Origin of the sequence: Pseudomonas sp. Xaverov 83 (assembly GCF_019352905.1) — a bacterium.
Lineage (GTDB): Bacteria > Pseudomonadota > Gammaproteobacteria > Pseudomonadales > Pseudomonadaceae > Aquipseudomonas > Aquipseudomonas yamanorum.
Window position 1 is genome coordinate 1 of sequence record NZ_JAAAFU010000001.1, and the last position, 42,001, is coordinate 42,001.

Sequence of the window (42,001 nt, forward strand, 5' to 3'; positions counted from 1 at the left end):
GAGCCGAGTGGTGGGGCAAGAGCCTTTTGGTTACTTTTGGGCTCTTTTCAAAAGTGACCCGCTGTAAGAGCGGAACCAATAGCCGCCATCACCCAAATAACGGATATGCCCCCAAAAAAAGCCTCACCCATTAGCCAGCTCTTCCAGATGATCCATCAACTCCTGCGGCTTAAGCACCAACACATCACTGTCCACCGCATCCAGCACCACCTCCGCCGTATTCCCAATCAACGCCCCCGAAATCCCCGTACGCGCCACGGTACCGATAATGGTCACCGCCGCCTGCCACTTATGCACGGCATGAGGAATCAACACATCTGCCGGCCCTTCCTCGATATGCAGATGCGTGTCGTCAATATCAAACTCCGCCTGAAACGCCTTGCACTGCTCACGATACCGGGCCTCGATCGTCTCCTTGAGCTGAAACACCGGATCAGCCGCCGACAACATCGGCGACGGATGCGCACTGATCACATGCAACTGCGCCTTGGCCAGGCTCGCGATATCAAACCCATGATCAATGATCGAGTTATGCAGCGCCTGATGCTCCGCATCAGAATTCCCCACGTCGATGGCCGCCAAAATCACCCCGCCAGCCCAGGGCGTGGATGTCTTCACCAGCAGCACCGGAGTAGGGCAGTAACGCATCAGCTTCCAGTCGGCAGGCGTCAGCAACGCCTTTTTCAGCGGACTGTCCGCGAAATGCTGCTTGACCACCAACCCACACCCCTCAGCCTGCTGCACGTCGATGATGGTTTCATGCAGGCTGTCATTCCACGCCTGTTCAGTCGTGACGCTATAACCATCCTCCTGCAAACCGGCCTTCAGCAGGCTCAACATCGCCGAATGCTCGTGCTTCTTGTCACACACCAACAGATGCAAATGGGCCCCGGTGACGCCGGCAATCAGCTTGGCGCGCTTGAGGGCCAGGCTTTCCGAATGCTCGGGCTCGATGACCACCAGGATGCTGCGGATGGCTTGCATGGTCGGGTTCTCCAAAAAGGGTGGGCGTGGAACAACTATAGTTGCTGCTCGGCACACGTCATGTTGATGCACATCAAGCCCGGTGGCTGGCGGTCTGCGGCGCGGTCGGTATAATCGCCGGCCTTTTGTGAATCTTTGCCCGTGAGCCCGATGAACCTGCCAGAAATCCACGAATTCCTCGGTTGCCGCACCCCCGACGGCTGGGTCCAGGCCGCGTTGGCCGACCAGGAAACCTTGCTGATCGACCACAAGAACTGCGAATTCAAGGCCGCCAGCACCGCCTTGAGCCTGATCGCCAAGTACCATTCCCACGTCGACCTGATCAACCTGATGTCACGCCTGGCCCGGGAAGAACTGGTGCACCACGAGCAAGTCATGCGCCTGATGAAGAAGCGCAAGATCGAGCTGCGCCAGCTGTCCGCCGGCCGCTACGCTTCGGGTTTGCGCAAAGTGGTGCGCAGCCATGAACCGGTCAAACTGGTGGATACCTTGGTGGTCGGCGCATTTATCGAAGCCCGCAGTTGCGAGCGTTTCGAAGCACTGGTGCCGCATTTGGACGAAGAACTCGGCAAGTTCTACTTCGGCCTGCTGAAAAGCGAGGCCCGGCATTTCCAGGGTTACTTGAAACTGGCTTACCAGTACGGCGACGCCAAGGACATCGCCCAGGTCATTGACCGCGTACGCGCCGCCGAGCAGGACCTGATCGAATCACGGGACGTCGAGTTCCGCTTTCACAGTGGCGTGCCAGCCTGACGCAACCGCTGCACCAATCAGCGCGGTGACCCCGGCGAGTATCAGGATCACCGCCTGTGTCCCCAACGGCGCCGCCAGCAAAGCAATCAATAACCCTGCCAGTGGCTGCGAAAGGTTGTTAAGCAAGGTCAACACACCCACCGTCTTGCCAAAGTCCTGAACCGGGATTATCCGCTGGCGTGTGCTGCGGATGTACACGTTGAACATCTTGTCGAAGCCGGTCAGCAGCAGGAAACCCACGGCATAAGCCCACACATTCGGGCTGAGAGCGGTGATCAGCGCACCCACGGCAATCATCGAATACGACAGACCGCCCAGCACCTTGAGCGGCAGGGAAGCGCGCGCCAGATAGAACAGAATGGCGATGGTCACCACGGCACCCGCCGCCTGCAGCCCGGCGTAGGTGTCCTTTCCGGCGGCGTACTGACCAATGACCATCGCGGCTGATGTCGCCAGGGTTACACCGATAATCAGGTTCACACCCACCGCCAGCGCGATGATCTTCTTCAGCTCCGGCAGGTCGCGGATATGCCCGAAGGCAACGCGCAACGGCTGCAGCCAGATGTCGTTGTGCTGCTCGAAGGTTTCAAGACTGACCGTGGTGTGGCGTTGCCAGATGCGCATCGCCAGGTCCGCCAGCAGGAACAGCCCGGCAACCCCCAGCACGACCCAGTGCCAGGCCCAGGCGCCCAACATCAGCGCGGCCACCAGTGGGCCCAGCACCAACCCGGTCTGGTCGGCAATCTGCGAGTAGGACAAGGTCTTGGCGTAGGTGTAATGCTTGAAGATATGCGGCATCAACACTTCCCGGGCCATGATGCCCTGGGTGGTCAACACGCCACACAGCGCTGAAAGGATCACGATCCAGTAAATGCCGTCGAACATGCCGTACAACAGCACGGCGACCACGCAGGCCAGTGCCCGATAAACCTGGCTGATATGCAGGATGCGCACGGCGGGATACTTGTCGCACAATGCCCCGCACACCGGGAACGACAGGTAGCGCGGCAAGGACTCGACAAAAAACGCCAGCCCGGCCCACGACACACTGTTAGTGGTCTGGAATACGATCAACGGCACGATGAACAACAGAATCTGGTCGGCCAGGCGTGACAGAAACAACGAAATGAAGAAAGCCAGGTAATCCTTGCGCATGGTGTGCTCGTGTCCGTGAGTCAAATCGTCGTCAGTAGCCGGAGCCGGATTTATCCGTGAGGTTGTGGCGCTCATCGCCTTTGAGCGGCGGGTTGAATACGCTGACCAGCACCAGATCCTGCTCCTTCCCGCCTCGCAGGTAATGGCGGTCGTGCTGGTCCAGCACATAGATGTCACCGGGGCGGATAGGGTAGACGTTGCCGTCCATGTCTTCCACCTCACCTTCGCCGGCGATGCAGTAGCAAGCTTCCAGGTGATTACGGTAGTGCAGCAGCGACTCAGTGCCGGCGCGCACGACGGTGTGGCACACGGTATAACCCATCCCGTCCTTTTCCGTCAGCAGCCGATGGCTGGTGCCAGCGCCCCATTCGACAAAGTGCGCGGTGTTTTCTATGTCTGATTTATGACGAACGAACATGATCCTCTCCCGCTATGTGGGTGAAGGGCCATGATTCTCTTGTGTTTGTGGTGTTGTCATCAGCGACACTTCCGAAAAGCGTGTGGGGCGCGCCTGTCGGACCGTGCCGAGTTAAAGACTGCGGTGAAACTGTTAAAAACTCTTAAAAGCATGAAGCTTCGTCGGCCAGTAATGGCCAGCTGCTTTAGTCTGCCGGCTTGCCCCCTATAATGCGCACACTTCAATCCGCGCGTGCACTGGAAATTTATGGATAACTTGGGTCTCGGCAAGGTCTTGCTCGTGGAGGACGATCAGAAGCTGGCAGGGCTGATCGCCCATTTCCTGTCCCAGCACGGCTTCGAAGTGCTGGCCGTGCATCGGGGTGACCTGGCGCTGGCGGCCTTCCTGGAGTTCAAGCCCAAGATCGTCGTGCTCGACCTGATGCTGCCCGGCCAGAGCGGCCTGCATGTGTGTCGCGAAATTCGCAACGTGTCCGACACGCCCATCGTGATCCTCACCGCCAAGGAAGACGACCTGGACCATATCCTCGGCCTGGAATCCGGCGCTGACGACTACGTGATCAAACCGATTAAACCACCCGTGCTGCTGGCCCGCCTGCGTGCCCTGCAACGCCGCCAGACACCGGAGCCCACGGTGCGGGGCTCCCTTGAGTTCGGCCGGCTGGCCATCGATCGCAGTTGCCGAGTGGTGAGCCTGGGCGGCGAGAAGATCGACCTGACCACCATGGAGTTCGAACTGCTGTGGTTGCTGGCCAGCGCTGCCGGGAAAATCCTCTCCCGCGACGACATCCTCAACCGCATGCGCGGGATTGCCTTTGACGGGCTCAATCGCAGCGTCGACGTGTACATCAGCAAGCTGCGCGGCAAGCTCAATGACAACCCTCGGGAACCGGTGTGCATCAAGACCATCTGGGGCAAGGGCTACCTGTTCAATCCGTTCGCCTGGGAGGTCTAGATGTTACGGCTGTTTCTGCGTCTGTATATCATCCTGGCCATTGGCTTGGCCGGGGCGATCTGGCTGGTGAACTACACCTTCGATGAGCTGCTGCCGGAGGCCAACGAAACCTATAACCGTGAGGCCCTGCGCGGCCCGGCTTATGGGGTGGTGGAACAATTGCGGCCGGTGACGGGTGAAGCCCGCGCTGCTCGCCTGGTTGACTTGCAGCCGCACTACGGACTGCGCCTGGCGCTGGTGCAGAAGGACGCGCTGAAACTGACCGAACGTGAGCAGCAACTGCTGGCCGGGGGCGAGTTGGTGGTGCGCGGCGATTTCATGGAGTTCATCTCCAACATCGACGGCGGCCAGCAACTGCTGCAAATCAAGCTGCCGGAAGAGCCCAAGTGGTTGTACATGTGGGCGTATGGCTTCCTCGGCCTGTGCCTGGCGATTGTCTTGTACTTCTGGGTACGGCCCCATTGGCGTGACCTGGAGCATATTCGCCTGGCCGCGCAACGTTTCGGCGACAACGACCTCGGCTCGCGCATCCTGCTGCCGCGCCGCTCCACCGTGCGCGAGCTGGCGGGGCACTTCAACCAGATGGCCGAGCGCATCGAAAGCCTGATCGCCAATCAACGCGAGTTGACCAACGCGGTCTCCCACGAACTGCGCACGCCGATTGCACGGCTTTCGTTTGAGCTAGACCAGCTCAAGCAACAGGCCGACCCACGCCAAAGCCGCGCGCTGATCGCCGACATGTACGCCGACCTCGGCGAGCTGGAAGAAATGGTCTCGGAACTGTTGACCTATGCCAGCCTGGAACGTGGCGCCACGCAGATCACCCGGGAAAGCATCGAGGCTCACAGCTGGCTCGACAGTGTGATCGGCAGCGTCGCCCTGGAGGCCGAGGCGGCAGGCGTGCAGTTGCTGCTGCGCACCTGTGAAGTCGATTACATCCGCATCGAGCCGCGCTTTATGGCCCGGGCGGTGATCAACCTGTTACGCAATGCGATTCGCTACGCCGACCGGCGTGTGGAAGTGTCGCTGGTAAAATTCGGTGCCGGCTACGAAGTGCGGGTGAATGACGATGGGCCTGGGGTGCCGATGGAAGGGCGGGCGAAGATTTTCGAACCGTTCCTGCGCCTCGATGCCAGCCGCGACCGCCGCACCGGTGGCTTCGGCCTCGGCCTGGCGCTGGTGCGGCGCGTGTGCCAGTGGCACGGCGGGCAGGTTGAAGTGCTGGATTCGGAGTGGGGCGGGGCGTCGTTTCGGATGACCTGGGCGTATGCCGAATAACCATCCAGGAGCCACCGATCGTTCCCACGCTCTGCGTGGGAATGCCTGCCGTGACGCTCCGCGTCACCCATGCGCAGGACTTTAGCCTTGCATCGACGGCGGGACGCGGAGCGTCCCAATAGGCATTCCCACGCAGAGCGTGGGAACGATCGCCTTAGAACGTGTACTCGAGCATCCCCATCACTGACGTCTGCAACCGGCGCTCTACAATCGGGCTCTGGCCAGCCTTGTCCGCCAGGTATTGCACATCCAGCAGCGTCGAAAACTGGGTGTGATCGCTGATCGGCAAGCTCCACACTAGGTTCATCCCGTTGCTGACATTGCCGCCGCTGGCCTTGTAAGCCTTGAAGCGGCTCTGCGCGGCCTGGCCGGTGGTGACGCCGTACCAGGTCTGCAGGTAGTTGCTGTCGCCAAAATGACTGCTGAGGTTGGCGTCCAGCGAACCGTAGTCGCCGTCATACAGGTTGGTGCCCAGGCTCAGTTCCAGGTGGGTGAAGGCCTTGCCGGAATCCTTGTGATCATCCTCTTCAAGTGCATGCTCGAGGGTGGCGCCGAGAATCACCCCGCCCAGGTTATAGCTGCCACTGATGCCTACTTGGGGGCGGGTCTTGATTTCGCCCATGCCCTTGAGTTTCTTCGAGCCCGGGCGACCGCTCCTGCTTTCATCCTTTCGATTGCCACTGGCGCCGACGTAGGCGCTGAAGCTCGCGCCGCCGCCGTCATAACCCCAGCCCAAGCCCTTGTCGGTGTCGAGGAAAATCCCCCACGGGCTGACGATGGCCGCACCCAGCACCGGCGCGGTCACCCGCTCGTCGCTGCCGCTGTAGCGGGGCAGGTTGGCCACGCCGGCCTTGAGGGTGTATTCCCAATCGTCCGCCAGCAGGGTGTCGGCGCTGGACAGCAGACACAGCGATGTCAGGGACAGGCAGAGGTTTTTTGAACGCAGGATGGTCTTCATGTGAGGTCAGAGACTCAGGGGGTTGTGGGGAGAATCAGTACGTTTGAACTGGTAGCCAGAGGCACTCAGGCCATTGATCTGGCGGCTCACGGTGTCCCCCAGGCCATAGCCGTTGCCGGCAAGCACCGCGTGGGCGTTGTCCACGGGCAGCAGGATGTAGTCGGTCAGTGGTTCGTCGTGCAGTTGGCCGCGAATCACCAGGAAGCCGTTTTCCAGGCGCACGCTGATGCCGCTCAAGGGCGCGTCGGGCTCATGGGTGTTGAGCACTTGATAGGTGCCGATGGTGTCGGCCCAGGCATTACTCAGCGGGGTCTGTTCGATGCGTTCGCCCACGGGCACGCGCTGGCCATGGCTGCGGGCGGTCAGCATCTGGCGCCCTTGCACCGTCACCACGTCCAGCTGGACGCGGCCCAGTTCACCCAGGTCCTTGAGCCAGAAGCCGAGGAATTTCTGCTGCGCCCGCAGCCAGCCATGGCCGTCCCGCAGCAGTTCGAAACGGGTGTCGGCCAACTCGCCATACAGCTGACCGTTTTCGTCCTTGATACGGAAAATGCCCCAGGCCGTGGCGTAGAAACCGGCCAGGCGCTTGCGGTCGATGGCAGCGGGCACCTGGCGGATTTTCAGACCGTGGGCCGGCTGTTGGCAGTCGTCAGAACACACCGGCTCGCCGGTCTGGGCCTGGAGCATCAGGCGCAGGGTGTCGGTGGTCAGGGACACCACCATCTCTTCGGCGTTGCTGTCGTTGGCCATGACAATCACCGCCAGTTGCTGGTCCGGCAGCATCGTCAGTTGCGCGGCGAAATCATCACCGCCACCGCTGTGCTGGTAGGTGCGTATGCCGGGGCCGACCGGTTCATCACCACAAGGGGCGAGAAACCACCCCAGGCCCATCTGGCAGTCGAAGTCCAGGGCGTTGCCGGTGTTTTGCTGGGTGAACATTTCATCAATCGACTGGCTGCTCAGCACCTGTTTGTCTTTGTAGAGGCCTCGGGCGAAGAGCATGCGCACGTAGTGGCTGAGGTCCTTGGGGCTTGCCCACAAGCCACCGGCCGCGAGGTCGCGCACCTGGGCGTCGGCGCTGACGGTGCCATCCTCATAACCCCGGGCGCGGAAGCTCAGTTGTGCGCCGGTACCGACGAAGCTCGACTGGTTCATCTCCAGCGGTTTGAGCAGGCTGCTTTGCAACCGGTTTTCAAAGTCTTGCCCGCTGCTGCGCTCGATGGCGGCACCGGCCAGGGCGTAGCCGAGGTTGGAATAGGCCACCTGAGTGCCCGGCGGCGTGCTCAGCCATACCCCGGAAATACGCATCGGCATCTGGCCCATGGCGAAGGTGCTGCGCACGTCCCGCAGGTGTTCGCTGGGCAGGCCGGACTGGTGGCTGAGCAGGCGGCGCAGAGTGATGTCGCGGTCGGCGGCGGTCTGGTCGGAATGAAAGCGCGAGCGTACGTAAAACTCTCGCAGGGTGTTCTGGATCGGGGCGTCGAGGGTCAGGCGCTGTTGCTCAACCAGTTGCAGGGCCGCGGTGGCGGTGAGCAGTTTGGAGAGGGCGCCGGCGCGGAACGCGGTGTTGGGGGTCACCGGTTTGCCCAGGGCTTTGTCGGCAACGCCGAAGCCGTGGGCCCAGATCAGTTCTTGGCCATTGACCAGGGCGATGGACAGGCCGGGTATGTTTTGCCTGGCCATTTCAACGGGGATGCGTTTTTGCAGGTAGCGAATGATTGCGCTGTAGTCGCCCTTGGGGATGGGCGGCGGAGCCGGCGGTTGGCCGTGGCAGCCAAGGCTGCCCAGCAGGCAACCCAGCAGCGGAATACTGCGCAATGTGCGAAACATGATGAGCACCCGAGGGGTGGTTTGGATGCTCGAATGCTAGGGGCGGGCCGTCCATGAGTCTTTGTGAGCTTTGTCGGGAAACTGTCAAAGACTGTTAAAGGGGGGCGCCCCGAGCGGGTTTACTTCAGTGCAGGGTCTCCAGGGTTAAGCTTTTTCCACGACTGCATCACCACCTGCGCCTTGGGCTCTTTTCCGTTTTCCAGGTAGTACTGGATCAACGACAGTCGCGCATTGCGGTTATACGGTTGTACGGCGAGCAGCTTTTCAAGCTGCTCACAGGCCTGATCCACATACCCGCTGTCATGCAGCGCCACCGCCAGCACATAGTTGTATTGCGGATTCGCCGGCTCCAGCCGCGCCGCTTCACGCAGGTGCGGCATGGCTTTCGCCGTATCCCCGGCCCGAATCAACATCAACCCCTGGGTGTGTTGCAGCAGCGCCGCATCCGGGTGTTGCTTGAGGTTGTCCGCCACCAGCGTCCGTGCCTCCTGGGCACGACCGTTAGCCTCCAGCCATTGCGCCAGAGTCACCAGCGCCGGGAAGAAATCCGGGTCCCGTAGCAACGCGGTGCGCAGCTGCGCTTCAACCTTGTCGCTCCGACCGCTGGCCTGGTACAGCATCGCCAGGTTGAGATTGGCTTCGGCTCGCTCCAGCAGGCTCGACTGCACAGTTTCGTATTCCGCGATCGCCTTGTCCCAGGCCGGCCCAAGGCCTTGTCCGGAGGCGCTCAACAGGTCTCGGGCGGCAATGATCCGTACCGCCAGTACCGGGTCCCGGAGCAACGGCCCATACAACGCTACCCGCTCAGGCGGCGGCAGAAATGCACTGATCGCCCGCACCGCGCTCTCACGCACTTGCGGCGCCGGGTTGCCGAGGTCCTGGGTCGCCAGTTTCAACGCCTGTTCACTCGGGTAGTTTGGCAGTTCAGCCAGCAGCGTCGCGCGCTGGATCGCCAGCAGGTTGTTGCGTGCCAACTGGTCATACAGCGCCTGCGCGGCGCCCGGTTGGCCGCCACGGATCAGTACCATGCTTTCGGCGTAACGCGGTGCATGCTCGGCCTCAGTGCTGTTCCAGAGTTTGAACTGCTCGCTGACCTTGTCGCCGGGCCGTGGGATGCTGAAGCTATGGTCATGCCGGAAGTCATTGCCCATGTAGAACTTGCCGGGCATGTGGCAATCGACGCAGAACGAACCCGGCTCACCGGCAGCGTGGCGGGTATGTTCGGGGGAGTCGTAGTCCTTGGCCTGCAACCCGCGACCATCCACCGTGGCCACGGCGGTTTTGCCTGCAGTGTTGTGGCATTGCAGGCACACGCCATTGCCCGGTGCTTTCAGTTCGGCGCTGTGAGGGTTATGGCAGTCGCTGCAGCGCACGCCCTTGTCGGCCATTTTGCTTTGGGCGAACGAGCCGTGCTCGAACACTTCATCCTTGATCTTGCCGTCCAGGGCATACAGCTCGCGGGTCAGGACACTGGGCAGGTAATCGTCCATCAGGCGTTTGCCGACGGTATAGCCGTCCCCCAGCGGTGCACGACGGGCGTGGCAGCGGGCGCAGGTTTCGATCTCGACGGTGGCGTCCTTGTCTTTCAGGTCCACGGCAAAGCCGGCGTGCAGCAGGTCACCTTTTTTCGCAGCCCACGCCACATGGTTCGACGCCGGGCCATGACACGCCTGGCAGCCGACGCCCAGGCTGTTCCACTGGCTGTCGAAGCTGTTTTTGGCCGGGTCGAAATTACGTTTGTAGCCGGTGGTATGGCACTCCACGCACATGAAATTGGCGTTCTGGCTGGGCTTGCTCCAGTGCAGCGGGTTCTTGAAGTTCACACCCTGACCTGGGTAGAGGTGAAACCAGCGGTTTTTTTGCGTATCCCAGGCTACGCCCAGGGCTTGCAGGCGCCCGTCACCGACCTCGATCAGGTATTGCTGCAACGGTGCGATGCCGAAGGTATAGGCAACCTTGAAGTCTGTGGCCTTGCCGTCGGCGCCGGGTGTGTTGACCCATAATTCATCGCCCCGGCGCGAGAAACGGGTGGTCTCACCCCCGCTGCTGAAGGATGCATTGTTGAAGTCGGCCGGAACCGTCTCGGGGGTGGCGGCCTGCATCGCCAGTTGGTGGTGCGAGCCTTGCCAGTCCTTGACCTGTGCCTGATGACAGCCCTGGCACTGCTGCTCATCGACCATTTTTGCGGGCGACTGAACGGCCACCGGCTTGACCACGGGCGCAGGCGCCGCCGCCGGCAGCCTGGGCGTGCTGGCCTGGAGGAAAAACCAGATTCCGGCCATGGTCAACAGCAACAGGACTATCACTACGGGGTACAGGTAACGACTGGAGGAGTCACCGCGAGGTACGGTTTTATTGTCAGGCTTGGGCATTACGACTTCCGATGTCCGATGCGTTGACGCTCTAATGGCGCGCTTAAGCTCCGTGCAGCTTTGACGCTGGGTGCTTGCCTGTCAAATAGAAAAGTCGCTGTGAAATGCCCCACAACCTGCAACGGCTACCGGGTTATTTTCCCAGAGTTGGCTATACCTACAGCTCAACGTTCCTTCGATGACAGCCAGGGAGTTTGACGATGAAGCTAGGACTAATGATCGGCACGGTGTGCATTGCCTCGATCGGGGTGATGGGGTGTTCCAGCAAGGTGACGCAGCCGGACGAGTATTCCGGGTTTCTCTCCGACTACAGCAACCTGAAGGAAGCCAAGTCGCCGTCAGGGGCAGAAGTGATGCGCTGGGTGGACCCCAACCTGAACCTGAGCCGTTATACCGCCGTGTATATCGAGCCCACCCAGTTCTACCCCAAGCCACAAGCCACCACCAGGATTCCTGAAAGCACCTTGCAGGGCATCAACACCTACTACAACCAGGCGCTCAAGCGCGAGCTGGAAAAGTCCCTGCCACTGGCCAACGGGCCTGGCCCGGGCGTGATTGTAGTACGGGCGGCCATCACGGCAGTCAGCAGCAAGACCGAAAGCCTCAAGCCGTATGAGTACATTCCTGTAGCGCTGGTGGCCGCTGCGGTCAGCACCGGTACCGGGATTCGTGACCAGGAAACCACCCTGGGCACCGAGGCCCAGTTCCTCGATGGCGACAGTGGCAAGGTAATCGCCCAGGTCGTGCGTAAAGGCACCGGCAAGCCGTTGTCGAACGACTCCCAGGTGATGAAGGCCGATGACGTGAAAAGCGTGATCGACGGTTGGGCGTCGGACCTGCACCAGTCGTATCTGAAGCTGAAACGCTGAGGTGCCGGGCCCGGGGTTCGCGCCCCGGGCCGCATGAGCCCCCGACTACTGGCCGATGAACCAGCGGTAATAAGGGTTGGCGCTGTCTTGTTGCAACACCGCCTGGATATCCCGGCCCCAGGCGGTGCGATCGCCGTCATAGGCATGCAGGCTGGCGCGGTAGAACTGCATTAGGCGCTGCTGTTCGCTGGCCAGGGTACGGGTGAGCGCCGGGTCTGCATTCAGCAATGGCGCGGGCACCCGCAGATCCAGGAGCGCCGGGAGCACCCGGGTGATCTCCTTGCTGCGCACCCACGGCGCATATTCGATACGCGGTTGGTCATCGGTGACTGGCAACGCATTGCCTGCAAAGCGCTCCAGGCCCTGGCGATCCGTGACCCAGGTGGCGAGCAGAGTTGCCGCCGAATCGATGCCCACTTCCCCCAGGGCGCTGCTCACGTTCGGTTGCTCAAAGCGCTGGCGAATCCGCGTGGCATCCAGCTCGATGGGTTCCATGGAACCCACCAGCAGCATTTCGTGGAACTCGCTGGTCCACAGCGTCGCGTAGGGGAACACGTCGAGGAAGCTGCGTACCAGTGACTGCGAGTCCTCGATGTTTTGCGTTGGCAGCGGCAGCCATTGGGCCAGCAGGCCGTTTTTCTCCAGGCGCCGGGCGGCCAGTTGGTAGAAGTCACGGGAATACAGGTTGACCACGCCGGCAGCGGAGGGCGGTGGCGGTTCGAGGGTGATCAGGTCGTACGCCTGCGGGTTGCGCAGCAGTTCCTGGCGACCGTCTCGCAGGCGCACGTCCACCCCTGGATCACTGGCCGCGTTGAAGTTGCCCTTGAACAGTGGCGCCGCCTGGATTACCGATGGCAGCAACTCGGCAACCACCCGGTGTTCCAGCCCGGGATAGCGCAGCAACGCCCCGGCGGTAATTCCGGTGCCAAAGCCGATCACCAACGCCGAGCGGGGCTCGCCGTTATGGATCAGCAGCGGCAACAGCGCCTGGATCCGCATATAGCGCAGGGACGGCATGGCGTCGCCAGTGTTGGACACGCCCTGGATATACAGGCGTTGAAAGCTGCGGGCGCCTTGGCCCTGGGTGACCACAGCGACGGTGGCGCCGCGTCCTTCCTGGTAAAACGCCAGGCTCGCATTACGTGCCCCGGGCAGCAGCTTGGCCAGTCGATCCACCGGGTTCAGCAACGCCACGGCCAGAGACAGTAAACCGAGGGCGACCACGGCCTGACGCCGGCCTTTCTTGACCCCGTGGCCTCGGCGCGCGGCCAGATACCCCACGACGCCGGCAATCACCGCGAGCAAGCCCAGGGTACGTACCAGCCCGAGCCAGGGAATCAGCACAAAACCACACAACATCACCCCGACAATGCCGCCCAGGGTGTTGAACGCCACTACGGCTCCGACATACCGGCCCACGTGCTCGCTGCCCACGCTCAAGCGCAAGGCCAGGGGAAACGCCGCGCCGAGCAACAGGGTTGGCACAAACACGATGCACAGGGCGGCCACCGCAAAGCGCGCGCTCATGCCCGGCAGTTCAGCGCCGCCCAGGCTCAGCACCAGGGATTCGGCCTGGGTTTGCAGCAGTACCAGCCAGCGGCCCAGCAGGGCGATCTCCAGCAACGCCACGAGCCCGGCGCCGGCAATCAACAGGCCGAACACGCCCCATGGATCACGGATCCGCTCGACCCGCCGCGCCATCAACTGGCTGCCGATAAACAACCCCGCCAGGTAAGTGGCGAGCACCACGGCAAACGCATAGGTGCGGGTGCTCATGAACTGCACGATGGATTGCGACCACACCACCTCGTAACCCAAGGCCACGCCGCCGGCAATGGCGTACAGCACCAGGGCCAGGCGCGCCGGTTTGGCGCCGTTGGCATGGTTGATTACCGTGGTGGTGTGATGCCGCACATACAACAGCGCGCCGACGGCAGCCAGCAGGTTGAGTATCGCGGCCACCAGGGCACTGCCACGCACGCCGAACGTAGCGATCAGCACAAAGGCGGTCAGCAAGGTCCCGGCAATTGCCCCGGCGGTGTTGGCCGCATACAAGCGGCCACCGGCCTGACCGAGGGCCTTGGGGTCGATGTGCAGCGAGCGCACCAGCACCGGCAAGGTGCCGCCCATCAACAGCGCCGGGATGCCCACCAGCACAAACGGCAGTACCCAGGCCAGCAGGCCGACCTGTTGTTCCAGCCAGGCAAACGGGCTGGCGGCCATGCTCAAGGCGACTGTGGCGCTCACGCCGAGCACGGCGACAAGGATTTCGAGGATTGCATACAGCAGCAGCGGTCGCGACAGGCGATCCGCCCAGCGTCCGAACAGCAGGCCACCCAACGCCAACCCGGCAAAAAACGCGCTGATTCCGGTGGTGATGGCGTACACCTCCACCCCCACGACCAGCGACAATTGCTTGATCCACAACACCTGGTACACCAGGGCAGCCATGCCGGAGATGAACAGCAGCAGGGCGGGGATCAGGGTGGTTGAGGTGTGAGCCAGTGCGGCAGGTTTGCTGGCGGTGCGTGACGACATTGCAGATAGCCTTATGGAAATACCGATCAAAGTGTGGCGAGGGAGCTTGCTCCCTCGCCACGGGTTTGGCGCCGCCCATAAGCGCGGCGTCGGCGGCTATTGCGCCGGGTTAGCCTTCATTTTTTCAGCAATCTTCTTGTCCACGGCTTCGCGGATCTGGTCAATGCTGAAGCTGGCCGGTTTCTGGCTCGGCGGGTACTCGATGAACGTCTCGAGGAACTTCGCCGATTTGGTCACCGCCACTGCACCCAGGTAGACGTTTTTGGTGCTCCAGTCGTAGTACTGGTCAGACACCACGTCCGCCCGTTCATACGGGTCCATCCTCAGGTTGAAGATCTTCGGTACCCGCAGTTGCACGAACGGCTCGCTCCACACCCGGAAACCGCCCGGCTGGCGCTGTTCGGCGAACACCACTTTCCAGTTGTCGAAACGCACGGCTACCAGCACGCCATCGTCGTTGAAGTAGAAGAACTCGTTACGCGCGCCTTTGGGTTGCTGGCCAGTCAGGTAGGGCAGTTGGTTGTAACCGTCCAGGTGCACCTTGAAGCTGCTGCCGCCGGCCGTCGGGGCCCAGCCCTTGAGCAGCTTGTCTTTCACGTCCGCATCACCCGCAGCGGCCAGCAGGGTAGGGAACCAGTCCATGCCCGAGACCATTTCGGTGGAAACTTCCCCAGGCTTGATCTTGCCTGGCCAGCGGATGATCGCCGGCACCCGGTACGCGCCTTCCCAGTTGGAGTTTTTCTCGTTGCGGAACGGCGTGGTGGCCGCATCCGGCCACGAGAACTGGTTCGGCCCGTTGTCGGTGGTGTAGACCACAATGGTGTTGTCGGCGATTTTCAGGTCGTCGAGGGTTTGCAGGAGTTTGCCCACATCGGCGTCGTGCTCCAGCATGCCGTCGGCGTACTCGTTGCCGGGCATGCCGCTCTGGCCCTTCATCGAGTCACGCACATGAGTGAACACGTGCATGCGCGTGGTGTTCATCCACACGAAGAACGGCTTGTTGGCTTCGGCCTGTTTCTTGATGAACGCCTGGGCGGCGGCGGTGGTTTCGTCGTCGATGGTTTCCATGCGTTTGGCGGTCAACGCACCGGTGTCTTCGATCTTGCCATCGGCGAAGCTGTGGATCACACCGCGCGGGGTGTTGGCCTTGACGAACTCGGCATCATCCTTGGGCCAGTACGGGCGCTCCGGCTCTTCTTCGGCATTGAGGTGGTACAGGTTGCCGAAGAACTCATCGAACCCGTGGTTGGTGGGCAGGTATTCATCCTTGTCCCCCAGGTGGTTCTTGCCGAATTGCCCGGTGGAATAGCCCAGCCCTTTAAGCGCCTGGGCAATGGTGATATCGCGTTTTTGCAGGCCCACCGGCGCACCCGGGATGCCCACCTTGGACAGGCCAGTGCGCAACGGCGTCTGGCCCGTGATAAAGGATGAGCGCCCGGCGGTGCAACTGTTCTCCGCGTAGTAGTCGGTGAACAGCATGCCTTCCTTGGCGATGCGGTCGATATTCGGGGTTTTGTAACCCACCACGCCCATCGAATAGGCGCTGATGTTGGTTTGCCCAATGTCATCGCCGAATATCACCAGGATATTCGGCTTGTCGGCGGCCCAGGCTGATGCCGAGACCCCCATCACCGATACCGCCACCAGGGCGAGTTTCGGCAGCCACTTGCGTAGGCGAGTCATATGACTTGCTCCTTTCTCGGCTTGAGTCGCATTGCCTGCGACCAACGTTTATTACAGTCCATCGCGACGTCTTTTCTTATTGCACCTGTTGTTGCACAGCCGGCTCGAACGGGTAGATGCGCTTCCACTCGGTTGCCATGTCCACCACGGTCCAGCCTTTTGTCCTGGCTTCATCCAGCGCCTTGTCCAGGCGCCCGATCTGAGAATTGCGGTCATAGGCCCACTCGCGCTTGGCGTCGGTGTGGTGCACCAGGCCCATGAAGCGTTTGCCCTGGCCGGCGGCTGTCCACTGGAGCATTTGCAGGTCGCCGTCGGAGTTGCCGAAGGCCAGGATCGGTCGGCGGCCAATGATCGAGTCGATACTTTCCGGCTTGCCCGGGCCGTCATCGTTGTGGGCGAGCTTGGCGGTGCGCAGGACCTGCGGGGCGCCATCCTTGATCTGGAACGCGGTGACGAAGTTGGAGCCGATCACCTGTTCCGGTGGCACGCCGTAGACCACTTCGGCGAAGGCACGCATGAAGGCAGTATCCCCGCCGGAAACGATGTAGGTCTTGAATTGCTGGCTGCGCAGGTAGTCGAGCATCTCCAGCATCGGCTGGTAGATCATTTCGGTGTAGGGCTTGCCGGTTTTCGGATGACGGGCCTGGGTGAGCCAGGTTTTGGCGTTGTCGATAAAGGCGTCGGTGGTGATGCCGGTATGGGTCGCGCCGATGATTTTCAGCAAGCCTTCCATGCCGCTTTGGGCCAGGGCCTGGTGATCGTTCTCGAGCACGGCCTTGAACGGCTGGGTGGTTTTCCACTCGGGATGCTGGGGGGCGAGGCGCTTGATTTCGTCGAAGGCAAACAGTACCTCGAAGTAAGCCGGCTGTTCGGTCCAGAGGGTGCCGTCGTTATCGAATACGGCGATGCGTTCGGCGGGTTTTACATAGTCCCTGGAGCCCTCGGCGGTCACGGCCTGGACGAATTCGATAATGTGTTTCTTGCTCGGTCCTTCGTTCCATGAGGGCAGCGGGTCCGCCGCCAGCGCAGGCAGGCTTATCAGCAGCAGAAGGGGCAAGACAGAACGGAGGGACGTCATGGGAAATCCTTTTCGCGACGGGGGTTCAGTGGTAGCAAGCGTAGCCGACGAAACCGCCAGCGCAACGCACCGCAGCCGCGTCGCCACAGAGGCGGAACTCGTGGCCATAGGCCATGCGCGAGGTACGCGGCCAGTACCCACAACGCCAAGGCAGCGCCCCAGGCCACGCCCTGCCGTGATAGTTGCCAGCGGCTGTGCTGGCCGAGTTGCTTGAGGTCCTCGGCGATGGAAAATGTCGGGCTGTAGGCGCTTGCTGCCTGCGCCTCGACGGTGACTTCTGGCACGCGCGTCACTTGCAGCCGATGGTTGCGGCTGTCCCACCATTTCACGCTGATGGCGGGCAGCGGGTAGCGACCGGCTTGCTCGACGCGGTACACCTGCCGGTCGATGCGTTGGCCGCCACTGATGTTGCCGCGGCCATCATCCAGGTTGCCGATGACCGGCGACTGCGGGTAGCGACGCAGGCCTTTTACCTGGGCCTGGTCAGGTGGCGGCAGTGACAGGCCGGGGGTGTTGTCGGCTTGCAGGATGACCGTGCGGGTGAGGGTGTCGCCGACCTTGAGCGGTGTGGTGGTGACCGTCTGGGTCAGGCGTAGCCCGTCAGCCACCAACACGGTTTCCCCGGGTTCGAAACCCGGCGGCTGGGCGGCCTGGAAGGACAACGGTGAAGTTTGCGCACTCAACGGCGCGCTCGCCTGGCCGGGCTGGGCCTGCACCGTCAGGGCCGGAATGTTGAACGTCTGAGCCAAGGAAGGGGTGATGCGATAGCGGTAACGCATGCCATAGAAGGTCTTGCCCTCGATCACCTGGTTCACATGCTCGGACTCACTGCCCGGCGCCTGTACCCGCGCGCCGGGCAGTTGCAGCGGCGGCAGGCCGGCGGCCGCGGTGAACCAGGTGTCGGTCAACACATCGACCTGCAATTGCACTTGCTCGCCCACCACCACGTTACTACCGGGCACCAGTTGCGCCTGCACTCGCAGTTGCGGTTCGGCCGCCCACAACGGGCCGGCGATCAGCAGCAACAGCCAGCAGAGCCGGTTCATGGCTGGGCTCCCTGGTCTTGAAGGCTGAACTTGCGGCGCAAGAAGTTCGCGGGGGACGTCGTCAGGTTCTGCAACCACAAGGCATCGTTGCTTGCCTGTTCTGTCTGGATTGCCTTGCTCTTGCCCTTGCCGGCCGCCTTGTCGAACTTGACCGCGTCGGGCTTCACCTCGGGGGCATTGTCCGAGGCGTTTTCAGTGTCTTTCTTCAGCGCCAGAGCCAGGGCCAGGTTGGCGCTGGCTTCGGGAAACTGCGGCTGTTGTTGCAACGCCTGCTGGTAGGCGGCAATGGCATCGTCGAACTTGAAGCGACGCACGTGGATATTGCCGCGGTAGAACGCGGTCTGTGCGGTGTCGAGTTGGGCAAAGGTCGCCAGGGCCAGGTCGTAGTCGGCAGCGTTGTACGCGGCAATGCCTTTCCAATAGGGGTCGACAAACAGCCCTGCAGCGGCGGGGTAGTGATGGTGTTCGAAGGCCCAGCGGCCTTGTTGGTCGCGGGTGAAGAACGCGTCGGTCAACGCGTTGGCTTCGACAGGCGCGGGTTGCAGGAATACCCCCAGCACCAGCACCGCCACCCAGTTCAGGCTCCAGCCCCGGCGTACACTGAAAAACGCCAACAGCAGCAGCGGCCAGCACAGCCAGTAACCGGCATCTTTCCATTGCAGGTTGCGCTGTTGTTCGTCCGCGTTTTGGAAGTGCTGCTGGGCATGGAGTTCGACCCAGTCCAGGTCGTCATCGTTGAGGGTCAGGCTACCCAGTGGCGCGTCGGTAGCCGAAGCCAGTTGCTTCAAGGCACCGGCATCGAAGTTCACGCCGACCGCCAGTACCAGCACCTGTAGCGGGCTGTCCGCCAAGTGTTGCTTGAGTTGCGGCAACTGCGCGAGATCGACGCCGTCAGTGATCAGCAACAGGCTACCAGAGGCGTTTTCCGCCGTAAGCAAACGCTTGGACTGGTCGATCACCCCGGCGACATCCCGCCCGGGCTTGCTGATCAGGTCGGTGGCCAGGGCCTGGATAAAACTGTCGAGCAATGCCGGGTCGTCCGTCGGCGGCAATACCAGATGCGCGCTGCCGGCATACACCATCAACGCGGTGCGCGCGCCTTGGCGACGCTGCACCAGGTCTTGCAACTTGTGCTTGGCGGCTTGCAGGCGGGTTGGCGGCACGTCAGCGGTGTCCATTGATGGTGACAGGTCGAGGGCGATGATCAGCGGCGCGCGGTTCTCCAGGAAGTCGGGGCGATCCTGTTCCCAGGTGGGCCCGGCACTGGCCAGTGCGCCGAGAACCAGCAAGGCGCTGACCAGATGCACCGGCCGCAGGCGATGGGGGTCCGTCGGAGTCAGCAGCAGATGCGGCAACAGATGCGGGGCAATATTGCCCCGCATCCGTCGTTGCAGGTCCTTGCTGCGGCGCCACAACAGCGGCAGCAATAGGCCAAGCAAACCCGGCAGCAGCCAGGCCGGGCGCAGGAAATGGAAGTCACTGAGGTTGAACTCCATCGCGGACCTCCCGATGGCGCAGCCCCGGATGCGGCCACAACGCGGCGATCAGGTGATACAGCGCGAGCAGGCCGATGGCGGCCGCCAGTGGCATCCAGAACAGATCACGCTTGGGCTGGTGGCTCAGGGTTTTCACCTGGTGGGGGGTGATCTGGTCGAGGGTGGCGTAGACCTGGTCCAGGGTGTCGCGGTTCTCCGCCCGGAAATACCGTCCGCCGGTGGTTTCAGCAATCTGTTGCAGCGCGCTCAGGTTGACCTTTGACTCACCTGAAGCGCCCGGATCGCCAATGCCGATGGTATGAATCACCACGCCCTTGGCCGCTGCCATGGACGCCGCATGGTCGGGCGGAATCGCGCTGCTGGTGTCGTTGCCGTCGGTGAGCAGGATCAACACCTTCTCTTGTTCATGAGCCTGGTCCAGCAGCTTCAGGCTCAGGCCAATGGCATCGCCAATTGCGGTGTTGGGCCCGGCCATGCCGATGCCGCTGTCATCCAGCAGCAGCGACAGGCTGGCGTGGTCCAGGGTCAATGGCGCCTGGGGATAGGCGCCGCTGCCAAACAGGATCAGGCCGATACGGTCGTCCTTGCGGCGCTGGATAAAGCCATGCACGACCTGTTTGACGGCGGCCAGGCGGTTGATCTTCTGGCCGTTGGCGTCGGTAAAGTCCTGGGTTTCCATGGACTGCGAGATGTCGATGGCCAGCATCAGGTCTCGCACGGGCTGTTGGCGTTCGATAGGCTTTTCGATCCACACCGGGCGGGCAATGGCCAGCACCAGCAGCGCCCACACCAGCAGGTTGAGCAGCAGTTGCAGGCGGTTGCTGCGAATACCGCTGGCGGCCGGCGTCTGGCCCACGGCCCGGCTGAGGCTGGCGAAAAACGGCACGCGTACGGCGCTGCGGGCTTCACGGTATTCCGGCAGGTAACGGTAGGCGAGCCACGGCAACGGCAGGAGAAGCAGCAGCCAGGGATAATCAAGTTGCCACATGGTGATGCTCCACCCAGGTTTTGCACTGGGCCAACAGCTGTTCGCGTTGCGCGCTGGAAATATCGGCTGATCCATACGCCAGGCTCGCCAGTTGACGGCTGAAATCCTCCTGCACCGCCATGCCGCCATGACGCAGCAGGAACGCCTGCCAGTCGGCCCCGCTCAGGGTCGGCACGCGTTGGTGTTCCTCCGGCGCGAGGGGCATCGACAGGGCCACGCGCTTGAGCAGTTCCGGCAGCTCCCGCAAGTCTTCGATCACGTTGAGGCGCGCCAATGCTTCGCGGCGATAGGCATTGCGGCGCCAGCGCAACCAGGCGCGGACGCCCAGCACCAGCAGGGCAATCGCCAGCAAACCGAGCATCACCCACCAGCCCCAGGTCTGCGGCCAGTAGCTGACCGGCGCCGGCAGGCCTAGCTCCTTGAGTTGTTCGATGCTCGGCACATTGGCGTTCATCGCCGCGCTCCATTGCGCCGGCCCAGCTCATCGCGCAGTTGGTCAACCGCAGGCAGCGCCGTGCTGATCATCAACAGCGGCACCTGGCTGCGGCGCAGCAGGCTGGCTACGTCCTTTAGGCGCCCGCCAAGAAAGTCCCCCAGGGGTTGGCGTACCTGGCGTTTCTGTACGGCCAGTTCGACCTGCAATTGGCCCTGGGTGACCATCAGGTGCCCGGTATCCGGCACGTTCAACGCCAGCGGGTCGTAGACTTGCAGGGCAACCACATCGTTGTGCGCCGACAGCTGCCGCATCAATTGCAGAGTGCGGTCACCGGCCCCGGCGAAGTCGCTGATGATGCAGATCAGGTGGTCATGCCCGGTCAGCGCGAGGCAACGTTGCAGCACCTTGTCGAGCTGGCCGTCGGCTTCATGGTCCGGGTTGCCGGCGCTCAACGCGGCGTTCTGTCGGACGATGCGGCTGCACAAGGTTTCGACGCGTTTGCGGCTGCGCAACGGCGCCACACTGTCGATGTGCTCATCGTTGAACACCAGCCCGCCCACCCGGTCACCCGCGTTGAACACCATCCACGCGGCCAACGCGCCCAACTCGGCGGCAACAGCGGATTTAAAGCTGCGCACCGAGCCGAAGAACATCGACATGCGTTGGTCGACCACAATCAGCGCGGGGCGGTCGCGCTCCTCGGTAAAGGTACGGATCACCGGTTTCCCGGTGCGCAGAGAGGCGCGCCAGTCCAGGTGGCGTAGATCATCGCCGGGCTGATAGCGGCGCAGTTCATCAAAGTTCAGGCCGCGTCCGCGCAGCCGCGAGGCATGGTTGCCGGCGAGGATGCTGCCTTGGGGCTGGCGCGCGACAAAGCTCAGGCCACGGGTCTGAAACTCCAGGGCCATCAACTGCCCCAGGGACACGTAGACCAAGCCGTCGGCGTTCATGCCGGAATCGCCACTTTGTCCAGCAGGCGGTCCAGCACCTGGTCGGCGCTGACGCCATCGGCCACCGCGTCGTAGCTCAATTGCAGGCGGTGACGCAGCACCGGATGCACCACCGTGCGCACGTTATCCGGCGTCACAAAGGCCTGGCCCCGCAGCCAGGCATCGGCGCGGGCCGCGCGGTCCATGCCGATGCCGCCACGGGGACTGGCGCCAAGGCTGATCCAGCGCGCCAGGTCGGCATCGTAGTCGGCGGGATGGCGGGTGGCGTTGATCAGGTCGATCAGGTAACGGTCGATAGCGGGTGACACCTGGATCGCGCTGACTTCCTTGCGGGCGGCGAAGATCACCTCGGGGGCGAGGGTGAAGCCTTGGGTGGTTGCTGCGGCGGCGTGCTGTTCTTCTTCGCGCAACAGGCGCAGCACCTGGCTTTCATTTTCGGCGCTGGGGTAATCCAGCAGGACTTTCATCAGGAACCGGTCCATCTGTGCTTCCGGCAGTGGATAAGTGCCTTCCTGTTCGATGGGGTTCTGGGTGGCGACCACGATAAACAACTCGGGCAGCGGATGGCTGGCGCCGGCCACGGTGATCTGGCGTTCTTCCATGGCTTCCAGCAAAGCCGCCTGGACCTTGGCCGGGGCGCGGTTGATTTCATCGGCGAGGATCAGGTTGCCGAACAAGGGGCCTGGCTGGAAGCGGATCTGATTCTGGCCGTCCACCTGGTGCAGCACCTCGGCGCCGGTGATGTCCGAGGGCAGCAGGTCGGGAGTGAACTGGATACGGCTCATCTTCGCGTCCAGGTGTCGGGCCAGGGCCTTGACCGTGCGGGTCTTGGCCAGGCCCGGCAAGCTCTCCAGCAGCAAGTGACCGTTGGCCAAAAGGCCGATGAGGATCTGGCGGATGACCTGATCCTGGCCCAGCACACTTTCGGCGATGCTGGCTTGCAGGGCGGTTAAATCGTTGAGCGCTGTCATCACAATCCTCCTTGAAACAGTGGGTCACCAGGGCGCGGCGACCACGATGTACAGCACGGAGCTGCCGACGTATTGCGGCTGGTACCAGGTGGGGCCGCAATGCTGATAGGCCACGCCATTGGCGACCACCGAGACACAGTCCACCGGCACCGTGGTGACGCGGGTACCGATGGCGAGGACGGTCGCCGTGGTCGCGCCGATCACGGCGGCGGTGGCCCACGGGTGGTACCAGTCATCTCCGTGGGGCGGCGGAGGAGGTGGCGGTGGTGGAGGAGGCGGCATAGGGTATGGATGCGGCCCCGGTTGTGGCCCGGGGCGCGGTCCTGGATATGGATGCGGACCAGGCTCGGGGTGTGGCCCAGGCTGAGGATGGGGCTGCGGGTGCGGCTCCGGGTGTGGAGGCATCGGCCGGGGTGCCGGCATCGGATGCGGCGCGGGCATGGGAGGGCGGTAGCCACCACCGCCACCATGGGGCACCACAAACGTCCTTGCGCCACCACCGCCCCGCAACTGCCAGGCCTGGGCAGCCAGCGGATCGAACAGCGTCAGCAGCAAACTCGCGGTCAACACCGCAGCCGTGCGTTTCATGGCTGTTCTCCCTGAGGCTCCAACTGTTGCAGGGGCACTGCGCGGGCGCCGGCCGGAGGAGTGAACTCAAAGTCGGCAGGTTTGGGCGGGCTGTTGAGTTGCCACAGGTAATTGACGCTGTGCCGAGGGTGTTCGGCGGTATCGCGGCGGCTGATCACCAGTCGGCAGGGCAGCGGTTGCGCGCCCTGGCGAATCCACAGTTGCCAGTCGATATCCGGCTGACGGTAGGCGTAATGGGTGCAGGTCTGGCCGTCGATGGTTTCACTGCCGATCAGCACGGCGTTGCTGATGCCCACCTCCTTGGCGGTGCCGGGGTTCCAGCGGAACAGGTCGGCCAGGGGCAGTTCGATGCCGTAGCGTTCGCTCAACTGATCGAGCAACCCACCGATATTCGCTGGCGCCGCCTGGTTGGCGAAGTAGCCGCTGCGGCTGTCGTACAGGGTGAAACTTTTACCGTTGTAGAACAGGCTGCGGCGCGAGCCGTCGCTTTCCACCGAGACTTGCAGCTTGTCCGGCTGCATGGCCGCAAGGCGCGTCTGATGGCTGAATTCGATGGTCTGGCCGTTATCCAACACCTGGTCGGTATGGCTGTGGGCATCGATGCGAAACTGCTGCAGGCTGCGCAAGTAGCCCCCCATCTGCTCCAGGGCAGTGAGGGCCTTGGGTTCCAGCTCGTCGGCCAAAACGGTGTGAGAGGTGAGCAGCACACCGGTGAGCACTAAACGCGCAAGAAGAATACGGGACATGGCGCACTCCGTTCATTCCGTGAAGGCGGTTCTCACCAGACGTACTGCAGGCGGAAGGTCCAGGTGTTCACATCGGGTGAACCGGTGCGTTCGGAGACCGTGTCGTTATAGGCGATCAGGCCGCCAAACTGGGGTGACAACATAAAACCCAGGCTGGCGCCCAGCAGGCCGTTTTCCTGTTTGTTGTCTTGCCAATCGCCATCAATCTTGCTTTCGCCGCCGCGGTTGTAGGTGGCGTCCAGCGAGACCCAGAGTGCGCGGTTGATGGTGTAGCTGTAGTGACCCTCGATGGCATACAGCGGCTTTTGTTCCAGCTTGCTATCGCCGTGGTAATCCTTGTTGTCGCCGAACAGCGACACGTAGGTGTTGATTTCCAGCCAGGTCGGGCCAATCGGGGTGCCGAAGCCTAGTTCGGGCTTGAACACCCAGCGGTTGGAGCCGATGTTGATGATGCGGTCTTTATCGTAGTCACCGGTGGGCATGGTCACCCACAGCGCGCCGGTGAGGAACGTCTCGGGTTTCCAGCTGGCGAACTCCTCGGCGGTCAGTGCCGGGCCACCGAAGATGTTATGGGCGAACACAATCTGCGTGTCGCCCATACCACCGTTGCGCTTGGTACCGCTGAAAAACTGGGCGTTGTCGAATGACGCCGAAACGTCGGCGTAAGGCTGGATAAACTGGATGGCGCTGTTGCGCCCGTCGATGCCGAATGAACGGGCGTAGCGGAACAGGTAGAGGTCGGCATCCAACGACAGACCGTTGATTGGCAATGTCGTGTCGATCGGGGTGTTGGTGTCGACCCGGTTGTAGTAGCCGAACACCATATTCATATCCGTCGGGGTGTTTTGCCAATCCCTGGCATTGTCGGCAAACCCTATCCCTGGCATCAGTGCCAGTGTGGCAGCGGTAAACGCACTCAGTTGACTACGTGAAACCATGGCTCTACTCCTTGTAAATGCCTGATGTCAGGGTGCAGCGGTGCTACTTGATCAGGCGCTATTTGATCGGTGTGAGCGGTGGCAGCTTCCATTGGCCGTTACCCACTTCAGGCTTGGGCAGGTAAATGCGCAATACGGCGTAGAACGGGCCGGGCGGTGCGGGCAGCCAGTTGCTTTGTTCGGCTTTCGGTGGCTCGTGGTGCGCAACCAACAGCGTCAGGCCGCCATCGGCGTCGAGTTTGAAGTTGGGCAACATCCGCGAGTTGAGCAGGTAGCGCTTCTTCAGGTTCGGCACCAGCAGTTTGGTCTTGGCGTCGTACATGGTCAGCGACCAGAACGCATCCGCCGGTGGCAATTGGTCTTTGGCGAAATGCAGGGTATAGCTGTGTCGTGCGCCGTTGGCGGGCTTGCCGTCGCTGTCGATGAAGTAGCTCATATAGGCCGCTTCATCGGTGGAGTTTCCGAAGATGCCCATGTTGGCGCCGGCGTAGCGGTACAGGTAATTGTTCTGCAGGTGATCGCGGCTGCCGAACAGGTCACCGCTGGATACCTGGTGCGTATCGACCTTGTCCTTCTTGAACGCTGCAAACTCAGCCTTGCCGTCGGCGATCCCGTCTTCCAGAGCCTTGCGTTGTTCAACCGTCAGGGCCTTGAGGTCAAACGGTTTGCCGGCCTCGACGCCGATCTTGGCAAAACGTGCGAGCAGCTCTTTTTCACTGTCCTGAGGCGCTGCATAGCCCAGCATGAAGTTCAGGTAGCGGAACAGGTGCACGCTGTCGCTCATGTTGGGGGTGGGCTTGGGCCAGGCGATTTTCGGCGGCTTGATCGGTTTCGGCTGGTTCACGTAGTTGCTGAGGGTCTGGACCTTGTAGCCGCTCTGGATCTGCTTGACCTTGGCGAGGTCCTTGTCATCGAACAGTTGCGTGCGGTACAGCGCGTAGGCGATGTTGCTTTCGCTGTACACCACGCGGTCAATATTGGTCGGCTGCTGACCTTTCCAGTCAGGGCCGGCGATCATGTAGTGGCCGCCGTTGTTGCCGGTGCTGCGGGTGCCCAGGTAGCCGAAGTTCTGGGTGTAGAGGTCGATCAACTGCACCGAGTAATAGCGGTTGTCTTCGATCTTTGGCAGGGTCAGCACCACCGGCTCGGCGCGCAGGTCCAGCCAGACGAAGGAGTAGGGTGTGTCCGAATTCGGTGTAACGAACGCAGTGTCCTTGGGCGTGAACACTTGCGCGGTGTTGCCGATATGGTTGAACGGCGCCTTGAAGTTAGGCCCGGTCTTGTCGACGGCCTGGGTGTACAGGGTCTTATACATTTCCACCACCGGGAAGCCATAGAGGTAGGCTTCCTTGGCGATGGCCCGGGCTTCACTCGGCGTGGCGGTGAAATCGGCCCAGGCGCCGGTACTCATGAAAATCGAGAGGCTCGCCAACAGCAGGCGCGTCGGAGTTCGAATCATGTTGTTGCGTCCTTACTGAATCAGTCGGATGTCGTCGAGTTTCCAGCTTTTATCGAAGTAGGCCTCGGTGGGCGCATACAGTCGGAAATAGCTGAACCAGTGTTTGCCGGGCAGAGTTTGCACCCAGTTGCTCTCGAAGTCTTTTGGCGCGTGCGGTCCGAAGTAAAGATCTATCGAACCGTCGGCATTTTTCTTCAAATCCTGGCGTGACGACAGGTCGGCCTTGCGCTGTGGGTTGTCGATCAGGCAGCGGCTGTCGATGTCATACACGGTCATCGACCAGAACTGTTTGGCCGGCGGGTTGGCGCCGACGTGCAAGGTGTAGGACTTGCTGCCGTCGAGCCATTGGCCCTTGTTGTCGGTGTAGGCACCGAGGTAGGTCTGGCCCAGGCCGGGGGTCTTGGAAACCATGCCTTTGGTGTTGGTGACCGCTTCATAGAACCAGGCGCTGCGTTCCCAGAGCTGGTCATAGTAGGTAACGCGCTGGGACGGCTCGGCGATGTTGAGCACGGTGTCCCACTGCCGGTCTTTCCAGTACTGGGCCTGGGGGAAGCGTTTGGCGAAGGCATTGGCCTTGGCGATCAATTCACCCATTTGCGCGCCTTGTTCAAGGGCCTGGCGCTGACGTTCGTTGGGGTTGAACGGTTTGTCCTTTTCGATGCCCAGGCTGGACAGCATGGCCATGTAGAACCGGTCACGTTCGTTAACCGGTTCTTTCTGGATAATCCCGTGGAGGCGCTGCCAGTAAGCCATGCCCCGTGGCTGGGTGCCGGACCAGGGCTTGCCGCCGGGTGACAGCAAGCGGGTTTTCGTGGGGTTGGCACGTTGGGCGTAGGGGTACATCTTGAATTGCTCGACCAGCGCCTTGCCCTTGGCGGGGTCGGGGTCGAGTACGCGAAAACCCACCAGCACGTTCATGGTTTCCGACTTGGCCACGTAGTACTGGCCCGCATCGGCGGGTGGCTCCTGGCCGGGTGGCAGCACCAGGTACTTGCCGCCCTTGCCCTGATCAGGGCCGGTCTGGCCCATGTCGATGATTGCCCGTTGCCAGAAGTCACCAATCCCGCCTGCGGTGGGGCCGGGCGGCAGTTCGATCACCAGCGGCCCGGTTTCGTTGAGGTCGACGAAACCGAGAAGGTACGGCGTGGTGGCGTTGGCGGTGATCACGCCGAGCTTGTCTTCGTAGGTGGTCAGCACCATCAGGTCGCCACTGCGGGCGCCGAGCTTGGTGCTGAATTCGTCCTGCCATTGTGCATAGGACACCAGTGGCAAGGCCCACAGTAAACTCTGGGTGGCCTGCTGGAAATCCAGCTCGCCATACAGCTTGGCGATTTCGCTGTGGGCCGGCAGCTCGCCTTCCATGGTGATCGGACCGATGCGCGTATCCAGGGTTTGCGCCTGTGCGCTGGCGGCGAGGGCCAGCAGGCTGAAACCGGCGCTACGAAGCAGTGCCTGCATAAAATATCCTTATTTCCCGAACGTGACGTTGATCCCGGCAAACAAAGTGAACTGCGGCAGGCCATCGCCTTTGCGGGCGACCGTCCACTGCGGTTCGATATAGGCGTTGAGGATATTGCTGCCGGATTTCCAGGCCTTGCCGGCACCGAAACCGATAGGGATGTAATGGGTGTCGTTTTTCAGGTCAAACGTCCAGGTGCCGGTGGAGCGCAAGTACCAGCCCTTGGGCAGGTTATGAATGATGAACGGTTGGAAAGTGGCACTTTCCACATGGGCGCGGTCGCTGTCGCCGGCGAACGAGCTTTGGTATTGCACCAAAGCACCGAGCAGGCCACGGGGCGAGGCATCGATGGCCACCGCCGCCAGGCCGGCCTGCCACTTGCCGGTGCCCAGTTCATCGTGCTCGGCGGTAGGCGCGGTGATCTGCGGGCCGATGCCCAACTGCACGCCTTCGGTCTTGAGCAGGAAAATATCGAACAGGTTCAAGTCGCCGATCCCGGTGGTGTAGCCACTGTGGGGGTCGGGACGTGTGCTGATGGGCAACGTCGCGCGCAACAGCTGTGGCACCCCAATGAAGTCCGAGGGCGCAACGGGCAGCGTGCCGCGCAAGAGCATGTCGTTGGTATGGGCGTTAGTGTCGAATAACTTCGGGGTGTAATAGTCCTGCAGGTTTGCACCCGGTGCGAGGTTCAACGGGTTGTTACTCTTGTTGGCGGTATCGGCGTTGTCGGCCTGGGCCGAAATTGCAGGCAACACTGAAGCCACCAGCACAACGGCCGGAATATACGATGACTTAAGCATGACCACTCCCCAATTCCCTGGTGATGTTCCCGATAGCGCGTTTGTGAAGGCTAGGGGGCTGTCCTTATTCACTATTACGTGTAGGACATGTCGTTTGAAGCTAGCAGTAAATTAAAGACTCGCTAGTCAATCGAAAGAATTAGTTGTTTGTTGAGGGGGGCATCACGAACGCCATGAATAATGGCGAATTGCCTCAAATGCCGCTGCTGTGCAACGGCATCGAGGGGAAGGGATCAGAGGAGCATGGATTTGACTTTGTCACGCAACTGATCAATCGAGAACGGTTTGCCAATCACCTGGGTGCCAGCCGGTACACCGATGTTCTCGGCATAACCACTGGCGAACAGAATCGGCAGGGCGGGTCTCAGTTCACGGGCCTTGGCGGCCAGGTCAACGCCACTCATTCCCGGCAGGCCGTGATCGGTCATCATCAGGTCGATGGTGTGGGCGGTATCTTTGATGATATCCAGGGCGATTTCAGCGTCTGCCGCTTCAAGCACCTGGAACTCCAGCTCTTCGAGGACATCGACGATCAACATGCGAACGATGGCATCGTCTTCGACTACTAGGATGGTGGAGGCTGAGGCGGACATAGTGAGGGTTCCCGAGAAGTTGAGGGGGCAGGTCTTGAGCAGTCGAAAGACCATCCTCTAATGAGTCGCGTCAATCTCGGCAAGTTCCCGAAACAGGGTCGGCATTGTGCCGGGATTGAGTGGAAATGTCCCGTTCAAGGAATCGATGAGCAGGCGCGTTATGTAATCAATGCCACCATGGCCAGCAGAAAAATAGCGCTCAGGTGCAACTTTGGGGCAAACTCCCCGTTTTTCCGTATTTGGCCAAGGCATATCCATGACTCCCGCGTCGTCTGTCGATGAGAAAAGCTTCCGTAAATTGCTGGGCCGCAACGTGGCGCTGCCGTTGGGCGTTGGCGTGCTCAGCGCGGTGTTTTTCGTCGTTCTGATCACTTACCTGTTGTCGGTGATTCAGTGGGTCGAGCACACCGACCGGGTGATCAACAATCTCAACGAAACCTCGAAACTGACGGTGGACCTGGAAACCGGCATGCGCGGCTTCCTGATCACGGGGGACGAGCATTTCCTCGACCCGTATGAAGTGGCCAAGCCGCGGATCATTTCGGACTTGCGCAATTTGCAGGCACTGGTGGCGGACAATCCAGAGCAGGTGGACCGGCTCAAGCGTCTGGAGTCGTTGCAACAGGCATGGAACACTTATGCCCAGTCGATGATTGATATGCAGCGCCAAAGCGGTGATTTTCGCACCGCCGTGAAAGCCGGGCGTGGCAAAAGCCTGACGGACGAAATTCGCAAGGAGTACGACCGGGCGGTGGCGATGGAGCAACAATTCCGCATCACCCGGAATGAAGACGTTACCCGCACCACGATCATCAGCGTCACCCTGTACCTGGTGTTTGTACTCGGCCTGAGCGGCTTTCTCGCGTATGTCGGCCGAAAGAATTTGCTCGAGCTTTCAAATAGTTACAGCGAAAACCTCATGTCGCAGCAGAGGATTGCCAAGCGCCTGGAGCAGCAAGCCTGGCTGCGCAACGGCCAGACCGAACTGGCCGAGCAGGTCCTTGGCCAACTGACGTTGAGCCTGCTGGGTCGTAACATTTTGCAGTTCTTCGCCCAGTACATGGGCTCGGCGGTGGCGGCGCTGTACGTGCGTGAAGAGCACGGCGGCCTTACACGCGTGGCCACTTATGGCTTCTCCCGCGAGCAAGAGCAGCAGGAACAGTCGATCTATAACGATGAAGGCATCGTCGGCCAGTCTGCCCGTCAGGATCGCCTGATTCGCCTGGACGATGTGCCGGTGGACTACTTCAAGGTCAGTTCCGGCCTCGGCGAAGGCTCGACCCGCAGTGTGATGGTGGTACCGACCAGCGACGATGGCCGGGTCAACGGGGTGATCGAGCTGGGGTTCCTGCGTGTACTGGAAGACCGTGATGTCGAACTGCTGGAGTTGATTGCCGGCAATATCGGCACCTCCATCGAAGCTGCCCGTTATCGTCAGCGCCTGCAGGAAGTGCTGGCCGAAACCCAACAGCTTAATGAAGAACTGCAAGTGCAGCAGGAAGAGCTCAAGACCGCCAACGAAGAGCTGGAAGAACAGTCGCGCATCCTCAAGGAGTCCCAGGCCCACCTGGAAACCCAACAGGCGGAGCTGGAACAGACCAACGAACAGTTGGCCGAACAGACCCAGACCCTGGCCGAGCAGCGCGATGCCATGGATCAGAAAAACGTTGAACTCAATCGCGTACAGATCGAGCTGGAAGAGCGCGCTGATGAGTTGCAGCGCTCCAGCAAGTACAAGTCCGAGTTCCTTGCCAACATGTCCCACGAGCTGCGCACACCGCTGAACAGCTCGTTGATCCTTGCCAAGTTGCTGGCAGAGAACCCTCAGGAAAACCTCAGCGCCGAACAGGTCAAGTTCGCCGAGTCGATCTACTCGGCCGGCAACGACTTGCTCAACCTGATCAATGACATCCTCGATATCTCCAAGGTCGAAGCCGGTAAGCTGGAAATGCGCCCGGAGAACACCAGCGTTGCGCGCCTGGTGGATGGGCTGCGCGGCATGTTCGAGCCGCTGGCAGCCGACCGCAAGCTCGGGTTCCAGGTGGAGGTGCAGGAAGGCTCGCCACACATGCTGTTCACCGACCGCCAGCGCCTGGAGCAGATTCTGAAGAACCTGCTGTCCAACGCCATCAAGTTCACCGAGAAAGGTGAGGTCAGCCTGTCGGTATCCCGAGCGCCGGGGGAGGGCATCGCCTTTACCGTGCGCGACTCGGGGATTGGCATCGCCCCGGACCAGCAGGAAAGCATCTTCGAGGCCTTCCGCCAGGCCGATGGCACCACCAACCGTCGTTACGGCGGCACCGGCCTGGGCCTGTCGATTTCCCGGGACCTGGCGAACCTGCTGGGCGGCTATATCAGCGTCACCAGCGAACCTGGCCAGGGCAGTATCTTTACCCTGGTGGTGCCCGAGCACTATGTAGAGCGTGACGAAGACACCCCGGCGCTGGAACAGCCGCGCGCGGTAGTCCCTGTGCCTGCACCGGCGCCGATCAAGGTGTCGCCGATGCCGATCGCCCACGAAGCGCAGATCCCGCGCTTTATCGATGACCGCGACAAGGCTCCGTTCGCCACGCGTTGCATCCTGGTGGTGGAAGATGAGCCTAACTTCGCCCGCATCCTCTTCGATCTCGCCCATGAACTGGGTTACCACTGCCTGGTGGCCCATGGCGCAGACGAAGGCTACGCCCTGGCTGAGCAGTACATTCCCGATGCGATCCTGCTGGACATGCGCCTGCCGGACCATTCCGGCCTGACCGTGCTGCAACGCCTCAAGGAACATGCCGGGACCCGCCATATCCCGGTGCACGTGATTTCCGTGGAAGACCGCGTCGAAGCCGCCATGCACATGGGCGCCGTGGGCTATGCGGTCAAGCCGACCACCCGTGAAGAGCTCAAGGATGTGTTCGCCCGCCTGGAAGCCAAGCTGACGCAGAAGGTCAAGCGTGTGCTGCTGGTGGAAGACGATGACCTTCAGCGAGACAGCATTGCCCGCCTGATCGGCGACGATGACATCGAGATCACCGCCGTAGGCTTCGCCCAAGAGGCATTGGACCTGCTGCGCACCCACATCTATGACTGCATGATCATCGACCTCAAGCTGCCGGACATGCTCGGTAATGAGTTGCTCAAGCGCATGTCCACCGAGGATATCTGCTCGTTCCCGCCGGTGATCGTCTATACCGGGCGCAACCTGACCCGGGACGAAGAGGCCGAACTGCGCAAGTATTCGCGCTCGATCATCATCAAGGGTGCGCGTTCCCCCGAGCGCCTGCTGGACGAAGTCACACTCTTTCTGCACAAAGTCGAATCCCAGCTGTCCCATGAACGCCAGACAATGCTCAGGACCGCTCGCAGCCGCGACAAGGTCTTCGAAGGGCGCAAGATCCTGCTGGTGGATGACGATGTGCGCAATATCTTCGCCCTGACCAGTGCCCTGGAGCACAAGGGCGCGATTGTCGTGATCGGCCGTAATGGCCGCGAGGCGATCGAGAAACTCAATGAAGTCGATGACATCGACCTGGTGCTGATGGACGTGATGATGCCGGAGATGGACGGATACGAGGCCACGGCCTTGATCCGCCAGGACCCGCGCTGGCGCAAGCTGCCGATCATCGCGGTGACGGCCAAGGCCATGAAGGACGATCAGGAGCGTTGCCTGGCGGCAGGCTCCAACGATTACCTGGCCAAGCCTATCGACCTGGACCGGTTGTTTTCATTGATTCGCGTGTGGCTACCCAAGATGGAACGGATTTAATTGGAAAGAAGCACTGACATCGAACTGCGCTTGTTGATTGAGGCGATTTACCTCAAGTACAGCTATGACTTTCGTGATTACTCCGGGGCCTCGGTCAAGCGCCGCGTGGCCCATGCGCTGCGGCAGTTCGACTGCGCCACCATCTCGGCCTTGCAGGAGCGGGTGCTGCATGACCCGACGGCGTTCATGCAGTTGCTGCAGTTCCTGACGATTCCCGTCAGTGAGATGTTTCGCGACCCCTCGCACTTCCTGGCGATTCGCCAGGAAGTCGTGCCGCTGCTCAAGACCTACCCGTCGATCAAAATCTGGATCGCCGGCTGCAGCACCGGGGAAGAGGTGTATTCCATGGCCATCCTGTTGCGTGAGGAAGGCTTGCTGGAGCGCACCATCATCTACGCCACCGACATCAATCCCCGGTCCCTGGAAAAAGCCAAGCAGGGGATTTTTTCCCTTGAGAACATCCGCGCTTATACCCACAACTACCAGCAGGCCGGTGGCCAGCGTTCGTTTGCCGATTACTACACCGCGGCTTACGATCATGCGATCTTCGACAAGACCCTGCGAGAGAACGTGACGTTTGCCGATCACAGCCTGGCGACGGATAGCGTATTCTCAGAAACTCAATTAATTTCGTGTCGTAATGTACTGATTTACTTCAATAAAAAGTTGCAGGATAGGGCGTTTGGATTGTTTCATGAGTCGCTGTGTCATCGCGGCTTCCTGGTGCTGGGCAGCAAGGAAACCCTGGATTTTTCCGGCTACAGCAAACAGTTCGAACCCTTGGTCAAGCAAGAACGGATCTACCGAAAATTATGAATGAAGCTGCTGCCAGCCCGGTATCCGGGATCGAAGCTATTGTGATCGGCGCTTCCGCAGGCGGCGTCGAGGCGTTGCTGGGCATTTTTGGTGAATTGCCGGCGAGCTTCGGCCTGCCGATCATCACGGTGCTGCACCTGCCCGACGAGCGCCGCAGCCAGTTGGCGGAAGTGTTTGACCGTCGCGTATCGATGAAGGTGGTGGAAGCGCGGGACAAGGAAGTGATCCAGCCCGGTACCCTGTATTTTGCCGGCCCCGGTTATCACCTGTCGGTAGAGCACGACCGTAGCCTGTCACTGAGCCAGGAGGACCGCGTGCACCATTCCAGGCCAGCTATTGACTACCTGTTCGAGTCGGCGGCCGATGCTTACGGCGCCGGCCTGATGGCGATCCTGCTGACGGGCGCCAACCAGGACGGCGCCCGTGGCCTGGCCCATGTCAAACAGTGCGGTGGTATGACGGTGGTCCAGGATCCCGACGAGGCGCGGGTAGCCATCATGCCCCGCGCCGCCCTGGCGCTGCATACACCTGACCATATTCTTCCCTTGAGCCGCATCGGCACCTTGCTGGCTTCCCTGGAATCCTCCCCATGTTAAGTACTGTCCAGGCCAAACTGCTGATCGTCGACGATCTGCCGGAAAACCTGCTGGCCCTTGAAGCGCTGATCAAGCGCGAGGACCGCCAGGTCTACAAGGCATTGAGCGCCGACGAGGCCTTGTCGCTGCTGTTGGAGCACGAGTTCGCGATGGCCATTCTCGACGTGCAGATGCCCGGCATGAACGGCTTTGAGCTGGCCGAGCTGATGCGCGGCACCGAAAAGACCAAGAACATCCCGATCGTGTTTGTCAGCGCCGCCGGTCGTGAGCTCAACTACGCGTTCAAGGGCTACGAAAGCGGCGCCGTGGACTTCCTGCACAAGCCGCTGGATATCCATGCGGTCAAGAGCAAGGTCAACGTGTTCGTCGACCTGTATCGCCAGAGCAAGGCGATGAAACAACAGGTTGAAGCCCTGGAGCAAAGCCGCCGCGAGCAGGAAGCCTTGCTCACGCGCTTGCAGGCCACCCAGGCGGAACTGGAGCAAGCCGTGCGCATGCGTGATGACTTCATGTCGATCGTTGCTCATGAGGTGCGTACGCCCCTCAACGGGCTGATCCTGGAAACCCAGTTGCGCAAGATGCACCTGGCCCGGGATAACGCCGCCGCCTTTACCATGGACAAGATGCACGCCATGGTCGACCGCGACGAGCGGCAGATCCAGAGCCTGATCCGCTTGATCGAAGACATGCTTGATGTATCGCGTATTCGCACCGGCAAGCTGTCGATTCGCCCCGGGCGCTTTGACCTGACGCAACTGGTGCACAACCTGCTGGAGAATTTCGCCCCGCAAGTGGCGGCGGCCGAGTCCTCGGTGAAGTGGGTGCAGGAAGGGCCGGTGGAGGGCAACTGGGACGAGTTCCGTATCGAACAGGTGGTGTCCAACCTGCTGACCAACGCCTTGCGATACGGGGCCAAGAGCCCGGTGGAGGTGCGGGTTTATGCCGAGCATGGCGAAGCACGAGTGGAAGTGCGTGACCACGGTATCGGCATCAGCGAAGACAACCAGAAGCGGATTTTCCAGCAGTTTGAACGGGTGTCGGCCAACCACGCTGTCGCGGGCCTCGGCCTGGGGCTGTTTATCTCCGAGCAGATTATCGCGGCCCATGGCGGTACTATCGAAGTCGAAAGCCGGATAGGCGAGGGCGCCTTGTTTCGCGTTTGCCTGCCGTTGGCGCCCGCGGCTGGAAATCAATCGTGAATCCGACGCAACCTCTGCGTGACCCTATGGTCGTATCAGCAGCAATTGACCGGACAAAGGCTTCCCATGAGTGAAGATGCACAAGATGTTGTACTGATCGTCGAAGATGACGAATCGATTATGTTTGTGTTGGGCGAGTACCTGTCGGGGCTTGGGTACCGGGTGTTGAAGGCGATTGACGGTGAGCAGGCGTTCGAAATCCTCGCCACCAAGCCGCACCTGGACCTGATGGTCACCGACTATCGTCTACCAGGCGGTATTTCCGGCGTGCAGATCGCCGAGCCTGCGATCAAGCTGCGACCGGAATTGAAGGTGATCTTTATCAGCGGTTACCCGCAGGAGATCCTCGACTGCAACAGCCCGATCACGCGCAATGCGCCGATCCTGGCCAAGCCGTTTGACCTGGATACGTTGCAGGAACATATCCAGCGCTTGCTGGCTTAACGCCTTGCGAAGAGGGAGCGCACTCCCTCTTCAAGCCTTGATCATCTCCCTCACCGTTGCCGTCAACAAATCAAAGGTGAAGGGCTTGGTGATCATCTGCATGCCCGGGTCCAGAAAGCCGCCCCGCACCGCTGCATGCTCTGCATAGCCCGTGATAAACAACACCTTTAAGTCCGGTCGCACCTGCCGCCCGATTTCCGCCAGTTGCCGGCCGTTCATACCGGGCAGGCCAACGTCGCTGATCAGCAGGTCAATCCGCTGGCTGGACTCGATGATCGGCATGGCACTGTCGGCATCACCGGCTTCGACGAAGGCATAACCCAGTTCACTCAACACGGCGCTGACCAGCACCCGCACGGCCGGGTCGTCTTCGACGATCAGCACCGTCTCGCCAGCGTTGGCGAACGGCAGCAATGCCGGGTTGAGAGGTTCATCTGCAATGACCTCGCCGACATACCTCGGCAGGAACAGGCTGACGGTGGTGCCTTGGCCCACCACGCTGTGGATCGACACATGCCCGTGGGACTGGCGCGCAAACCCATAGATCATCGACAGCCCCAGCCCGGTGCCCTGGCCGATGGGTTTGGTGGTAAAGAACGGGTCAAAGGCGCGGCTGATCACGCTCTCGGGCATGCCGCAGCCGGTGTCGCTGACGCTCAGTTCCACATAGTCGCCAGGGGTGAGGGTGCCATAGGCTGCGGTAAACACACTGTCCAGATGGCGGTTGGTGGTTTCCACCACCAGTTTGCCGCCGTTGGGCATTGCATCCCGGGCATTGATGGCCAGGTTGAGCAGGGCGCTTTCCAGTTGATTGGGGTCGACTTCAGCGGTCCATAACTGTTCGGTCAGGCGGATGTCCAGGGTGATGCTTTCGTTGAGGCTGCGTTGCAGCAGCTCACCCATCGAACTTACCAATTGATTGATCTGTACCGGTTTTGAATCCAGCGACTGGCGACGGGAAAACGCCAGCAAGCGGTGGGTCAGGGCGGCCGCGCGGTTGGCTGAAGTGACACCCAGGTCGATCAGGCTGTCAAGGTCTTCAGTGCGGCCCCGGGCTACGCGCCTTCGCAGCAGCTCAAGGCTGCCGATAATCCCGGTCAGCATATTGTTGAAGTCATGGGCGATACCGCCGGTCAATTGGCCGACGGCTTCCATTTTTTGTGACTGGCGCAACGCTTCTTCGTTGTTGCGCAGTTGAGCCGTGCGTTCTTCCACCTGTTGCTCAAGGGTTTCCAGGGTGCTTTGCAGGCGCTGTTCGCTCTGGCTCAGGTCGATCAACCGGTCGCGTGCCTCGTATTGTCGGCGGCGTCCGCGCAGGGCCGTGGTCACGAGGCTGATCAGGGTGATCGGATGGAACGGCCGCTCCAGGAACGTCACATTGCCCAGCAGCGTACTCAAGCGTGATGAGCCGTTCTGTTCGCTGCCGCCATGATGAGTCATCAGCACGATAGGCAGGTCCGACCAGGCCGGCTGTTGGTGCAGGTAGCTCAGCAGCGGTTCCAGATCGACACCGTGCATGGCTTCGGCGGCCACAATCAGCAAGCCGGCGCCCTGTTCCAGTTCCTCGCACAGCATCTGCAAATGGCTGGCGATGATGCCGTTGAATCCGGCCTCATTGAGCATCATCAATGCCAGGGAGCTGTCGCGGCCCAGGGGCGCCAGAATGATCGCCCGTTCGGAAATGGCCGACGATCCACTCATGAACTTTCATCCTTGAGCAGCGGGTTATCGGTGCCCATATAGGTCGGCACGCCGCGCAATACACCCTGGAACGTATCCAGAGGTTCACCGATGGTCATGCCCTTGCTGCCGATACGGTATTCGCGAATCGTCGATTCATGGCTGCCGGTGCGTTTCTTGATGATCGAAATCGCGCGCCGCACCTTGCCCAAGGCTTCGAAGTAGCGCAGCAGGATTACGGTGTCGGCCAGATAAGTGATGTCCACCGGCGCCTGCATGTCACCCACCAGGCCGTGCTGGGCGACGGTCATGAAGGTCGCGGCGCCACGGCGGTTGAGGTAAAGCAGGAGCTCGTGCATGTGCAGGATCAGCGCGTTCTCTTCCGGCATCGCGGCCTGGTAGCCGTTGACGCTGTCGATCACCACGGTCTTGATCCCGCGCTCGTCCACGCAACGCCGCACCCGGTGGGAGAACTCGCCGGGAGACAGCTCGGCGGCGTCCACTTGTTCGATCAGCAGATTGCCGGTGGCTTGCAGCGCTTCCAGGTCGATGCCCATGTTGCGCATGCGCTCGAACAGCAGGCCCAGCTCTTCATCAAAAATGAACAGCGCGGCTTTTTCGCCGCGGGCGACGGCCGCTGCGGCGAAGATCATCGAGATCAGCGATTTGCCGGTACCGGCCGGGCCCAGGATCAAGGTGCTGGAACCGGTTTCGATACCGCCACCGAGCAATGCATCCATTTCACGGATGCCGCTGGTGAGGGTCTGGCGGTTGTAGCCGCCACGGTGTTCGGCCGCCACCAGACGTGGGAATACATGTACGCCGTCTTCCATGATGGTGAAGTCGTGAAAACCGCCACGGTACTTCTGGCCACGGTACTTCACGATTCGCACGCGACGGCGCTCGGCGCCGTAGTTGGGGGTCAGTTCTTCCAGGCGAATCACACCGTGGGCCACGCTGTGTACGGTTTTGTCGAGGGACTCGGTGGTCAGGTCATCCAGCAGCAATACGGTGGCGTCGTAGCGCACGAAGTAGTGCTTGATGGCCAGGATCTGCCGGCGATAGCGCAGAGAGCTTTGCGCCAGCAGGCGGATCTCAGAAAGGCTATCGATGACGACGCGGGTCGGTTTGACCCGTTCCACCACTTCGAAGATCTGGCGAGTGGCTTCGCCCAGCTCAAGGTCCGAGGAATACAGGAGGCTTTGCTGGTGCTCGGCGTTGAGCAGGCTTTCCGGCGGGGTCAGTTCAAAGATGTGAATGTGTTCGTCCAGGTCCCAGCCATGGGACTTGGCACCCTGACGCAACTCGCGCTCGGTTTCCGACAGGGTGATGTACAGCGATCGTTCGCCGTTTTTTGCCCCGGACTGGAGGAAATGCAGGGCCACGGTGGTTTTACCGGTGCCGGGTTCACCTTCCAGCAGGAACAAGTGGCTACGGGAAAGCCCCCCGGCAAGAATGTCGTCCAGACCTTCAATACCGGTGGCCGCCTTTGCTGTGAACAGCTCTTTGGATGTAGACAAGAAGTGCCCTCGGGTCACAAATAAGTAGTCGGCAGCGCCGTCTGGGGCGCGCCATATTTACTTGACCGTAGCGGTGTGTGGCGGTTCAACGTTTTGTATCAATTGCAGCGTTTACAGGCCTTGTTGCAGCGCCGGGTCGTCCGGGTTCTGCTGTTCAAGCTGCGCCAGCAGCACCTGCACATTCTGCAACTGGCCGGTTTCCTTCCAGTAATTGACCAGCAAGACCCGCGCCTTGCGATTGGCCGGGTTGCGCTGGACGATTTCTTCCAACTGGCGCTGGGCGGCCTCCAGTTCCTCCTGGGCGTGGAGGGTGGTCGCCAGGTCGTAGCGGTAATCCTGATTGTTCGGCTCCAGCTCCACTGCCCGGGACAGGCTGAGCAGGGCAAACGCGCGCTCGCCATGGTGCAGCAGCCACATGCCCAGGGCATGTTGCAGGTAGGCCGAATCGGGGTGAGCCTGCAACTGCTTGGCCAGGAGCTGGCGGGATTCGTCGACCTTGCCCTGCTTGTCCAGCAGTTCAATTTGCGCGACGACGGCTTGCAGGTTGTCCGGTTGCAGACGCATCGCCTGTTCCAGGGCATTTTGGGCATCGGGCAGCAGCGCACTGTGAATGTACAGACGGGCCAGCTGAATCCAGCCTTCGGGGCTTTCGGGTTGGGCCTTGAGCAACTTCACGTATTCGTCGAGTACCTGCTGCAACGGGCCGAAGTACAGGCCCAGGGTGTCGGGAGACAGCCCCAGCAAGGCATTGGCCGCCGCAAACCGGACGCTTTGCTCCGGGTCATCCAGCAACGGCCCGAGCAACAGTGTGCGCTGGCCGCTGGGCACCAGGCCGACAATGCTGTGAATCGCCGCCTCACGCACCATGGGCGCGTCATGGGTAAGGTCCTTGTCCGCCAGCTTCAGGGCCTGGGGGCTGGGGTAGTTAGGCAGTTCGGCATGCAGGGCGGCGCGGCGCACATCGGAGAGGTCCGGACGGCCCAGCTGTTGGTACAGCACGCGGGCGGCGCCGGGTTCGCCGTTATGCGCCTGTTTCAAGGCCTTGGCGTAACCGTGGGCGATGGCCGGGGGCACCACCACCGGGGGCGTACGGGTGAAATACCAGGTGATCAGCACAATAAACAACAGGGCGCACAGGCCGATGATGGAGTAACGGCGTGACTTTGACATGCAGGCGTCCGAAAGCTTGGCAGCTAGTGCAAAGTCACCAGCTTCGGTCAGGTCACCGCGAGTGTCAAACCCGCATCACGTCAGCACGAATTCAATGGGCTCAAGGGCCGGCGGCAGCTCGGTTTCGCCGAGGGCCGCGAGAATCTCGCGCTCCAGGGTGCGGAGGATGGCGTTGCAGGGCAGGTCATTTTCGTCAAAGCCGAAGGGGTCTTCGAGGTCGTCGCCGATTTCATCCAGGCCGAAGAAGGTGTAGCTGACGATCGCGGTAAACACCGGCGTCAGCCAGCCCAGCGGCTCGGCCATGGCGAAGGGCAGCAGAATGCAGAACAGGTAGATGGTGCGGTGCAGCAGCAGGGTATAGGGGAAGGGCAGCGGCGTGTGCTTGATGCGCTCGCACGAGGCCTGGACCTGGCTCAGGCCGTATAGCCGGGTTTCCAGTTGGGTGTAGCGCCAGTCGCTGATGTGGCCTTGTTCGGCGAGGTTCGAGCAGCGGGCGCCGAGGTCTTGCAGGATGCTGTCGGGGAGGTTGGGGTGGCTGGCCTTGGGGTTGACCCACGGTCTGATTGCTTGGGTTTCATCTTCCAGGCGCAGGCGGGCGATCAGGCCGTGGGCGAAACCGCACAGGCCACGTAGTACGCTTTCTCGGTCGGTGGGGCTGAGGATTTGGGTTTCGCGGATCAGCGAGCGTATTTCGATGATCATCTGGCCCAGTTGTTTGCGGCCTTCCCACCAGCGGTCGTAGCAGGCGTTGTTGCGAAAACTCATGAAGATCGACAGTGACAGGCCGAGGAGGGTGAAGGGTGTGGCGTTGACCTTGGAGAAGTAGGCCGGGTGCAGGGTTTCTACCAGCACGATGACTGAGGCCAGCAAGGTGACCAGCAGGCTGCGCAGGGCGATGCGCTTGGCGATTGAGCCCTTGAGGGAGAACAGGATGCCGAGCAGGTTGGGTTTGGGGCGGACGATCATGGGCGGGCTTCTTGGGTGGCGCAGGCTGTCAGGTTAGAAGCATGTTTGCGTTGCGTCCAATTGCTTGGGCTGACTGGGTGATTGGTGGGGTCTATCGTCGGGGCTTTGGGTGTACATATCCGTTATTTAGGTAACGGCCGCCTATGGTTCCGCTCTTACAGCGGGTCACTTTTGGCAAACGCCCCAAAAGTAACCAAAAGGTCTTTGCCCCACCACTCGGTGCCTCGCCTAGGCTCGGCATGCCCGCACTCCGGCCCGATTCCGCGGGCCGCCGCGACGGGCCATCCATGGCCCGGCGCGGCTAAACCGGCGTCCTGCCGGTTTACCCGCTCCACCGTGCCTACTTGCGGCCATCGTGGTTGACGGGGCCCGCAGATCAAGATCAAAAGCAAGAGCACAGCGGCCTCCCGGCCGGCTTGAGTGTTAAAAGCAAAGGCAAAGACCAAAGCGAAAGCCAAATCTGAAGCTGATGCAGCTCTGCTTTTCTGTGGGAGCTGGCTTGCCTGCGATGCAGAC

At 61.4% G+C, this 42,001-nt stretch carries 35 protein-coding genes; 9 read left to right on the forward strand and 26 right to left on the reverse strand.

Features of this window, described 5'->3' with window-relative positions:
- Positions 1–123: 123 nt before the first annotated feature.
- On the reverse strand, positions 124–984 hold the full coding sequence (locus K0H47_RS00005; protein ID WP_017480433.1) for a universal stress protein: 861 nt from the start codon (positions 982–984) through the stop codon (positions 124–126).
- Positions 985–1,134: 150 nt separating this feature from the next.
- On the opposite strand from K0H47_RS00005, the gene K0H47_RS00010 reads away from it, so the two are divergent.
- Complete coding sequence (locus tag K0H47_RS00010) at positions 1,135–1,737, forward strand: tRNA-(ms[2]io[6]A)-hydroxylase (protein ID WP_177071255.1); 603 nt, start codon at positions 1,135–1,137, stop codon at positions 1,735–1,737.
- Here K0H47_RS00010 and K0H47_RS00015 read toward each other — a convergent pair.
- Positions 1,693–2,892 (reverse strand): MFS transporter, encoded by a 1,200-nt coding sequence (locus tag K0H47_RS00015; RefSeq protein WP_177071256.1) that lies wholly within the window; start codon positions 2,890–2,892, stop codon positions 1,693–1,695. The genes K0H47_RS00010 and K0H47_RS00015 overlap by 45 nt on opposite strands.
- 31 nt (positions 2,893–2,923) lie before the next feature.
- The gene (locus K0H47_RS00020) at positions 2,924–3,310 is read right to left on the reverse strand and encodes an ectoine synthase (protein ID WP_063030030.1); all 387 of its coding nucleotides are present in this window, start codon (positions 3,308–3,310) and stop codon (positions 2,924–2,926) included.
- 246 nt (positions 3,311–3,556) lie between these two features.
- Here K0H47_RS00020 and K0H47_RS00025 point away from each other — a divergent pair, with 246 nt between their 5' ends.
- Entirely contained in the window at positions 3,557–4,264 is a 708-nt protein-coding gene (locus K0H47_RS00025) for a winged helix-turn-helix domain-containing protein (protein ID WP_017480435.1), read from the forward strand.
- Complete coding sequence (locus K0H47_RS00030) at positions 4,265–5,542, forward strand: ATP-binding protein (protein WP_063030032.1); 1,278 nt, start codon at positions 4,265–4,267, stop codon at positions 5,540–5,542.
- Between the two features lie 154 nt (positions 5,543–5,696).
- On the opposite strand, the gene K0H47_RS00035 is transcribed toward K0H47_RS00030, so the two are convergent.
- The 3 genes from K0H47_RS00035 to K0H47_RS00045 all read right to left on the reverse strand — a co-directional run bounded on the left by K0H47_RS00035 (position 5,697) and on the right by K0H47_RS00045 (position 10,702).
- Positions 5,697–6,500: a MipA/OmpV family protein gene (locus K0H47_RS00035; protein WP_063030034.1), complete on the reverse strand. Its 804-nt coding sequence runs from the start codon at positions 6,498–6,500 to the stop codon at positions 5,697–5,699.
- A 6-nt stretch (positions 6,501–6,506) separates the two neighbouring features.
- The gene (locus K0H47_RS00040) at positions 6,507–8,330 is read right to left on the reverse strand and encodes a serine hydrolase (protein WP_219271689.1); all 1,824 of its coding nucleotides are present in this window, start codon (positions 8,328–8,330) and stop codon (positions 6,507–6,509) included.
- A 119-nt stretch (positions 8,331–8,449) separates the two neighbouring features.
- The gene (locus K0H47_RS00045) at positions 8,450–10,702 is read right to left on the reverse strand and encodes a multiheme c-type cytochrome (protein WP_219271691.1); all 2,253 of its coding nucleotides are present in this window, start codon (positions 10,700–10,702) and stop codon (positions 8,450–8,452) included.
- A 200-nt stretch (positions 10,703–10,902) separates the two neighbouring features.
- On the opposite strand from K0H47_RS00045, the gene K0H47_RS00050 reads away from it, so the two are divergent.
- Positions 10,903–11,571 carry a DUF3313 domain-containing protein gene (locus K0H47_RS00050; protein ID WP_063030040.1) on the forward strand — a complete coding sequence of 223 codons (669 nt, stop codon included), beginning with the start codon at positions 10,903–10,905 and terminating at the stop codon, positions 11,569–11,571.
- 45 nt (positions 11,572–11,616) lie between these two features.
- Here K0H47_RS00050 and K0H47_RS00055 read toward each other — a convergent pair whose 3' ends face one another.
- The 16 genes from K0H47_RS00055 to K0H47_RS00130 form a co-directional block, all read right to left on the reverse strand.
- The gene (locus K0H47_RS00055; RefSeq protein WP_219271692.1) at positions 11,617–14,109 is read right to left on the reverse strand and encodes a fused MFS/spermidine synthase; all 2,493 of its coding nucleotides are present in this window, start codon (positions 14,107–14,109) and stop codon (positions 11,617–11,619) included.
- Between the two features lie 96 nt (positions 14,110–14,205).
- Positions 14,206–15,792, reverse strand: coding sequence for an arylsulfatase (locus K0H47_RS00060; RefSeq protein WP_063030044.1), 1,587 nt, complete (start codon positions 15,790–15,792; stop codon positions 14,206–14,208).
- Between the two features lie 76 nt (positions 15,793–15,868).
- Entirely contained in the window at positions 15,869–16,870 is a 1,002-nt protein-coding gene (locus tag K0H47_RS00065) for an HAD family phosphatase (RefSeq protein ID WP_177071261.1), read from the reverse strand.
- Positions 16,867–17,916 carry a BatD family protein gene (locus K0H47_RS00070; RefSeq protein ID WP_219271694.1) on the reverse strand — a complete coding sequence of 350 codons (1,050 nt, stop codon included), beginning with the start codon at positions 17,914–17,916 and terminating at the stop codon, positions 16,867–16,869. Before K0H47_RS00070 ends, K0H47_RS00065 begins: the two co-directional genes overlap by 4 nt.
- Entirely contained in the window at positions 17,913–19,412 is a 1,500-nt protein-coding gene (locus tag K0H47_RS00075) for a VWA domain-containing protein (RefSeq protein ID WP_093197070.1), read from the reverse strand. The genes K0H47_RS00070 and K0H47_RS00075 overlap by 4 nt, the downstream gene beginning before the upstream one ends.
- Positions 19,393–20,400, reverse strand: coding sequence for a VWA domain-containing protein (locus K0H47_RS00080; RefSeq protein WP_218264162.1), 1,008 nt, complete (start codon positions 20,398–20,400; stop codon positions 19,393–19,395). Before K0H47_RS00080 ends, K0H47_RS00075 begins: the two co-directional genes overlap by 20 nt.
- Positions 20,387–20,854 carry a DUF4381 domain-containing protein gene (locus K0H47_RS00085; RefSeq protein ID WP_093197062.1) on the reverse strand — a complete coding sequence of 156 codons (468 nt, stop codon included), beginning with the start codon at positions 20,852–20,854 and terminating at the stop codon, positions 20,387–20,389. Before K0H47_RS00085 ends, K0H47_RS00080 begins: the two co-directional genes overlap by 14 nt.
- Entirely contained in the window at positions 20,851–21,786 is a 936-nt protein-coding gene (locus K0H47_RS00090) for a DUF58 domain-containing protein (protein WP_063030056.1), read from the reverse strand. The genes K0H47_RS00085 and K0H47_RS00090 overlap by 4 nt, the downstream gene beginning before the upstream one ends.
- Positions 21,783–22,757 (reverse strand): MoxR family ATPase, encoded by a 975-nt coding sequence (locus K0H47_RS00095; protein WP_177027597.1) that lies wholly within the window; start codon positions 22,755–22,757, stop codon positions 21,783–21,785. Before K0H47_RS00095 ends, K0H47_RS00090 begins: the two co-directional genes overlap by 4 nt.
- A 24-nt stretch (positions 22,758–22,781) precedes the next feature.
- Positions 22,782–23,345: a hypothetical protein gene (locus K0H47_RS00100; RefSeq protein ID WP_219271696.1), complete on the reverse strand. Its 564-nt coding sequence runs from the start codon at positions 23,343–23,345 to the stop codon at positions 22,782–22,784.
- Positions 23,342–24,091: a DUF2092 domain-containing protein gene (locus K0H47_RS00105; protein WP_177027599.1), complete on the reverse strand. Its 750-nt coding sequence runs from the start codon at positions 24,089–24,091 to the stop codon at positions 23,342–23,344. Before K0H47_RS00105 ends, K0H47_RS00100 begins: the two co-directional genes overlap by 4 nt.
- Positions 24,092–24,123: 32 nt before the next feature.
- Entirely contained in the window at positions 24,124–25,029 is a 906-nt protein-coding gene (locus tag K0H47_RS00110) for a transporter (RefSeq protein WP_063030064.1), read from the reverse strand.
- Positions 25,030–25,087: 58 nt separating this feature from the next.
- Entirely contained in the window at positions 25,088–26,488 is a 1,401-nt protein-coding gene (locus tag K0H47_RS00115; RefSeq protein WP_063030066.1) for a DUF1254 domain-containing protein, read from the reverse strand.
- A gap of 12 nt (positions 26,489–26,500) precedes the next feature.
- A complete protein-coding gene (locus tag K0H47_RS00120) occupies positions 26,501–27,946 on the reverse strand; it encodes a DUF1254 domain-containing protein (protein WP_219271698.1) in 1,446 nt (481 codons plus the stop codon).
- Positions 27,947–27,955: 9 nt separating this feature from the next.
- Positions 27,956–28,747: a hypothetical protein gene (locus K0H47_RS00125; RefSeq protein WP_177027601.1), complete on the reverse strand. Its 792-nt coding sequence runs from the start codon at positions 28,745–28,747 to the stop codon at positions 27,956–27,958.
- Between the two features lie 233 nt (positions 28,748–28,980).
- A complete protein-coding gene (locus tag K0H47_RS00130) occupies positions 28,981–29,340 on the reverse strand; it encodes a response regulator (protein ID WP_219271700.1) in 360 nt (119 codons plus the stop codon).
- Between the two features lie 256 nt (positions 29,341–29,596).
- Between K0H47_RS00130 and K0H47_RS00135 the strand changes: the two genes are divergently transcribed.
- The 5 genes from K0H47_RS00135 (at position 29,597) to K0H47_RS00155 (ending at position 36,149) form a co-directional block, all read left to right on the forward strand.
- Positions 29,597–33,094 carry a response regulator gene (locus K0H47_RS00135; RefSeq protein ID WP_177027602.1) on the forward strand — a complete coding sequence of 1,166 codons (3,498 nt, stop codon included), beginning with the start codon at positions 29,597–29,599 and terminating at the stop codon, positions 33,092–33,094.
- Positions 33,095–33,910 (forward strand): protein-glutamate O-methyltransferase CheR, encoded by an 816-nt coding sequence (locus K0H47_RS00140; RefSeq protein WP_063030076.1) that lies wholly within the window; start codon positions 33,095–33,097, stop codon positions 33,908–33,910.
- Positions 33,907–34,506: a chemotaxis protein CheB gene (locus K0H47_RS00145; RefSeq protein WP_201142890.1), complete on the forward strand. Its 600-nt coding sequence runs from the start codon at positions 33,907–33,909 to the stop codon at positions 34,504–34,506. The genes K0H47_RS00140 and K0H47_RS00145 overlap by 4 nt, the downstream gene beginning before the upstream one ends.
- Positions 34,500–35,705 carry a hybrid sensor histidine kinase/response regulator gene (locus K0H47_RS00150; protein ID WP_219271702.1) on the forward strand — a complete coding sequence of 402 codons (1,206 nt, stop codon included), beginning with the start codon at positions 34,500–34,502 and terminating at the stop codon, positions 35,703–35,705. The genes K0H47_RS00145 and K0H47_RS00150 overlap by 7 nt, the downstream gene beginning before the upstream one ends.
- Positions 35,706–35,771: 66 nt before the next feature.
- Complete coding sequence (locus K0H47_RS00155; protein ID WP_010171103.1) at positions 35,772–36,149, forward strand: response regulator; 378 nt, start codon at positions 35,772–35,774, stop codon at positions 36,147–36,149.
- A 30-nt stretch (positions 36,150–36,179) separates the two neighbouring features.
- Here the strand turns inward: K0H47_RS00155 and K0H47_RS00160 are convergent, their stop codons facing one another.
- The 4 genes from K0H47_RS00160 to K0H47_RS00175 form a co-directional block, all read right to left on the reverse strand.
- A complete protein-coding gene (locus K0H47_RS00160) occupies positions 36,180–37,850 on the reverse strand; it encodes a response regulator (protein WP_063030082.1) in 1,671 nt (556 codons plus the stop codon).
- Positions 37,847–39,349 carry an ATPase domain-containing protein gene (locus tag K0H47_RS00165; RefSeq protein WP_063030086.1) on the reverse strand — a complete coding sequence of 501 codons (1,503 nt, stop codon included), beginning with the start codon at positions 39,347–39,349 and terminating at the stop codon, positions 37,847–37,849. The genes K0H47_RS00160 and K0H47_RS00165 overlap by 4 nt, the downstream gene beginning before the upstream one ends.
- 111 nt (positions 39,350–39,460) lie before the next feature.
- Positions 39,461–40,519: a lipopolysaccharide assembly protein LapB gene (locus tag K0H47_RS00170; RefSeq protein ID WP_063030088.1), complete on the reverse strand. Its 1,059-nt coding sequence runs from the start codon at positions 40,517–40,519 to the stop codon at positions 39,461–39,463.
- Positions 40,520–40,594: 75 nt separating this feature from the next.
- Entirely contained in the window at positions 40,595–41,485 is an 891-nt protein-coding gene (locus K0H47_RS00175; RefSeq protein WP_219271703.1) for a bestrophin family protein, read from the reverse strand.
- Positions 41,486–42,001: the final 516 nt, after the last annotated feature.

What these genes read in the sequence shown, in the direction of transcription:
- K0H47_RS00005 (WP_017480433.1), bottom strand. Translation starts at nt 984, where the DNA reads ATGCAAGCCATCCGCAGCATCCTGGTGGTCATCGAGCCCGAGCATTCG.
- K0H47_RS00010 (WP_177071255.1), top strand. Translation starts at nt 1,135, where the DNA reads ATGAACCTGCCAGAAATCCACGAATTCCTCGGTTGCCGCACCCCCGAC.
- K0H47_RS00015 (WP_177071256.1), bottom strand. Translation starts at nt 2,892, where the DNA reads ATGCGCAAGGATTACCTGGCTTTCTTCATTTCGTTGTTTCTGTCACGC.
- K0H47_RS00020 (WP_063030030.1), bottom strand. Translation starts at nt 3,310, where the DNA reads ATGTTCGTTCGTCATAAATCAGACATAGAAAACACCGCGCACTTTGTC.
- K0H47_RS00025 (WP_017480435.1), top strand. Translation starts at nt 3,557, where the DNA reads ATGGATAACTTGGGTCTCGGCAAGGTCTTGCTCGTGGAGGACGATCAG.
- K0H47_RS00030 (WP_063030032.1), top strand. Translation starts at nt 4,265, where the DNA reads ATGTTACGGCTGTTTCTGCGTCTGTATATCATCCTGGCCATTGGCTTG.
- K0H47_RS00035 (WP_063030034.1), bottom strand. Translation starts at nt 6,500, where the DNA reads ATGAAGACCATCCTGCGTTCAAAAAACCTCTGCCTGTCCCTGACATCG.
- K0H47_RS00040 (WP_219271689.1), bottom strand. Translation starts at nt 8,330, where the DNA reads ATGTTTCGCACATTGCGCAGTATTCCGCTGCTGGGTTGCCTGCTGGGC.
- K0H47_RS00045 (WP_219271691.1), bottom strand. Translation starts at nt 10,702, where the DNA reads ATGCCCAAGCCTGACAATAAAACCGTACCTCGCGGTGACTCCTCCAGT.
- K0H47_RS00050 (WP_063030040.1), top strand. Translation starts at nt 10,903, where the DNA reads ATGAAGCTAGGACTAATGATCGGCACGGTGTGCATTGCCTCGATCGGG.
- K0H47_RS00055 (WP_219271692.1), bottom strand. Translation starts at nt 14,109, where the DNA reads ATGTCGTCACGCACCGCCAGCAAACCTGCCGCACTGGCTCACACCTCA.
- K0H47_RS00060 (WP_063030044.1), bottom strand. Translation starts at nt 15,792, where the DNA reads ATGACTCGCCTACGCAAGTGGCTGCCGAAACTCGCCCTGGTGGCGGTA.
- K0H47_RS00065 (WP_177071261.1), bottom strand. Translation starts at nt 16,870, where the DNA reads ATGACGTCCCTCCGTTCTGTCTTGCCCCTTCTGCTGCTGATAAGCCTG.
- K0H47_RS00070 (WP_219271694.1), bottom strand. Translation starts at nt 17,916, where the DNA reads ATGAACCGGCTCTGCTGGCTGTTGCTGCTGATCGCCGGCCCGTTGTGG.
- K0H47_RS00075 (WP_093197070.1), bottom strand. Translation starts at nt 19,412, where the DNA reads ATGGAGTTCAACCTCAGTGACTTCCATTTCCTGCGCCCGGCCTGGCTG.
- K0H47_RS00080 (WP_218264162.1), bottom strand. Translation starts at nt 20,400, where the DNA reads ATGTGGCAACTTGATTATCCCTGGCTGCTGCTTCTCCTGCCGTTGCCG.
- K0H47_RS00085 (WP_093197062.1), bottom strand. Translation starts at nt 20,854, where the DNA reads ATGAACGCCAATGTGCCGAGCATCGAACAACTCAAGGAGCTAGGCCTG.
- K0H47_RS00090 (WP_063030056.1), bottom strand. Translation starts at nt 21,786, where the DNA reads ATGAACGCCGACGGCTTGGTCTACGTGTCCCTGGGGCAGTTGATGGCC.
- K0H47_RS00095 (WP_177027597.1), bottom strand. Translation starts at nt 22,757, where the DNA reads ATGACAGCGCTCAACGATTTAACCGCCCTGCAAGCCAGCATCGCCGAA.
- K0H47_RS00100 (WP_219271696.1), bottom strand. Translation starts at nt 23,345, where the DNA reads ATGAAACGCACGGCTGCGGTGTTGACCGCGAGTTTGCTGCTGACGCTG.
- K0H47_RS00105 (WP_177027599.1), bottom strand. Translation starts at nt 24,091, where the DNA reads ATGTCCCGTATTCTTCTTGCGCGTTTAGTGCTCACCGGTGTGCTGCTC.
- K0H47_RS00110 (WP_063030064.1), bottom strand. Translation starts at nt 25,029, where the DNA reads ATGGTTTCACGTAGTCAACTGAGTGCGTTTACCGCTGCCACACTGGCA.
- K0H47_RS00115 (WP_063030066.1), bottom strand. Translation starts at nt 26,488, where the DNA reads ATGATTCGAACTCCGACGCGCCTGCTGTTGGCGAGCCTCTCGATTTTC.
- K0H47_RS00120 (WP_219271698.1), bottom strand. Translation starts at nt 27,946, where the DNA reads ATGCAGGCACTGCTTCGTAGCGCCGGTTTCAGCCTGCTGGCCCTCGCC.
- K0H47_RS00125 (WP_177027601.1), bottom strand. Translation starts at nt 28,747, where the DNA reads ATGCTTAAGTCATCGTATATTCCGGCCGTTGTGCTGGTGGCTTCAGTG.
- K0H47_RS00130 (WP_219271700.1), bottom strand. Translation starts at nt 29,340, where the DNA reads ATGTCCGCCTCAGCCTCCACCATCCTAGTAGTCGAAGACGATGCCATC.
- K0H47_RS00135 (WP_177027602.1), top strand. Translation starts at nt 29,597, where the DNA reads ATGACTCCCGCGTCGTCTGTCGATGAGAAAAGCTTCCGTAAATTGCTG.
- K0H47_RS00145 (WP_201142890.1), top strand. Translation starts at nt 33,907, where the DNA reads ATGAATGAAGCTGCTGCCAGCCCGGTATCCGGGATCGAAGCTATTGTG.
- K0H47_RS00150 (WP_219271702.1), top strand. Translation starts at nt 34,500, where the DNA reads ATGTTAAGTACTGTCCAGGCCAAACTGCTGATCGTCGACGATCTGCCG.
- K0H47_RS00155 (WP_010171103.1), top strand. Translation starts at nt 35,772, where the DNA reads ATGAGTGAAGATGCACAAGATGTTGTACTGATCGTCGAAGATGACGAA.
- K0H47_RS00160 (WP_063030082.1), bottom strand. Translation starts at nt 37,850, where the DNA reads ATGAGTGGATCGTCGGCCATTTCCGAACGGGCGATCATTCTGGCGCCC.
- K0H47_RS00170 (WP_063030088.1), bottom strand. Translation starts at nt 40,519, where the DNA reads ATGTCAAAGTCACGCCGTTACTCCATCATCGGCCTGTGCGCCCTGTTG.
- K0H47_RS00175 (WP_219271703.1), bottom strand. Translation starts at nt 41,485, where the DNA reads ATGATCGTCCGCCCCAAACCCAACCTGCTCGGCATCCTGTTCTCCCTC.